Source organism: Streptomyces sp. NPDC007907, from assembly GCF_042959365.1.
Classification (GTDB): domain Bacteria; phylum Actinomycetota; class Actinomycetes; order Streptomycetales; family Streptomycetaceae; genus Streptomyces; species Streptomyces indiaensis.
Genome location: NZ_JBIBKR010000002.1, coordinates 57,370 through 113,377, shown reverse-complemented (window position 1 = coordinate 113,377; position 56,008 = coordinate 57,370). Strand labels below are relative to the sequence as shown.

Below are 56,008 nucleotides of genomic sequence, written 5' to 3'. Positions count from 1 at the left end.
CCTGCTTGACGAGGGTCTTCCCGAAGTCCCACACCAGTCCGCCGTTGTGCGCGTCGTCCATGACGGCCGTGAAGGCGTCGACGAACCGGTCCACCTCGCGCTCACCGATGATCAGCGGTGGGATCAGCTTGATCACCTCCATGTGGTCGCCGGACACCTGGGTGAGGATCCGGTGCCGTTGCAGCAGCGGCACGACGACCATCTGCGCGAAGAGCCCCTTGCGGGCGGCCTGGAGCATGGCCCAGCGGCTGCGCAGCTTCAGCGACCGGGGCCGTCCGAACTCGATGCCGATCATCAGGCCCCGGCCGCGGACCTCCGCGAGCATCTCGTACCGGTCCGTCAGCGCCGCGAGCCGTGACCTGAGCCGCTCCCCGGTGGCCCGGACCTGGGCGACGACCTGTTCGCTCTCCATCACCGACAGCACCGCCAGGCCCGCCGCCATGGCCTGCGCGTTGGACCCGAAGCTCGCCGAGTGGACCAGCACCCGGTCCATCGACGAGTAGACCTTCTTGAAGATCCAGTCCCTGCCGATGGTGGCGCCGACCGGCACATAGCCACCGGAGAGCGCCTTGGCCACGCACACCAGGTCGGGCTCCACTCCGTCCTCGTGCTGGTAGGCGTAGAAGTCGCCGGTCCGGCCGAGACCCGTCTGCACCTCGTCGGCGATGAGCAGCGCCTTGTGCCGGTGCAGCAGCTCCTGGGCGGCCCGAAGCCAGCCGGGTGGCCCCTCCAGCACGCCCTTGCCCTGGATCGGCTCCACGATCAGCGCGGCGACGTCGCCCTTCCTCAGCTCTCGCTCCAGCGCGTCGAGGTCGCCGAGCGGTACGGCCGTGTCGGGCAGCAGCGGGGCGAAGCCGTCGCGGAAGCCGGACTCGCCGTTGACGGACAGGGAGCCGGTGGTCAGCCCGTGGAAGGCGTGCGCGCAGTACAGGACCCTGGGCCTGCCCGTGGCGAACCGGGCGAACTTCAGCGCGCCCTCGACCGCCTCGGTGCCGCTGTTGCCGAAGAACACCCGGTCCAGGTGCGGGCTGTGGGCGAGCAGCTTCTCGGCGAGCAGGCCGGGCAGCGGCTGGCAGTCGAACCGGGTGAGGTCGGCGAGCCCGGCGTCCAGGACGTCGTGCAGGGCCTTGCGGATCACGGGGTGGTGGCGGCCGAGGCCCATCACCCCGAACCCGGCGAGCATGTCCAGGTAGTCGTTGCCGTCCGCGTCGTAGAAGTAGGCGCCCTCGGCGCGCTCGTAGACCTTGTCGAAGCCGATGGTGTGCAGCATGCGCGGGAGCTGGTGGTTGAGGTACCGGGTGTGCAGCTCGTAGCGCTCGGCTCCGCGCTCGGCCAGCAGCTTGCCGAGGTCGAACTCCCCGGCCTGCGACGACTCCGACGCGGATTCGGCGGTGGTCATTCCTGTGGCTCCTTGGACAGCTCATCCTTGACGGCCAGACTCGCGCTGATCCGTCCGGCGACCTCGACGGGTGTCAGGCCGATGTCGGCGAGCACCTCACCGCGCTTGGCGTGCGCGAGGAACTGCTCGGGGATGCCGAACCGCCGCACGGGTACGTCGACCTCGGCGTCGCCCAGGGCGAGCGCCACGGCGGAGCCGACGCCGGCGGCGCGGCTGTTGTCCTCGACGACGGCGACCAGGCGGTGCTCGGCGGCGAGGCCGGGGAGCGCCGGGTCGACGGGCTTGACCCAACGGGGGTCGACAACGGTGCAGCCGATGCCGCGGGCTTCGAGCAGCTCGGCGGCCTGGAGGCAGACCGGCGCCATCACGCCGACGGCCACCAGGAGGACCTGCGGCTCGGGGGAACGGTGCAGCACGTCCAGTCCGCCCACCCGGTCCACCGCCGGGACCGACGGGCCGACGGACTCCTTCGGGAAGCGCACGAGGGTCGGCGCGTCGTCCACGGCGACGGCCTCGCGCAGCTGCGCGCGCAGCTGGTCGGCGTCGCGCGGCGCGGCGATGCGTAGTCCGGGCACGACCTGGAGGACGGACATGTCCCACATGCCGTTGTGGGAGGCCCCGTCGACGCCGGTGACCCCGGCCCGGTCGAGTACGAAGGTCACCCCGCAGCGGTGCAGGGCCACGTCCATCAGCAGCTGGTCGAAGGCGCGGTTGAGGAAGGTGGCGTAGACGGCGACGACGGGGTGCAGGCCGCCCGTCGCCAGGCCCGCGGCGGACACGGCCGCGTGCTGTTCGGCGATGCCGACGTCCCACACCCGGTCCGGGAACCGCTCGGCGAAGGCACCGAGACCGACCGGGTGCAGCATGGCGGCGGTGATCGCCACCACGTCGTCCCGTTCCTCACCGATCCGGACGATCTCCTCGCCGAACACCGAGGTCCAGGAGGGGCCGCCCGACGGGGAGAGCGGTGCGCAGGTCAGCGGGTCCATCACGCCCACGGTGTGGAAGTGGTCCTCCTCGTGGGCGAGGGCGGGCTCGTAGCCGCGGCCCTTCTCCGTGAGGCAGTGGACGAGCACCGGCCCGTGGAAGCGTTTCGCGCGCCGCAGCGCGGACTCCACGGCCCGGGTGTCGTGCCCGTCGATCGGCCCCACGTACTTCAGGCCCAGGTCCTCGAAGAGACCCTGCGGGGCGAAGGCGTCCTTGAAGCCCTTCTTCGCGCCGTGCAGGGCCTCGTAGAGGGTGTTGCCGACCAGGGGCGTGCCCTGGAGGACGTCCTTGCCCCAGGCCAGGACCCGCTCGTAGCCGTCGGTCGTGCGCAGCGTGGCGAGGTGGCTGGCGAGGCCGCCTATGGTGGGGGCGTAGGAGCGTTCGTTGTCGTTGACGACGATGATCAGCGGCCGGTCCTTGGCGGCGGCGATGTTGTTCAGCGCCTCCCAGGCCATGCCGCCGGTGAGGGCCCCGTCGCCGATGACCGCGACGACATGGCCCTTCTCCCCCTGCACCTGGCGGGCCTTGGCCAGTCCGTCGGCCCAGCCGAGCGCGGTGGAGGCGTGACTGTTCTCGATGACGTCGTGCTCGGACTCCTCACGCGAGGGGTAGCCGGACAGGCCGCCCTTGCCGCGCAGCTTGGAGAAGTCCTGACGGCCGGTGAGCAGTTTGTGGACGTAGCTCTGATGGCCGGTGTCCCAGAGGATGCGGTCGGCCGGTGACTCGAAGACCCGGTGCAGGGCGATGGTCAGCTCCACCACGCCCAGGTTGGGTCCCAGGTGCCCGCCGGTCCTGGCGACCGCGTGCACCAGGAACTCCCGGATCTCTTCGGCCAGTTCCCCCAGTTCCGCCTCGGACAGCGCCTTCAGGTCGCGTGGTCCCCGGATGTTCTCCAGTATCGTCACGCTCGGGCCCCCTTCGCATTCCGTGCTGTTCAGCTCACGGTGACGGCCGGCTCCCCCGACCCCACGCCGTCCTGCTCCATCTGCTCGGCGATCTTCATCGCCTCTTCGATCAGCGTCTCGACGATCTTGGATTCCGGGACGGTCTTGATGACCTCGCCCTTGACGAAGATCTGCCCCTTGCCGTTGCCGGAGGCGACCCCCAGATCGGCCTCCCGCGCCTCGCCGGGCCCGTTGACCACACATCCCATGACCGCGACGCGCAGCGGCACCTCCATGCCGTCGAGCCCGGCCGTGACCTCCTCGGCGAGCTGGTAGACGTCGACCTGGGCGCGCCCGCAGGACGGGCACGACACGATCTCCAGCCGGCGCTCCTTGAGCCCGAGGGACTGCAGGATCTGGATGCCGACCTTGACCTCCTCGGCCGGCGGCGCGGACAGCGACACCCGGATGGTGTCGCCGATGCCGCGCGAGAGCAGCGCCCCGAACGCCACCGCCGACTTGATCGTGCCCTGGAACGCCGGTCCGGCCTCCGTCACGCCCAGGTGCAGCGGGTAGTCGCACTGCTCGGCCAGCTGCCGGTACGCCTCGATCATGACGACCGGGTCGTTGTGCTTGACGGAGATCTTGATGTCCCGGAAGCCGTGCTCCTCGAACAGGGACGCCTCCCACAGCGCGCTCTCCACGAGCGCCTCCGGGGTCGCCCTGCCGTACTTCCGGAGCAGGCGCCGGTCCAGCGACCCGGCGTTGACGCCGATCCGGATCGGCGTGCCGTGGTCCTTCGCCGCCTGGGCGATCTCCTTGACCCGGTCGTCGAACTGCTTGATGTTGCCCGGGTTGACGCGGACCGCCGCACAGCCCGCCTCGATGGCCGCGAACACGTACTTCGGCTGGAAGTGGATGTCCGCGATCACCGGGATCTGCGACTTGCGCGCGATGGTCGCCAGGGCGTCCGCGTCGTCCTGCGTGGGGCAGGCGACCCGGACGATCTGGCAGCCGGACGCGGTCAGCTCCGCGATCTGCTGCAGCGTGGCTCCGACGTCCGAGGTGCGGGTCGTCGTCATCGACTGCACCGACACCGGGGCCCCGCCCCCCACCGCCACCGGACCGACCTGGATGCGGCGCGAGACACGCCGCTCGGCGATCGGGCGGGCCGGCACCTCCGGGACGCCCAGCGGGACAGCGGTCATGACATCACTCCCGGTTCCCGGAGACCGTCTCGCGCAGGGCGCGCAGAGACTCCTTCAGCGATCCCATGGTGGCGAGGACGGCGGTGGGCTCGTAGCCGCAGTGCGCCATGCAGTTGGCGCAGCGCGGGTCCTTGCCGCGGCCGTACTTGTCCCAGTCGGTGTCCTCGACCAGCTCCCGGTACGTCGGCACGTACCCGTCGCTCATCAGATAGCAGGGGCGCTGCCAGCCGAAGAGCGAATAGTTCGGGATCGCCCACGCGGTGCACGGGAAGTCGACCTTGCCCTCCAGGAAGTCCAGGAAGAGCGGCGAGTGGTTGAGCCGCCAGCGCCGCCGGTTGCCGCCGGCGAAGGCCTTCTTGAAAAGCTCGCGGGTCTGCTCCACGCCGAGGAAGTGCTCCTGGTCGGGGGCCTTCTCGTAGGCGTAGGCGGGCGAGATCATCATCTCGTCGACCTGGAGGTCGTCGTTGAGGAAGTTCAGCACCTCGATGATCGTCTGAGGGGTGTCGGTGTTGAAGAAGGTCGAGTTGGTGGTGACCCGGAAGCCGCGCCGCTTGGCCTCCTTGATCGCCTCCACGGCCTCGTCGAACACGCCCTCCTTGGCGACCGACTCGTCGTGCCGCTCCCGCAGGCCGTCGATGTGCACCGCGAAGGCGAAGTAGGGCGACGGCGTGAACTTGTCCATCTTCTTGCGCAACAGCATCGCGTTGGTGCAGAGGAAAACGTACTTCCGCTTGGCCACCAGCTGGCGGACGATCTCGTCGATCTGCGGGTGCATCAGCGGCTCGCCGCCGGCGATGGACACCATCGGGGCGCCGGACTCCATGACCGCCCCCACGGCCTGGGCGACCGGCATCCGCTGCTTGAGCACCCCGGCCGGATGCTGGATCTTGCCGCAGCCCTCGCACTTGAGGTTGCAGGCGAACAGCGGCTCCAGCTCGACGATCAGCGGAAACTTGTCCCGTCGGCGGATCTTCTGTTCAGCCAAGTATGTAGCGACCTTGATGGACTGTCGGAGCGGCATGGCCATCTGGCTCACCTCCTGGGGAGCAGCAAGGAACGGTGCCATTCGAAGAAAGCGGGAAGGACGGAGCGAAGAACACGGAAAGCCGATATTCCACCGCGTACCGTGCCGATCCGGACGAGTTCATGTTCAGGAGCGTCCACGACCACCCGGACGGCCGCAACCGGGCGCTCGCCCGCGCGCACGGCGCTCAGGAGCGTGACGGCGGACTCCATGTCGACGGCGATCGCGCCGGTCGCGCGCAGAGCGGACCGTTCGGGGCCGCGTACGACGTGGTCGGAGCCGGTCAGCGGGCCGGTGTGCACGGTTCGCCCGGGCAGCGCGCGGGCCAGCTCCTTCACCAGCAGTTCGGTCCCGACGCAGGGCGTCGTGCCGCGCGGGTCCCGGGTCTCCTCGGCGACGACCAGATCGCCGGGGTGCATGTCCTGTGCGAGCCCCGCGCAGAAGCCGGTGGCCAGGACGGCGGCGTCGCGCAGGGCCGGGTCGGCCAGCACACGGGTGACGGCCCGCTCGGCGGCCGCCGGCCCCATGCCCGTGCGCAGCACCGTGACCGGTCCGCCGGCCCCGCCCCGGCCGCCCGCGCGCAGGGCGAACTGCTCGATGCCGAGCGCGCAGGCGATCAGCAGCGGGACCGGGGCGGTCTGTGCGCTCATCAGCTCCCCTCGGCCTCGGCGAGCGGCTTGCCGGTCCCGCTCCGGCGCAGCTGCCCGGCGAAGGGCTCTCCGTGCAGGTAGCGGCCGAGCGCGGTCAGTGGGAAGACCTGCCGGTAGAGGTGGTAGTTGATCGAGAAGTCCCACGGGAAGCCCGTCCCCGTGAAGTACGGCTCGTCCCAGGAGCCGTCCTCCCGCTGGGTGGCGGCGAGCCACTCGACGCCGCGTGCGACGGCCTTGGAGTCGCGCTCTCCCGCCGCCAGCAGGGCCATCAGCGCCCACGCCGTCTGCGAGGCGGTCGAGGCGCCCTTGCCGCTCCACGCCTCGACGTCCTGGTAGGAGCGCAGGTCCTCGCCCCAGCCGCCGTCGTCGTTCTGGACCGACTCCAGCCAGGCCACGGCCCGCCGGATCGCCGGGTGCGCGGCGGGGAGGCCGGCGGCGGTCAGGGCGGGCACGACGGATCCGGTGCCGTAGATGTAGTTGACGCCCCAGCGCCCGAACCACGAGCCGTCCGGTTCCTGCTCGGCGAGCAGCCACTCGATGCCGCGCCGGGTGCGCGGGTCGTGGGCGAGGCCCTCCACCGCGAGCATCTCGACGACGTGCGCGGTGACGTCGGCGGAGGGCGGGTCGATGACCTCCCCGAAGTCGCAGAACGGCAGCCGGTTGGGGAAGGGGCTGGTGTTGTCGACGTCGAACGCGGCCCAGGCGCCGTTCTTCGACTGCATGCCGAGCGTCCAGCGCAGGCCGCGCACGACGGCCCGGTCCAGCCGCTCCGGATCGTGGTGGGTGATCCGGCGCAGCGCGAGGATCACCTCGGCGGTGTCGTCGATGTCGGGGTAGTTGTCGTTGTGGAACTCGAACGCCCAGCCCCCGGGCGCCAGTCCGGGCCGCTTCACGGACCAGTCACCGGGCCGGACGATCTCCTCGCCCAGCATCCAGTCGGCCGCCTTCACCAACTGCGGGTGGTCGGGCGGCAGTCCGGCGTCGACGAGGGCGATGGCCGCCAGGCAGGTGTCCCACACGGGAGACTGGCAGGCCTCGATCATCCGGGCCCCGTCCTCGCGCCACACGGCGAACCGGTCCAGGGACGCCAGCCCCTCACGCATGACGGGGTGTTCGAGGTCGTAGCCGAGCAGGTGAAGGGCGATGATCGAGTACACGGCCGGGGGCTGGATGCCGCCCCAGCAGCCGTCGTTCTCCTGCCGTTCGATGATCCAGCGGGCGGCGCTGTTCATGGCGGCCCTGCGCAGCCGGCGCGGGGCGAATTTGCGCAGGGCGTGCAGGCCCTTGTCCATCCGCTGGAACGCGCCGTCCCAACTGAACGGCGAGGCAAGGGGCTTGGGCGGGTTGGGCCGGTCCGGGTCGGTGTGCAGCTCGTCGAGCGGGAAGGGCGCGGGGCGTACCGGCCGCTTCGCGGAGACGATCGTCAGCGGGACGATGGTCTGCCGCGCCCAGCAGCCGAAGTCGTAGATGTTGAGCGGCACCCACTTCGGGAAGAAGACAAGCTCCGGCGGGAGTTCGGGCAGGTCCTCCCACTTCCACCAGCCGAACAGGGCCAGCCAGATCCGGGTGAAGACCCGGGCCGCGGCGATGCCGCCCTGCGCGCGGATCCACGCGGAGGCCTTCGCCATGTGCGGGGTGTCGGGGGCGTCACCGGCGAGGCGGAGGGCGACGTACGCCTCGATGGTGGCGGACAGTTCGGGCGGTCCGCCATAGAAGGTGGACCAGGTGCCGTCCTCGCCCTGCTCGCCGCGGATGAAGAGCGCGGCGGCCTGTGTGGTCCTCTCGTCGCGGATGCCTAGGAACTGACGGAGCAGCAGGTCCTCGGCGTCCATCGTGACGTTGGTCTCGAGGTCGCCCTTCCACCAGCCCTCGGCGTCCTGGAGAGAGAGCAGGAAGTCGGTGGCACGCCGGGCGGCGCGTGCGGCGGCTTCCGGTACCCCGGCCGCCCCGGGGGTGTGCGTGTCGGTGTCGCTGGCCGCGGCGGCGCGGGGTGACAGGGCCCCGGTGCTTCCGTCGGTCGTCGCTGTCATGGCTTCCCCTTCGTGCAGTGGTGCAAGGTGTGCATCTGCTGTGGGTCCGCCGTCGGCCGGTGCTGCGTGATGACTCACGGCACCGGCCGGCGACTACGCGAGAGCTATTCGGCCGATAGTGATCATCTCTTCCGTACGACGACGAAGTCCGCGAGGGCCGTGAACTGTTCCCGCACCCGGTCGGGCATGTCGACGGCGTCCAGGGCCTCGATGGCGATGGTGTGCTGACGGCGGGCCTCGTCGGCGGTCCACTCCCGGCCGCCGGCCTGCTCGATGAGGGCGGCGCGGGCCGCGAACTCCTCCTCGGAGAAGTTCTCGAAGTCACTGGCCTTGGCGTCGGCGGCGAGGATCTCGCCGAGCCGCTCCGAGGCGGAGCCGCCCGCCGCGAGCGCCGCCACGACCGGCAAGGACTTCTTGCGCTGGCGCAGGTCGCTCCAGGTCTGCTTGCCGGTGGATACCGGGTCGCCCCAGATGCCGAGCAGGTCGTCGACGGCCTGGAAGGCCAGGCCCAGGTGGTAGCCGTACTTCTCGAGGGTGTCGGCGGTGTGGTCGTCCGCGCCGCCGAGGACCGCGCCGATGGAGCTGGCGCAGGCGAGCAGGGCGCCGGTCTTGTTGCCCTCCATCTCCAGGCACTCCTCGACGCTGACGCGGTCGCGGTGCTCGTAGGAGATGTCCTGGGCCTGACCGTCGATCAGGGCGCGGCTGGCGGTGGTCAGGCGGCGGGTGGCGCGGCCGGCCTCGACGGTGCCGAGTTCCAGGAGCACCTCGTTGGCCAGGGCGAACAGGGCGTCGCCGACCAGGATGGCCTGGGCGGGGCCGTGCACCTTCCACACCGTGTCGCGGTGGCGGCGCTGCTCGTCGCCGTCCATGAGGTCGTCGTGGAGGAGGGAGAAGTTGTGGACGAGTTCCACGGCGACGGCGCCGGGGACTCCGGTCTCGGGGGCGGCCGACATGACCTCGGCGGACAGCACCGCGAGGGCGGGGCGCACGGCCTTGCCGCCGTCCCCCTCCGCGGGCCTGCCCTGGGCGTCGATCCAGCCGAAGTGGTAGGCGGCAACAGTGTCCATGGGAGGTGCCAGGCGGTCGACGGCCGCCCGCAGTACCGGAGTGGCCAGGGTCCGGCCGCGCTCCAGCAGCGCGGTCACGTCCACCGCCTCGGCAGTCCTCGAGGCCGGGGGCACAGTGGGCACAGTCTCTCCTCTTGTTGCGGTACCGGGGGTGCGGGGGCCGCCTGCCGCTCCGGCCTGGGCCGGCATCATGCCGCCTCCTCGAACTCGAAGAGGGCTTGCGGACGGGGCCGGCCCAGGGCGCCCAGCACGGCGTCCGCCGCGCTCACACCACTGCGGACCGCACTCTCCATGGTCGCGGGCCACCCGGTGGCGGTCCACGCTCCGGCCAGACAGAGGCCGGATGCCTTGGTGCGGGCGCCGGGCCTGAGGCTCCCGACGCCGGGGGTGGGAGCGAACGTCGCGGTGCGCTCCCGGGTGATGAAGAAGTCCCGCACGGCGGCGCCGCGGGCGAGGGGCAGCAGCCGCTCCAGCTCGGGCAGGTACCGCTCGCGCAGCACGGCGACGGGCTCGTCGATCTCGTCCTGGGCGGCGGACTGGGACACGGCGAGGTACTGACCCTCGCGCAGCCCGGACGCGTCGGTGCGGTCGAAGACCCACTGGACGGGGCTGCCGAGGGCGGTGAAGAACGGTCGGCCGAGGACCCTGCGGTCGTACACGACATGGACGTTGAGGATCGGAGCGGTGCCGATCTCCAGGAGCCGCTCGGGTGCGTCGAGGGCGCCCGCGGGCAGCAGGTCGTGCGCCTCGCGCTGCGGTACGGCGAGGACCACGGCGTCGGCCTCCAGCGTCTCGCCGGGCACCTGGACGGACCACTGCCCGTCCCCGGTGCGCGAGACGGAGGTGACGCGGGTGCGCAGTTCGGTGCGCACCCCGGCGGAGTCGAGCGCCTTGCGGGCCAGCCGGTCGTGCAGGTCGCCCAGCGGGACGCGCGCCCAGCCGATGTCGGCCGCCCCCGGGTCGGACAGCAGGCCGGTCTTGAAGACCATCGCGGCGAGGGCCAGGGAGGCGTCGGAGGCGACCGCGTTGAGGGTGGCGACCCCGACCAGGTCCCACAGGGCCTCCACGGCACGCGCCGACTGGCCGTGCGCCGCGAGCCAGCTGCCGAAGTCCTGGGTGTCCAGCGCCGGGTCGGTCAGGTCGAGTCCCTTGAGCGCGAGTGCGGCCCGGCCCACCCTGGCGCGCTCGGCGAGCGACAGGTGCGGGTAGGAGGCGAGGCTGCGCCCCAGGTGCAGCGGCACGGGCAGGGCGTCCCTGCGCAGCCGGCCGAGCCGGCGCCCCTCGGGCCGGGCGAGGTCCAGGACGGGGACGTCGAGCCGGTCCTGCAGCGGGGCGAGCGCCGCGCCCTCGATGCGGTCGAGGAACCAGCGGTAGGCGGTGCAGCAGCGCAGGTAGACGTGCTGGCCGTTGTCGACGGTGAGGTCGCCGCGCCGGAAGGAGAAGGCGAGTCCGCCGAGGCGCGGCCTGCCCTCCAGCAGGGTGACGCGCACACCGGCGTCGGCGAGCGCGAGCGCCGTGGTGACACCGGCGAGCCCGCCGCCCACCACGACGGCGTGCCGCGCCGGTGCGGCCGGTCCCGCGGACCGTGTGCCCTGGGTCATCGCGCGCCCTCCCCCGCGGCCCGGTCGTGCTGCTCGAACCGTGCACGACCGGCCGTCTCCGTCAGGGACGCGGCCCCGGGCCGGAGGGTTGCGCGCCGCTTTGCGCCGGTGGCGGCCTCGGTCCGCTTCCCGCAGGTCTCCGTCCGCCTCACGCACGCCGCCGTCTGCCTCACGCACGCCTCCTGACGGTTCGCCGGGTCACGTGCCGGGCGTCCAGGCCGGACAGGCCGCGCACCGCGACGTAGGCCTTCTCGCGGCCGGGCAGCGAGACGCGGCCGCGCAGCACGGCTTCCGGGTCGCGTTCGATGCGGTCGAGCAGGCGGCGGTAGATGCCCGCCATGGCGGCGACGCAGGCGCCGCTGCGCCGGTCGAGCATGGGGAGCAGCCGGTAGCCCTCGGCGAACAAGGCGCGGGCCCGCCGCACTTCGAAGTGCACGAGGCCCGCGAAGTCGGAGCCCTCCGGTGGCCGCGGCCCGCTGAAGCCGGCCGAGCAGCCGAACTTGGCGAGGTCGTCGGCGGGCAGGTAGGTCCGCCCGCCCACGGCGTCCTCGCGGACGTCTCTGAGGATGTTGGTGAGCTGGAGCGCGAGCCCGAGCGTGTCGGCATACTCCGGTGCGCGGTCCACCCCGCGCGCCCCCGGTTCGGTTCCGAAGACGCCGAGCGAGAGCCGCCCGATCGCGCCCGCGACACAGCGGCAGTAGACCTTCAGGTCGTCCCAGGTCTCGTAGGTCTCGCCGCGTACGTCCATGAGGACGCCGTCGATGAGCTCGTCCAGGCCGCCGAGCGGGATCGGGAAGGCCCCGGCGGCGTGCGCGAGGGCGACGGCGACCGGGTCGGTGTCGTCCTCGGCGACCCCGCCCTCGCGGATCCGGGTGAGCAGCGTCCGGGTGTCCTCCAGCCGGCCCACCTTGACGTCGTCGGCGAGTGCGCCGTCGCCGATGTCGTCGACCCGCCGCGAGAACGCGTACAGCGCCGACATCGCACGGCGCTGGGGCGTGGGCAGCAGCCGGATGCCGTAGGCGAAGTTCCGCGCCTGGCGTCCGGTCACGGCCTCGCAGTAGCTGTAGGCGGCGAGTACCGGTGGGGACGCGTGTGGTTGCGACTCCACGGCCCGGATCACCCCTCTCCTCGCAGAGTCACGCCCACCTCACGCAGCAACCGGACCTTGCCGGGCTTGGGCGGGCCGGGAAGCACGTCGTATCCGGCGGCGGCGATCGCGTGGACGGCCGCCCTCCCCCCTGCCACGAACCCTGCGAGCAGCAGCTTCAGCCTGCCGTGGACGCTACCCACCAGGGGGGCGCCTTCATTCAGCAGATCCCGGGCCCTTTGCGCTTCGTACGCGATCAGCGCACGGACCGACGCTCCGGCGGATTCCGCGGCGAGATCCGCTTCACGGACGTGGAAACGCTTCATGTCCGTGGCGGGCAGGTAGACGCGATCGCGGGCGAGGTCCTCGGCGACGTCCTGGAGGTGCTCGACGATCTGGAGGGCCGTGCAGATCTTGTCGGAGCGGCGGATCCGCTCGGGCGTCGAGGTGCCCGTCACCGCGAGGACGAGACGGCCCACGGGGTTGGCGGACAGCTCGCAGTAGGCGAGCAGGTCGTCGTAGGTCTCGTAGCGGCTCACCAGCTGGTCCTGGCGGTTGGCGGCGATCAGGCCGAGGAACGGCCCGGGGTCGAGCGCGCATCGGCGCACGGTCGGCTGGAGGCGGCGCAGCAGGGGGTGGCGCGGGGTCGCGTCGAAGACCCTGCGCAGGTCCGCCTCGAAGGCGTCGAGCAGCACCAGCCGGTCCTCGGCCTCCTGCGGGGAGACGCCGAGCAGCCGGGCGTCGGCGCCGCCGGGGGCGAGGTCGCCGTCGCCGATGTCGTCGACCAGGCGGGCGAAGCCGTAGACGGCCATGAGGTCGGTGCGCCAGGCCCGGGGCAGGAAGAAGGGGGCCACCGGGAAGTTCTCGCCGGCGGCCTTGTCGAGCGTGCCGCGCTCCGGATCGAGGGGGCGCGCCGTGCCGGTTCCCGTCACCGCCGACTGCCCGGGGCGGGGACGGCACGTGCTGCGTGGAGCTGGGGAGTTTCCGTAGCCATCGCCGTCACATCTCCCGTTCTACACTGCCGACCCAATACACACTATTTCGGACACGCCGCCCGGCCGTCCGCACGGTGGTCCGACGGGCGGTGTCGCGCATTATCGCCCTGATTGCCGTGTTTCGGGACCGGTACAGCTTACGTTGTACAACGCGACACGGTTCGTCAGGGTGTCCCGCGCATCACGAGAACACACCGATTGGCCCCAAGATTCCTGAGATGGGCCGGAGTTGACGTTTCCTTTGCAGACGCGGGGCCCCGCCGGGGCAGTTCCGTCGGGGCCCTGTCCGGATACCGGCTACTTGCCCGTGAACTTCTCGTACTCCTTGAGCACCTCGTCCGTGGGGCCGTCCATGCGGAGCTCACCGCGTTCCAGCCACAGGACGCGGTTGCAGGTGTCGCGGATGGACTTGTTGTTGTGACTGACCAGAAACACCGTGCCCGCTTCCTTGCGCAGCTCCCGGATGCGGTCCTCGGAGCGCTTCTGGAACTTGCGGTCGCCGGTCGCCAGGGCCTCGTCGATCATCAGGACGTCGTGGTCCTTGGCCGCCGCGATGGAGAAGCGGAGCCGGGCCGCCATGCCGGAGGAGTAGGTGCGCATGGGCAGCGTGATGAAGTCGCCCTTCTCGTTGATGCCGGAGAAGTCGACGATGTCCTGGTAGCGCTCCTTGATCTCCTCCCGGGACATGCCCATGGCGAGCCCGCCCAATATGACGTTGCGCTCGCCGGTGAGGTCGTTCATCAGGGCCGCGTTGACGCCGAGCAGCGAGGGCTGGCCGTCGGTGTAGACCTTGCCCTGCTCGGCGGGGAGCAGCCCGGCGATGGCCCGCAGCAGGGTCGACTTGCCGGAGCCGTTGGAACCGATGAGGCCGATGGCCTCGCCGCGGTATGCCACGAAGGAGACGCCCCGCACCGCGTGCACCTTGCGCACGCCCCGCTCCTCGCCGCGCTTGAGGATGCGGCTCAGGGCGGCGGTGGCACTGCCCTTGCCGGTCTTGGCGCCGTTGACGCGGTAGACGATGTGCAGGTCGTCCGCGACGACGGTGGGGACGCGTGCGTCCTGCTGCTGCTCAGCCACGGCCGTACCTCTCCTCCGCCTTCCAGAAGTACACGAAGCCGCCCACGGCGAAGAGCACGGCCCAGGCGCCCGCGGCCGCCCAGACGTGGTCGGGCAGGAACTTCGCGCCGTAGTCGTCGATCAGGGCGAAGCGCATCAGGTCCATGTAGATCGCGGCCGGGTTCCACTGCAGGAGGTTCGCGATCCAGGCCGGCTTGTCCGCCAGGAAGATCGGGATGGAGAACATCACTCCCGACGCGTACATCCAGGTCCGCATCACGAACGGCATCAGCTGCGCGAGGTCGGGGGTCTTGGCGCCCGCCCGGGCCATGATCAGCGCGAGGCCGGTGTTGAAGCAGAACTGGAGCACGAGCACCGGCACGATCAGCAGCCAGGACAGGTCCGGGTAGTGGCCGAAGCCGATCGTGACGGCGAACAGCACGATCATCGAGAAGAGCAGCTGCTGGAGCTGCTGGAGCGCGAAGGAGATCGGCAGCGAGGCGCGCGGGAAGTGCAGGGCGCGGACCAGGCCGAGGTTGCCGGAGATCGCGCGCACACCCGCCATGACCGAGCTCTGCGTGAAGGTGAACACGAACACACCCGTGACGAGGAACGGGATGTACACCTCGCGGGGCAGCCCCCGGTCGGCCTCCAGGAGCAGGCCGAAGATGAAGAAGTATACGGCCGCGTTCAGCAGCGGCGTGGCCACCTGCCACAGCTGGCCCAGCTTGGCCTGGCTGTACTGGGCGGTCAGCTTCGCCCGGGAGAAGGCGAGGATGAAGTGCCGCCGGTCCCAGAGCTGACGGACGTACTCGACGAGGGACGGACGGGCGCCGCTCACGGTCAGCCCGTGCTTGGCGGCGAGTTCCCTCGCCGTGAGGCCCTCGTCGGGCGCCGCGGGCGGGGTCACCGCGACCGTGGCGTCGTGCGTTGTCTCACTCACTAGTGGAAACTTTCGTCTTCGAGATGCTCGGCCTGTGCCGGTCCGGCAGGAGCCGGGGCCGGGGTACGGCCCGGGGGTTCCCGGGTGTTCCCGGATACGAGCTTGTCAGATGACGGGGGGCCGGCCCAGCCGGGTCAGCCGCCACACCGTACGCCACTTCATGGGCCTGCGGGGCCCGCACGAGGTGGTCCAGCCCTCGCGGAATCCGCCGAACCAGGCCCGCAGCGCACTGCGGGAAGGACGGCGCACCAGAGTGAGCAGCAGCCACACGCCGAGGTAGACGGGGACGAGCGGCGCGGGGAGGTTGCGGCGGGCCAGCCAGACGCGGTTGCGGGCGACCATGCGGTGGTAGACCGCGTGCCGCGAGGGGGCGGTCGTCGGGTGGTAGAGCACCATGTCGGACCGGTAGTCGATCATCCAGCCCGCGTCGAGGGCCCGCCACGCCAGGTCGGTTTCCTCGTGGGCGTAGAAGAACTCGTCCGGGAGTCCGCCGACGTCGGCGAAGACGCGGGTGCGCACGGCGTTGGCGCCGCCGAGGAAGGTGGTGACCCGCGAGGAGCGCATCGGGTCGGCGGCGCGCAGCCGGGGGACGTGCCGGCGCTGGGTGACGCCGGTCTCCGGGTCGGCTATGCGGAAACTCACGATGCCGAGCTTCGGGTCCGCCTCGAACGCCTTCCGGCACAGCTCGGCGGTGTCGTGGCCCGCGAGCAGGCCGTCGTCGTCGAGGAAGAGCAGGACGTCGACGTCCCGGCCGGAGGGGCCGAAGGCCTCGATGCCGACGTTGCGGCCGCCGGGGATGCCGAGGTTCTCGGGCAGTTCGATGGTGCGGACGCCCTCGGGGACGTCCGGGACGGGCGAGCCGTTGCCGACGACGACCACCTCGACCGGGTCGCCGTCCTGCTTGGCGACGGAGTCGAGCAGGACGCGCAGCTCCTCGGGCCGGTTGCCCATGGTGATGATGACGGCGCCGACCTTCATGCCGCTCACTTCAGCCTGCTGGAGGCGAGGATGGACACGAGGTGCAGCAGGGTCTGCACGAGCGCGATGCCGGCCAGCACCGCCACGCCGAGCCGGGAGAAGAACAGGTCGCCGCGGGCCTGGTCGGCGATCGCCAGGACCAGGATCAGCAGGGACGCCTCGATGCCGAGGATGAGGCGGTGGAACTTCAGGGCGGCAGCGGCCTTGCGGGCCAGTGCCATGCCGGAGGAGCGCATCTCGGCGGCGGTCTCCTGGACCGGCGGCTTTCCGGCCTGGTGCCGGGCGACGCCGACCAGGTCGGTCTCCGCCTTGATCAGGATGGCGCCGAGGGCGGCCAGCGTGCCGAGGAAGGCCCACAGCCAGTCGATGCGGCCGCTGCCCCACAGGTCGGCGGCGCGCAGGCCGAAGCCGGTGAGCACGGCGGCGTCGGTGAGGTAGGCGCCGACCCGGTCCAGGTAGACGCCGTTGAGCGAGTACTGCTTCTTCCAGCGCGCGATCTCGCCGTCGACGCAGTCCAGCAGCAGGTACATCTGGACGCACACCACGCCGAGGACGGCGCCCGGGATCCCCGGCACGAGCAATGCCGGGGCCGCGAGCACACCGAAGACGGTCATCAGGTACGTGAGCTGGTTGGGCGTGACCCTGGTGTTCACCAGGTAGCGGTCGACCCGCAGGGACACCTCACGCATGTAGAGGCGTCCCATCCAGTGCTCACCGCTGCGCCGGTCCTTCACCCCGGCGGGGTGAACGACGGGGCGTAGTTCAGCTACCGATGGCCTTGACATAGTCGGTGTAGGTGTCCTTGATCTGTTCGGGGTTCAGGTCGAGGTGTTCGAGGATGGTGTACCGGCCGGGCCGGGTCTCCGGGGCGAACTCCACGGCCTTGACGAACTCGTCCGTCGTGAAGCCGATCTCGTCCGGGAGCACGGGCAGGCCGTGCCGGCGCAGGACCTCCGCCATGTACGCCGACTCCTCGTGCGCCCCGCGCAGCCACATCGCGAAGGCCGCACCGAGACCGCACTGCTCGCCGTGGGAAGCGGCGCGCTTGGGGAAGAGCAGGTCGAAGGCGTGATTGATCTCGTGGCACGACCCGGAGGCCGGCCGCGAGTCGCCCGAGATCGACATCGCGATGCCGGTGAGGACGAGTGCCTCGGCGAGTACCTGGAGGAAGTCGTTGTCGCCGATCCCGCCCGGGTGCCGGAGCACCGCCTCGCCCGCCTGGCGGGCCATGGCGGCGGCGAGTCCGTCGATCTTCTCGCCCTTGACGCGGTTGGCCAGTTCCCAGTCCGCGACGGCATTGATGTTGGAGATCGCGTCACCGATGCCGGCCCGGACGAACCGGGCCGGGGCGTCACGGATGACGTCCAGGTCGATGACGACGGCGATCGGGTTCGGCACACCGTAGGAGCCGCGGCCCGCGTCGTTGTCGAGGGTGGCGACCGGCGAGCACAGGCCGTCGTGCGCGAGGTTCGTGGGCACGGCGACCAGGGGCAGGCCGACGCGTGCCGCGGCGAACTTCGCACAGTCGATGATCTTGCCGCCGCCGAGGCCGACGACCGCGTCGAAGTGGCCGGCCTTTATGTCGCCGGCCAGCCGGACCGCGTCGTCGAGGGTGCCGCCGCCGACCTCGTACCAGGTGGCGCCGGGCATGCTCGGCGAGATGCGCTCGCGCAGCTTGGCGCCCGAGCCGCCGCTGACGGCGACGGCGAGGCGGCCGGAGTGCGAGATGCGCTCGTCGGCGAGGACGCACGCCAGGTCGTCGAGGGCACCCGGGCGGATGTCCACGACGAGCGGCGAGGGGATGAGACGGGTCAGGACTGGCACGCGATCTCCCGTCCGCGGGCGAGGTCGTCGTGGTTGTCGATCTCCACCCACTTGACGTCGCCGATCGGCGCCACGTCGATGCGGAAGCCGCGGTTGACCAGCTCCTGGTAGCCGTGCTCGTAGAACTGCTGCGGGTCCGTCTCCCAGACGGCCTTGAGGGCGTCGGCCAGCTCGGGGGCGGCGTCGCCCTCGATGAGGGTGACGCCGATGTACTCGCCGGTGGCCTCGGCGGGGTCCATCAGCTTGGTGATCTTCGTCATGCCCTTGGCGGGGTCGACGACGACCTTCATCTCCTCGTCGGCCAGGTCCTTGACCGTGTCCAGGGCGAGGATGATCTTCTTGCCGTCGCCGCGGGCGGCGAGCAGCGTCTTCTCGACGGAGACCGGGTGGACGGTGTCGCCGTTGGCGAGGATCACGCCGTCCTTGAGGGCGTCACGGCCGCACCACAGGGAGTAGGCGTTGTTCCACTCCTCGGCCTTGTCGTTGTCGATGAGGGTGAGCTTGAGGCCGTACTTCTGCTCCAGGGCCTCCTTGCGCGCGTAGACGGCCTCCTTGCGGTAGCCGACGATGATCGCGACCTCGGTGAGACCGATCTCGGCGAAGTTGCCGAGGGTCAGGTCGAGGACCGTGGGTTCGCCGTCTATGCCCGCGGGGCCGACCGGCACCAGTGCCTTGGGGAGGCTGTCGGTGTAGGGGCGCAGACGCCGGCCGGCGCCGGCCGCGAGCACGAGGCCGATCATGCGGTTTCTCCTTCATCGTGTACGGCGGGTGCGCCGCCCTGGTGGGCGGCCACCCAGAAGCGGATGCTCTCGACGAGCACCACCAGGGCCACGGCCACGGCGACAACCGTGAGCGCGACCTTGAACTGAGGGGCGGTGAGCAGCGCGGCGAGGACGGTGACGAGCAGCGTCCGCCCTTCGTGCCCTCCGATGGAGCGCACCAGCCAGGCCGGGGGCGCTCCGGCGTCGCCGCGGATGCGGTAGACGGTGTCGTAGTGATGGTAGGCGACCGCGGCCACCAGCCCGAATGCCGCGGGAAGGGCTCCGCCCACGTCCGCCTTGGCCGCCAGGACCAGGACGGTGCCGTACTCGGCGGCGCGCAGGAACGGCGGGACCAGCCAGTCGAGGGCGCCCTTGAGGGGGCGGGCGACGGCGAGGCCGGAGGTCAGGGCGTAGACGAGGGCCGCGACGAGGGGCCAGGGGCCGCCGAAGTCCGTCAGGGCCGCGGTCAGGACGACGGTGAGACCGCCGAGCAGCGCGACGGCGGGGGCGGCGAAGCCGGGCAGCTTGCGGGCGGGCTTCTTGAGCGCTTCCGCGAAGCCCTGGGCGAGGGGGCCGCTGTCGGCGAGGTCGGCCAGGGCGGCGGCCGCCCGGTCGGTCCGCCGGGCCTTGCGGGTCAGGGAGCGCAGCACGCGCCCGGCCGTGGTGTACGTCGCGGCGAAGGCGCAGCCGACGAGCAGCGCGTAGAAGGTGATGCGGGGCGTCGTGGCCGCCGTCAGGACGGCGATCATCGCCCAGCGTTCGCCGATGGGCAGGACGATCATCCGCCGGACCCAGACCGTCCAGCCGACGCTGTCGAGCTTGTCGGAGAGGGCGGCGGTGGGGCTGGTGTTGGCGGTGGCGTCGTGGTTGGCCTCGTTGAAGGAGAAGTCCACGACGTGCCGGCAGGTCTGCAGGACCATGGCGCCGAGGGCGAGGGCCCAGACGTCGTCTCCGCCGCGGGCCGCTCCCAGCGCGAGGCCGGCGTAGTAGGCGTACTCCTTGGCCCGGTCGAAGGTGGCGTCGAGCCAGGCGCCGAGCGTGGAGTACTGCAGGGAATAGCGGGCGAGCTGGCCGTCGGTGCAGTCCAGCACGAAGGACGCGATCAGCAGGACACCGGCCGCGACGAAGCCGCCGCGGGTGCCGGTGGCCGCGCAGGCCGCCGCTATGAGGGCGGTGATCAGCGAGGCGGTGGTGACCTGGTTCGGAGTCAGGCCGCGGCGGGCGCACCAGCGGGCGATGTAGCGGGAGTAGGGGCTGATGCAGTAGGTGGTGAAGAAGCCGTCGCGGGCCTTCACCGCGGACTTCAGGCGTACGGCCTCGTCGTCGATGTCCGCGACCGCCTGCCGGGCCTCGTTGCGGGCCTGGGGGTCGGCGGGGACGGCAGCGACGAGACTGCCCAGCTCGGGGCGGTGCACCGCGGTGCCGTCGGCGTCCAGGGCGGTGAGGATGCGGTCGGCGAGGCTGTCGACGAGGGTGGTGCCGCCGCCGGCGGAGTTCTCGCGGGCCATCGCCCGGGTCAGCGCCTGGCGCCCGGCGGGCTGGGCGGTGACGGCACCGGGGATCGCGGCGAGCGGGAACCGGGGGTCGGTGAGGCCGAGGCGCAGCGCGTGCACGTGCCCCACGAAGCGGGCGTCGACCAGCGCGACCCGCTCGTCGCCCGGCACCTCGGCGAGGAGGGTCTCGGCCTCGGCGGCGTCGCTCGCGGTCCGGAGGTCGAACCCGAGGGACCGCAGGTCGGCCTCGATCGACGATCCGGGGACCGGCTGGCCGGTGAGGATGGCGGTCGACAACCGAATTCACTCCCTGGGTACCGGTGCGTCCGCGCCGGTGACGTACATGGTGGGGGCGCCTTCTCCGGTGGCTCCCGGGCGGCATGTCGGCAGAGGCTATCGGATGCCGGGAGGGCCACGTTCACCGCCCGTTCGGCGGATGGATCGACGTGGTTCGCACGAGCCCTTGCCGCGATCATCATCATGGATCCGGGGCCCGCCCCACAAACCGCGCGTCCTTAAGCGGACAACGAGGACATTGCGTGGGCGGTGTCCGTGGCCGCATAGGGTGGGCGACCATGACGTGGCTGATCACCGGCGGTGCCGGCTATATCGGAGCACATGTGGCCAAGGCCATGGCCGAGGCCGGGGAGAGCGTCCTCGCCCTGGACGACCTGTCGGCCGGGGTGCCCGCGCGGCTCCCCGCCGAGGTTCCGCTCGTGCGCGGCTCCTCGCTGGACGGGGACCTGCTGCGGCGGGTCCTCGCCGAGCACGGCGTGACGGGGGTGGTGCACCTCGCGGCGCGCAAGCAGGTCGCCGAGTCCGTCGCGCAGCCCACGCGGTACTACCGGGAGAACGTCGGCGGCCTGGCGACCCTGCTGGACGCGGTCGCCGGGGCCGGGATCGAACGCTTCGTGTTCTCCTCGTCGGCCGCCGTGTACGGCGACCCCGGTGTGGACCTCATCACGGAGGACACGCCCTGCGCGCCGGTGAACCCGTACGGCGAGACCAAGCTGGCCGGGGAGTGGCTGGTGCGGGCGGCGGGCCGGGCGCACGGGATCTCCACCGTATGTCTGCGCTATTTCAACGTGGCGGGCGCCGCCGCGCCGGAGCTGGCGGACACGGGCGTCTTCAACATCGTCCCGATGGTCTTCGACCGGCTCACGCGCGATGAGGCGCCGCGGATCTTCGGCGACGACTACCCGACCCCGGACGGCACCTGCGTCCGTGACTACATCCACGTGGCCGACCTGGCCGAGGCCCACCTGGCGGCCGCCCGGCGACTGGCCGGGGGCGGCGGCAAGGGTGATCTGACGGTCAACATCGGCCGCGGCGAGGGCGTCTCGGTCCGTGAACTGGTCACGGTCATCGGCGAGGTCACCGGCGACCGCCGGCCTCCGCTCGTCGAGGAGCGCCGCCCCGGGGACGCGCCCCGGGCGGTGGCCTCCGCCGCCCGGGCGGCCGCCGAGCTCGGCTGGACGGCCCGGCGCGGGGTGCGCGAGATGACCGAGTCGGCTTGGCGGGGCTGGTTGCTGCACCACGGCTCCTGACCCCCGCGATGCCCTGACCTGCACTTCGTTTCCGCAGGTCAGGGCACATGACAACGGTGTTCAGTGCCGCGTTGCAGATACCCCCTCCCCGTAGTTCACTGGGGTGCCCGAGCACGATCGGGCGGACACAGGAGGCTGACTTCTCATGGGGGCTGGGCACGATCACGGGCACGCGCACGGCGCGGCGGCCGGCGGTACGGCGACCTCGGCGTACCGCGGCAGGCTGCGCGTCGCGCTGGCGATCACGCTCGGCATCGTCGTCGTGCAGATCGTCGGCGGCGCCCTCGCCGACTCGCTCGCGCTCGTCGCGGACTCCGCGCACATGGCGACGGACGCGCTGGGCCTGGGCATGGCGCTGCTCGCGATCCACTTCGCGAACCGGCCGCCCAGCGAGCGGGCCACCTTCGGCTACGCCCGGGCCGAGATCCTCGCCGCCCTGGCCAACTGCCTGCTGCTGCTCGGGGCCGGCGGCTACGTCGTGTACGAGTCGGTCCAGCGCTTCATCACGCCGGCGGAGACCGAGGGCCGGCTGGCGCTGCTGTTCGGCGCGATCGGCCTGGTGGCGAACCTGGTGTCGCTGTCGCTGCTGATGCGCGGGCAGAAGGAGAGCCTGAACGTGCGCGGCGCATTCCTGGAGGTGGCGGCCGACGCCCTGGGGTCGGTCACGGTGATCGTCTCCTCCGTGGTGATCATGCTCACGGGCTGGCAGGCCGCCGATCCGATCGCCTCGCTCGTCATCGCGCTGATGATCGCGCCCCGCACCTGGAAGTTGCTGAGCGAGACGCTGTCCGTGCTGCTGGAGGCGGCTCCCAGGGACGTCGACATGGCGGAGGTGCGGTCGCACATCCTCGCCACGGACGGGGTGGAGGACGTCCACGACCTGCACGCCTGGACGATCACTTCCGGGATGCCGGTCCTGTCGGCGCACGTCGTGGTCAGCCCGGAGGCCCTGAACGCGATAGGGCACGAGAAGATGCTGCACGAGCTCCAGAGCTGCCTCGGGGACCATTTCGACGTGGAGCACTGCACCTTCCAGCTGGAGCCGAGCGGGCACGCGGAGCACGAGGCGCGGCTCTGCCACTGACGCGGTGGCCGGGAGGCGCCTGAGGCAGGTGGGGCGCATGCCGCCGCGCGTGCGCCGGGGAGCGCAACCCTCCGCCGCGCGCCCGCGTCCTGAGCCCCACAGACCCGGTGGGGACGATTTTCCGCCTGCCCGGCCGGGCACGATCCTCTACCGGGTCCCCTTCCCGGCGTCCGACCGGCGCCGGCCACGGTCCGCGTCGCCGCGCGGGACATGCGGGCGGGCCGCGAAGTGCCGGGAGTGCCGGATTCGTACGGCAGACTTGGGGCGCGAAGACCGATGTGAAGGATGGGTATGCCGATCACACCTGCCACCGCGACGCACAACCCGTCGAACGGCACCGCAGACGCGATTTTGCTGGAACTGGTCGACGAGGACGGCGTGACGATCGGCACCGCGGAGAAGCTCGCCGCCCACCAGCCGCCCGGACAGCTGCACCGCGCGTTCTCCGTGTTCCTCTTCGACGAGTACGGCCGGCTGCTGCTGCAGCAGCGCGCGCTGGGCAAGTACCACTCCCCCGGTGTGTGGTCCAACACGTGCTGCGGCCACCCCTACCCCGGTGAGGCGCCCTTCGCGGCGGCGGCGCGGCGCACGTTCGAGGAGCTCGGCGCCTCCCCGTCCCTGCTGGCCGAGGCGGGCACGGTCCGCTACAACCACCCGGACCCGGAGTCCGGTCTGGTGGAGCAGGAGTACAACCACCTCTTCGTCGGCATGGTGCAGGCCGTGGTGCGGCCGGACCCGGCGGAGGTGGCGTCGACGGTGTTCGTGACCCCGCCGGAGCTGGCGGAGCGGCACGCCAAGGACACCTTCTCGGCCTGGTTCATGACCGTCCTGGACGCGGCCCGGCCGGCGATCAGGGAGTTGACGGGCCCCTCGGCCGGCTGGTGACCGGGAGCCCGGTGACGGGTCCTACGTGTAGCGCGCGGGTTTGAGCGGCAGGGCGGCCCAGATCACCTTGCCGCCGCTCGCGGTGTGATCGACCTCGCACACCCCGCCCGCCTCGCGGGTGATTTCGCGCACCAGGAGCAGGCCCCGTCCGCCGGTCCGGCCGTGGTCGGTCTCCAGGGCGGTGGGCCGGTAGGGGTGGTTGTCCTCCACGGACACCCGGAGCCAGTCGGCGCCGACGGCCAGTTCGACGGCGACCGTCGGCGACAGCACCGCCGCGTGCTTCACGGCGTTCGTCACCAGCTCCGAGACGATCAGCAGGAGTCCTTGGGCCAGGTCGTCCGAGACCGGCACTCCCTGACGCCGCAGCAGGTCCCGTACGGCGTGCCGTGCCTGCGGGACCGAGGCTTCGACCGCCGGCGCGGTGAACCTCCACACCCCTTCGTACGGCAGCGGGTCCGCGGGCGCCGGACCGAGGGGCGCCGCACCGCCCTCCGGGCGCGGACCGAATCCACGCCCCTGGTCGTCCATAGCCCGGTCGCCACCCTCGCGCTCGATTGTCGCCACACCTCGAGTGTTGGGAACGATGCGCCCCGCACCCCGGGACTGAACACAAGTCAGCAGGTATCGAGCACTTCTGACCGTTGGCGTATGACACGGTCAGTTGTGGGACTGGTCCTGTCCCTGTTGTGCCGTCTCGGCGAACTATTCGGGTTGTACGGGTTTGGCATCCGGATAGCATCCGGCACATGGAGCCGCAGCTGGAGCACCGCGTGACCGGGTCGGTCGCGACGGTCGTCATACGTCATCCCGAGAAGCGCAACGCCATGACGGCCGCCATGTGGCGCTCCCTCCCGCCGTTGCTGGAGGAGCTCGCGGGCGATGCGGCCGTGCGGGCGCTGGTGCTGACCGGCGAGGGCGGGACGTTCTGCGCCGGGGCCGACATCTCGACGCTGCGGGGCTCGCCGGAGGAGGCGCAGGGGCTGGCCGTGCGGGCCGAGGAGGCGCTGGCCGCGTTCCCGAAGCCGACACTGGCCGCCATCCGGGGGCACTGCGTTGGCGGCGGGTCGCAGCTGGCCGCGGCCTGTGATCTGCGGTTCGCCGAGGAGGGCGCGCTGTTCGGTGTGACGCCCGCGAAGCTCGGCATCGTGTACCCGGCGTCCTCGACCCGGCGGCTGGTGTCCCTGGTGGGGCCGGCCGCCGCCAAGTACCTGCTGTTCTCGGGCGAGTTGATCGACGCGCCGCGGGCGCTGCGCACCGGGCTGGTGGACGAGGTGCTGCCCGGGGACGAACTCGGCAAGCGGGTCGAGGAGTTCACCCGGATCCTGGTGTCCCGTTCGCAGCTGACGCAGGCGGCGGCCAAGGAGTTCGCGGACGGGCGCACGGACCGGGACGCGCACTGGGCCGGGCAGGCCCGGGCGAGCGGCGACACCGCGGAGGGTGTCGCCGCGTTCCTGGAGCGCCGGCAGCCGCGGTTCGGCTGGAGCGTGCCTACGTCAGGATGACCCCGGAGTGCTCGCGGAACAGTTCGACGAGGTGTGCGGGGGCCTTCTCGGGTGATCCGGCGTCGTAGGGCGGCTGCGGGTCGTATTCGGTGCCGAGCTGGACGAGCCGCGCGTGGTCGTCGCCCGCGATCCGGCCGAGCAGGGTCAGCCCCATGTCGATGCCGGAGGAGACGCCGGCCGCCGTGACGTACTTGCCGTCGGTGACGACCCGCTCCCCCGTCGGGTCGGCGCCGTGGCGCTTCAGTTCCTCCAGGGCCAGCCAGTGGGACGTCGCGCGGCGGCCCCGGAGCAGTCCGGCCGCGGCGAGCAGCAGGGAGCCGGTGCACACGGACGTCGTCCAGGTGCTGGTGGCGTCGGCGGTGCGCAACCAGGTGAGCAGAGGGCCGTCCGCCGCCAGGGGGAGCGGGCCCGGGCCGCCCGGGACCACGATGATGTCGGGGTGGGGCACCTCGGCCAGGGCCCGGTCGGCGAGGAGCGCGAGGTTCCCCGAGTCGTTGCGCACGGGGCCGGCCTCCTCGGCGACGAAGACGGTCTCGGCGTCCGGGAGCCGGCCGAGGGTCTCGTAGGGGCCGACGGCGTCGAGGGCGGTGAAGCGGTCGTAGAGGACGATGGCGATCTGCATGAGGTCCCTTCAGCAGGCGGAGTTCGAGGGGTCAGGACGTGGTCGCGGGGCGAAGCAGGCGGAGTTCGAGGGGTCAGGACGTGGTCGCGGGGCGGAAGCGGCGGCGGTACTCGGCCGGGGGCGTGCCCAGGGTCCTGACGAAGGCGCGGCGCATGGCCTCGGGCGTGCCGTAGCCGCTGGTGCGGGCGATCTCCTCGATGCCGTCGGCGGTGTCCTCCAGGAGGCGCCGGGCGTGTTCGAGGCGGACGCGGTCCACGTAGCGGCCCGGTGTCATACCGGTCTCGGCGCGGAAGGCGCGGGCGAAGTGGCGGGGTGAGAGGCGGGCGCGGGCGGCCAGGGTCTCGACGCAGAGATCCGCCTCGGGGTGGTCGGTGATCCAGCGCTGGACGTCCCGCAGTGGTTCGCGCTGTGCGGTCTGGGCCGCGAGCTGGGCGCTGAACTGGGCCTGGCTGCCGGGCCTGCGCAGGAACACCACCAGGTGGCGGGCGATGGTGAGAGCGGCGTCCCGTCCCAGGTCCTCCTCGACCAGGGCGAGGGCCAGGTCGATCCCGGCGGTGACACCGGCCGAGGTCGCGATGTGCCCGTCGCGCACGTAGACGGGGTCGGGGTCGATCGTGACGGCCGGGTGCTCGCGGGCGAGCCGGTCGCAGTAGGCCCAGTGGGTCGTGGCGCGACGGCCGTCCAGCAGTCCCGCCCCGGCGAGCACGGCGGCGCCGGTGCACACCGAGACCAGGCGCTCCGCACGCGGCCCGTGTTCGCGCACCCAGTCGACCAGGCGCGGGTCGGGCCGCAGGCTGCCCGTGCCGCCGGGGACCAGGAGGATGTCCGGGGCGGGCGCGGAGGCCAGCGACTCGTCGGGCACGAGGGTCAGTCCGCTGGTGGTCCGCACGGGTGCCCCGTCCAGGGAGGCGGTGCGGATCCGGTACGTGTCCGGGGCGAGCAGTTCCGCGCCCGCGAAGACCTCCACGGGCCCGGTGACGTCGAGACTCTGCAAGCCGTCGAAGAGGACGGCGAGCACCGTGCGGGGGGCCATGCCGACGATTCTTCGCGGGGCGCGAGCATGGCCGCAAGGACGAGTACCCCACCTTTCCTGCCATGCGGCACACGGCTGGGGCAGACCAAGGGGCACACGGCCGGGGCAGGCCATGGCCCGCGGCCGGGGCGGACATACCAAGCGGTTGGTAACCTGCCCGGCATGACGACCACCGCTCTGGAGCCGCGCGCCGGCCGGCGCTGCCACACCGTGCTCAACTCCCTGCACGCGACGCACTACTTCTCCCCCGACCTCGGACGGGAGCTGGGCACCGTCGGGGTCACCGACCCGCGCGCCGTGAACTTCGCCGTACGGGCCGCCGCCTTCGGAGCGGTCGGGGCCGGGGCCGTCACGGCCGCCTTCTACAACTACAAGCACGAGCTCGTCGCCCGGTACGTGCCGAAGGTGTGGGAGACCGCCGCGCCCGCACAGGTCCTGGCGGCACGCCTGCGTGCGGTCGACGCGACCCTCCGGCGCCTGCTCGGCGACGAGGCCCTGGCGTCGGCGGAGATGGCCGAGGCGGCACGGCTCGCCCTGCGCGCCGCCGAGGCCTGCTCGCGCGCGGCCCGGCCGCTGTACTCCGCACACGCCGACCTGCCCGTCCCCGAGGAACCGCACCTCGCCTACTGGCACGCGGCGACCCTGCTGCGCGAGCACCGGGGCGACGGGCATCTGGCCGCCCTGATGTCCGCGGGGCTCGACGGGCTGGAGGCGATGGTGACCCACACGGCGACGGGCAAGGGCATGAGCCCGAGGTGGGTGTGCGCCACCCGTGGCTGGAGCCGGGAGGAGTGGAACGCGGCGAGCGAACGGCTGCGGGAGCGCGGGCTGCTGGACGATTCCGGCGACCTCACCGAGCGGGGCGTCGCCCTGCGCCGGGAGATCGAGGAGGAGACGGACCGCCTGGACCGTGCCCCCTACGCGCACCTGGGCCCGGAAGGAGTGGCCCGGCTGGCCGAGGTGGGCGGGCTGTTCGCGCGGGCGGCGCTCGGGGCGGGAGCCTTCCCGGCTGATCTCATCGGCAAGGGGTGACGCATGGTGACGCGTCTGTGAGGTACCCGCACTCCACCGGCCGCGCGGCCGGCAATGGAGAAAGGGGAATTCCGTGTTCCGTGCCATCGCAGACGTGCTGCGCCAGATCGGCGGCGCCATCGCCACCGTCGTGACGCTTCCCTTCCGGGCCCTGGCCCGGCTGTTCGGCGGAGCCTCGTCCTCCACCCGCAGGGCGTGACCCGGACCGCGACCTGCCGGGTACCGCCCTGATCCCCGGGTGTCGGCGTCACCTGCCACAATTGCCGCGCAACCTCAGTGGAGAAGGCGGTACGGGATCGTGACGACACCCGGGTCCAACGGGTCCATCAGCGCAGTGTCCATCGAAGGCAGGATCGCCGAGGAGCTCGGCGTACGGGAGCGGCAGGTCAGGGCCGCCGTGGAACTGCTCGACGGCGGTTCCACGGTGCCCTTCATCGCCCGCTACCGCAAGGAAGCGACCGAGATGCTCGACGACGCGCAGCTGCGCAGCGTCGAGGAGCGACTGCGCTACCTCCGGGAACTGGAGGAGCGGCGGACGGCGATCCTGGAGTCGGTGCGCGAGCAGGGCAAGCTCACCGACGAGCTGGAGGCGAGCATCCGGGGCGCCGAGACGAAGGCGCGCCTGGAGGACATCTACCTCCCGTACAAGCCCAAGCGGCGCACCAAGGCGCAGATCGCCCGTGAGGCGGGGCTGACGCCGCTGGCGGAGGGGCTGCTCCGCGATCCGTCCGTCGACCCCCTCGCCGCGGCCGCCGCGTTCGTCGACGCCGACAAGGGCGTGGCCGATCCGCAGGCGGCCCTGGACGGCGCCCGGGCCATCCTCACGGAGCGCTTCTCGGAGGACGCCGACCTCATCGGCGAGCTGCGCGAGCGCATGTGGGTGCGCGGGCGGCTGGCCGCCAAGGTGCGGGAGGGCAAGGAGGAGGCGGGGGCGAAGTTCGCCGACTACTTCGACTTCGCCGAGCCGTTCACGGACCTGCCCTCGCACCGGGTCCTCGCGATGCTGCGCGGCGAGAAGGAGGAGGTCCTCGACCTCGTCCTGGAGCCCGAGGAGCCGACCGACGGCCCGTCCTCGTACGAGGGGATCGTCGCCCACCGGTTCGGGATCACCGACCGGGGCCGCCCCGGCGACAAGTGGCTGAAGGACACCGTCCGCTGGGCGTGGCGCACCCGCATCCTCGTCCACCTCGGCATCGACCTGCGGCTGCGGCTGCGCACCGCCGCCGAGGACGAGGCCGTGCGGGTCTTCGCGGCGAACCTGCGCGACCTGCTGCTCGCCGCCCCGGCGGGCACCCGCGCGACGCTCGGCCTCGACCCCGGTTTCCGTACCGGCGTGAAGGTCGCCGTCGTCGACGCGACCGGCAAGGTCGTCGCCACGGACGTCATCCACCCCCACGTCCCGGCCAACCGGTGGGACGAGGCCATCGCCAAGCTGGCCCGGCTCGCGAAGGAGCACGCGGTCGAGCTGGTCGCCATCGGCAACGGCACCGCCTCCCGCGAGACCGACAAGCTCGCGGGCGAACTGATCACCAAGCACCCCGAGCTGAACCTCACGAAGGTGATGGTGTCCGAGGCCGGAGCGTCCGTGTACTCGGCGTCGGCCTTCGCCTCGCAGGAACTGCCCGACATGGACGTGTCGCTGCGCGGCGCCGTGTCGATCGCCCGGCGGCTCCAGGACCCGCTGGCCGAGCTGGTGAAGATCGACCCGAAGTCGATCGGTGTCGGCCAGTACCAGCACGACCTGTCCGAGGTGAAGCTGTCGCGTTCGCTGGACGCGGTGGTGGAGGACTGTGTGAACGGCGTGGGCGTCGACGTCAACACGGCGTCGGCCCCGCTGCTCGCCCGGGTCTCCGGCATCACCTCCGGGCTCGCCGAGAACATCGTGGCGCACCGGGACCAGAACGGACCGTTCAAGGCCCGCGGCGAGCTGAAGAAGGTGGCCCGGCTCGGCCCGAAGGCGTACGAGCAGTGCGCGGGCTTCCTGCGCATCCGCGGCGGTGACGACCCGCTGGACGCGTCGAGCGTGCACCCGGAGGCCTACCCGGTGGTCCGGCGCATGGTGAAGACCGCCGGGCAGGAGGTCGCCGCGCTCATCGGCAACACGGCGGTGCTGCGCTCGCTGAAGCCGCAGGACTTCGTCGACGAGTCGTTCGGTCTGCCGACGGTGACAGACATCCTCAAGGAGCTGGAGAAGCCGGGCCGCGACCCGCGCCCGGCCTTCAAGACGGCCGTCTTCAAGGAGGGCGTGGAGAAGATCTCCGACCTGTCGTCCGGGATGATCCTGGAGGGCGTCGTGACGAACGTCGCCGCGTTCGGGGCGTTCGTCGACGTGGGCGTCCACCAGGACGGCCTGGTGCACGTCTCCGCCATGTCGAAGACGTTCGTGAAGGACCCGCGGGACGTGGTGAAGCCCGGCGACATCGTCAAGGTGAAGGTCCTCGACGTCGACATCCCGCGCAAGCGGATCTCACTGACGCTGCGCCTGGAGGACGAGGCGGCGGCCTCGCAGGGCAAGGGCGGCGGCTCCGGTGAGCGTCGGCAGCGGGGTGGGCGTCCGCCGCAGCAGCGGCAGGGCGGGCGTGTCGGTGGCGGGGGCCGTGGTGGCGGTTCGCGTCAGGCGCCGCCGCCTGCCAACAGCGCGATGGCAGATGCGCTGCGCCGCGCGGGGCTGGCGGACCCCAAGGGCGGCAAGCGCTGACGGCTCCGCCGTGGGGGCCGTGGGGAGCTGCGGGGCCGTTGTGGCTGGTCGCGCAGTTCCCCGCGCCCCTGAAAGGCGGGGCTTCGCCCCCCTTTCATGCCTAGGGTGAAGGTATGTCTGCCATCACCTGGGAAGTGTTCGCCAGCCGGGGGTTCGAGACCGCCTGGCCCGAGCGAGGGGAAGGCGTGTTGCGGGCGCGCGGGCGGGCCGTCGGTATCGAACCCGAGCCGTACTGGGTCACGTACGAACTCGACACCGCCGACGGGTTCGTGACCCGTAGCCTGCGGGTGACGGCCGAGACCGCGGGCGGCCTGCGCACGCTCGACCTGCGGCACGACGGCCACGGCCGGTGGACCGCGAACGGCGAGCCGCTCCCGGACGTCGGCGGGGCCCTCGACTGCGATCTCGGGCTGTGCCCGCTCACCAACACCATGCCGGTGCTGCGGCACCGGCTGCACCGGGAGCCCGGTGAGCGGGAGTTCCTGATGGCGTGGGTGTCGGTGCCGGACCTGGCGGTGCGGCCGTCGCGGCAGACGTACACGCATCTCGGGCCCGGGCGGGTCCGTTTCGCCTCCGGCGACTTCCGCAGCGACCTGGCGTTCGACGAGGAGGGGTACGTCGTGGACTACCCCTCCCTCGCCACCCGCCTGACGACCCTTTAGCGTTCGGTCACCTTGCCGTCCGCCACCTCCAGGCGGCGGTTCACGTGCACCGCGTCCAGCATGCGCCGGTCGTGGGTGACCAGCAGCAGGGTGCCCTCGTAGGCCTCGAGGGCGGACTCCAGCTGCTCGATGGCGGGCAGGTCCAGGTGGTTGGTCGGCTCGTCGAGGACCAGGAGGTTGACGCCCCGGCCCTGGAGCAGTGCCAGCGCGGCCCGGGTGCGCTCGCCCGGGGAGAGGCTCGCCGCGGGGCGCAGGACATGGTCCGTCTTGAGGCCGAACTTGGCCAGGAGGGTGCGGATCTCGACCGGTTCGGTGTCCGGGACGGCCGTGCGGAAGGCGTCGAGCAGCGACTCCTCACCGTGGAACAGCTTGCGGGCCTGGTCGACCTCGCCGAGCAGGACGCCCGAGCCGAGCGCGCCGTGCCCGGCGTCCAGCGGGACGCGGCCGAGCAGGGCGGCGAGCAGCGTGGACTTGCCGGCGCCGTTCGCTCCCGTCACCGCCACCCGGTCCGCCCAGTCGATCTGCAGGGACACCGGGCCGAGGACGAAGCCGCCACGGCGCACCTCGGCGTCGCGGAGGGTCGCGACGACCGCGCCCGAGCGCGGAGCGGACGCGATCTCCATCCGCAGGTCCCACTCCTTGCGGGGCTCCTCCACGACGTCCAGGCGCTCGATCATGCGCTGGGTCTGGCGGGCTTTCGCGGCCTGCTTCTCGCTGGCCTCGCTGCGGAACTTGCGGCCGATCTTGTCATTGTCGTTGCCCGCCTTGCGGCGTGCGTTCTTCACGCCCTTGTCCATCCAGGAGCGCTGCATCTGCGCGCGGTCCTGGAGGGCGGCCCTCTTGTCGGCGTACTCCTCGTACTCGTCGCGGGCGTGGCGGCGGGCTACCTCCCGCTCCTCCAGGTAGGCGTCGTAGCCGCCGCCGAAGAGGTTGATCCGCCGCTGGGCGAGGTCGAGTTCGAGGACCTTGGTGACGGTGCGGGTGAGGAACTCGCGGTCGTGGCTGACGACCACCGTGCCGGCGCGCAGGCCGCTCACGAAGCGTTCCAGGCGCTCCAGGCCGTCCAGGTCGAGGTCGTTGGTCGGCTCGTCCAGGAGGAAGACGTCGTAGCGGGACAGGAGCAGGGAGGCGAGTCCGGCGCGGGCCGCCTGGCCGCCGGACAGGGACGTCATCGGCTGGTCGAGGCCGACCGCCAGACCGAGGCCGTCGGCGACTTCCTCGGCGCGTTCGTCGAGGTCGGCGCCGCCCAGGCCGAGCCAGCGCTCCAGAGCGGTGGCGTAGGCGTCGTCGGCGCCGGGCGCCCCGTCGACCAGGGCCTGGGTGGCCTCGTCCATGGCGCGCTGGGCCTCGGCGACGCCGGTGCGGCGGGCCAGGAACGCCCGCACCGTCTCGCCGGGCCGGCGGTCCGGTTCCTGCGGGAGGTGGCCGACGGTGGCGGCCGGCGGGGACAGGCGCAGTTCGCCCTGCTCGGGCGTGGTGAGTCCGGCGAGCATCCGCAACAGGGTGGACTTGCCCGCTCCGTTGGCGCCGACCAGGCCGATCACATCGCCGGGGGCGACGACCAGGTCGAGCCCGGTGAACAGGGAGCGGTCGCCGTGGCCGGCGGCGAGGTTCTTGGCGACGAGGGTGGCAGTCATCAGGGCGCCGATCCTAACCGTCGGGCCGCTCACTGCCGCACGGCCGCCGCCAGGACGCTCGTGGAGGTGCGCGCGACGACGTACGAGCGGCCCCTGGCCGTCTTCGGGTCGAGGGCGAGGCGGTGGCGGCCGGCTTCGAGGACGCCGTCGAAGACCTCGTGGGTGTGGGTGCGGGAGAGCCGGTCGAGGCGGTACGCGGTCAGGGTGACCCGGCAGGTGGAGGTGACCTCGACGTCGGCGGTGCCCGCGGCCGCGGTGAGGCCGGTGAGGCGGCGCCGGTCGGCCGGGCTGCGGTCCAGGGCGTGTTCGATCTGGGCGACGAGGAGCGGAACGATCGGGGCGAGGCCGTCGACGTGGGCGACCGGGACCCCGGCCCGCTCGAAGGCGCGGCGGACGGCGGCACGTTCCTTTTCCCCGGCCGCGTGACCGAGGACGACGGCGCCGTAGCCGCTCAGTTCGTCGGCGGGTACGCCGTCGGCGTCCTGGGCGATGTCGGCGCCGACGCCGATGGTGCGTAAGGCGGCGGCCAGCTTGGCGAGGACGACGGCACGGGCGCCGATCAGCAGGACACGGCGCCGGGGGTCGGGCGCGGAGCCGTTCAGCAGGGCGCCGAGCGCCGTCCGGTACTCGGGGCCGCGGAAGCGGAACGGGCCGATGCCGTGGTAGCCGTTGAGCTCCAGGTCGGCGTGGTCGTCGGTCTGCCAGGCGAAGTCCTGCCAGATGACGTCCTCGCCGTCGCTGCGGATCACCGCGGTGACGGCGCCGCAGGCCAGGTCCTCGCACTCGGGACAGCCGTAGACGACGTAGCGGCCGTCGGGCAGCGGGGCCGGGCTCTCCAGGAGCAGGCTGCGGACCTGTGCCATGAAGATCGCGGGTGGGACGTCGGAGGCGAGCGGGGAGACCGCGTCGAGGTCGGAGAGCCGGAACAACAGGGGGCGTCCGTCGACGATGAAGTCGACGAAATCCCGGTGGACCCGGTAACCACCGTCGCTGTGGACTCCCCCGGCTCGCATCGCGGGCGCCAGGCCGAAGGTCGCGTACTCGGCACACATACGGTGAGTATCCCCACACTGCGCGTGATGTGAGCACGGCATGACGGATTCCGCTACGGTCCCGGCATGTCGAGTGAGCTGAGTGGCGAGATCGTGGTGGTCGGCGGCGGGGTGATCGGGCTGACGACCGCCCTGGCCCTGGCGGAGCGGGGCCGGCGGGTGCGGGTGTGGACGCGGGACGCCGTCGGGGCGACCACCTCCGCCGTTGCGGGCGCGCTGTGGTGGCCGTACCGGATCGAGCCGCTCGCGACGGCACGGGCGTGGGCGCTGCGGTCGCTGGAGGTGTACGAGGAGCTGGCTGCGGGGACCGAACCGGCCGGCGTACGGATGGTCGAAGGGGTACAGGGCGAGACCCTCCTCGACGAGGCCGACGCGTGGCTGGCGGGCCGGGTGCCGGGGCTGCGGACGGCCACGGCCGACGAGTACCCGGGCACAGGCCTGTGGGCGAGGCTGCCGCTCATCGACATGCCGGTCCATCTGCCGTGGCTGCGGGAGCGGTTCGTCGCGGCGGGCGGCGTGATCGAGACGCGTACGGTGTCCGCCCTCGCGGAGGTGGACGCGCCGGTCGTGGTCAACTGCACGGGTCTCGCCGCGCGGGAGCTCGTGCCGGACCCTTCCGTGCGGCCGGTGCGGGGGCAGTTGGTCGTCGTGGAGAACCCCGGGATCGACACCTGGCTGGTCTCCACCGACGCGGCCGGGGACCATGCGTACCTGTTCCCGCAGCCGGGCGGGCTCGTCCTCGGCGGTACCTCCGAGGAGGACGCGTGGTCGCTGGAGCCCGACCCCGCGACGGCCGAGGCGATCGTCCGCCGCTGTGCGGCCCTGCGGCCGGAGGTCGCCGGGGCCCGGGTGCTGGGGCACCGGGTGGGCCTCAGGCCCACCCGGCCCGCGGTCCGGCTGGAGCGGGACACCCTGCCGGACGGGCGGCTGCTGGTGCACAACTACGGCCACGGCGGCGCGGGCGTCACCGTGGCCTGGGGGTGCGCGCAGGAGGCCGCCCGGCTGGTCTCGGGCTGAGGCGGGCGGCGCCCCGCCAGGGGCACGGAGAACGGCGTGAGCCGCCACATACGGTCCGCATCGCCGCACCATCCTGGCCACCCGGAACCGATGCCCACCACTCCACGCGGGGCGCGTGCCGACGCGAGCCGGCCGGCGAGACGCACGGGCGGCCCGAGTACGTGGAACCCGGGCCGCCCGCTGCCGTGCGGATCAGTGCTTGCCGATCGGGTCTCCCTCGACGTCCGGGCCGCGGCCCGGGCCGACACGGAACTCGAACTCACCGTCGTACTTCTTGTGGCCTTCCATGACGGCCATTTCGACGGCCTCGGAGCCCATCTGCTCGCGCACGATCACCGGGTCCCGGCGCAGGTCGCGCATGAGGGCGACGCACATGAAGATCATCACGACGACGAACGGCGCGGCCGCGAGGATCGTGAGGTTCTGCAGACCGGTCAGCGCATCCCCCTGACCGCTGCCGACCAGCAGCATGATCGCGGCCACCGCACCGGTGACCACGCCCCAGAACACGACCACGAAGCGGCCGGGTTCGAGCGCGCCCTTCTGCGACAGGGTGCCCATGACGATGGAGGCCGCATCGGCGCCCGAGACGAAGAAGATGCCGACGAGGATCATCACGAGCAGGCTCGTGACGGTGGCGATGGGGAACTGCTGGAGCACGTCGAAGAGCTGGCCCTCCGGGGTCGCCTCCTTGCCGAGCTGCCCCTCCTCCTTCATCTTCATCGCCGAGCCGCCGAAGATCGCGAACCAGATCAGGCTGACCGTGCTGGGCACGAGGATGACACCGCCGACGAACTGGCGGATCGTACGGCCGCGGCTGATGCGGGCGATGAACATGCCGACGAACGGCGTCCAGGAGATCCACCACGCCCAGTAGAAGACCGTCCAGCTGCCCAGCCAGTCGGCGACGCCCTCGCCGCCGCTCGCCTCGGTCCGGCCGGCCAGCTGGGGAAGGTCGCCGAGGTAGGCGAAGACCGAGGTGGGCAGCAGGTCCAGGACGATGATGGTCGGGCCCGCCACGAACACGAACAGGGCGAGGATCAGCGCCAGCACCATGTTGGTGTTGGACAGCCACTGGATGCCCTTCTCCACACCGGAGATCGCGGACGCGACGAAGGCCAGGGTCAGCACCGCGATGATCGTGACGAGCAGCCCGGTGCTCACCTTGTCCATCCACTTCAGCTCCTGCACACCGGAGCCGATCTGAAGCGCGCCCAGGCCAAGCGAGGCGGCGGAGCCGAAGACGGTCGCGATGATCGCGAGGACGTCGATGGCCCGGCCGATGCCGCCGTTGGCGTTCTTCCTGCCGATGAGCGGGGTGAACACCGCACTGATGGTCTGCCGGCGGCGCCTGCGGAAGGTGCTGTAGGCGATGGCGAGGCCGACCACCGCATAGATCGCCCACGGATGGAGCGTCCAGTGGAACAGGGTGGTGGCCATGGCCGTCTCCATGCGCTCGCCGGAGTCGGCCGGGTTCGTGCCCGGCGGGGGCGTGCCGTAGTGGGACAGCGGCTCGCTCACGCCGTAGAACATCAGGCCGATGCCCATGCCCGCGCTGAACATCATCGCGACCCACGACACGGTGCGGAACTCGGGCTCCTCGCCCTCCGCTCCGAGGTGGATACGGCCGTAGCGGCTGATCGCGAGCCAGAGGGCGAAGACGACGAAGCCGGAGGCGGCGAGCATGAACGCCCAGCCGCCGTTGTGCATCAGCCCGCCGAGCATGCTGGTGGAGACGTCTTCCAGCGAGTCGGTCGCCGTCGCGCCCCAGATCACGAAGGCGAGCGTGAGGGCCGCCGTGACGCCGAAGACGATGCGGTCGGTCTGCGGCCGGTCCTGCCCGGGCAGACCCGCTTCCGACCCCGGCAGCGTGGCTCCCTCCGGGGAGTCCTTGTCGCTTGGTCGTTCTTGCGTCACAGGCGGCACCTTTCATCGGGACAGCAGGTGAGGACGCGGGTCCTCGTAACGCTGCTACCACGTGTGGCGGAATTTCACCCCTCTCGACAAGCGGTTTCGGATGAACCTCCGGTCAGGTGGTACTCGGCCCGGTCGTCGAGCAGCAGCGGCACGAGTGCCCGCAGGGGCTGGCGCAGCGGGACGAGCACGCCGTCGCGGTCCTTGCGCACCCGCACGCCGTGCAGGGCGAGTTCGTCGCCGACCTCGGCGTACTGGGCGGCCGTGAGCCGGTAGCCACAGGGCGGGTTCGGGATGATTTCTTCTGGTTCGGGTGGATCGTTGTCGGCACCGCCGACGTAGACGGGACCGGTGTCGGCGTAGCCCTCGAGCCGGGCCCGCGCCGTCGTCGCCTCGATGCGCGCCCGGCGCTCATCGGTGTATCCGAACACGACCCGGAGCGCGTCCAGTTGGGAGGTGACCCGGCGCCGGTTGTTGAGTGACTCGTCCGCCTTCTCCGCCTCGGTGAGCGGGTCGACGCGGCTCTCGATGAGCAGCCCGACGGAGTGCTTCACGCCGGACATGTTGCGCAGAATGCGCTCCTGTCCATCTCCGGCGACCTGCTTGACCGGCTCACCGGTCTCGGGGTCGGTCCAGATGCCGTAGGTCCCGGTCGAGTGCCCGGCCCTGCGGGCCGCCGGCCGGACGTACGCCTCCGACAGGGTCCTGGCCTCGTCGTGGACCGCCTTGTTGGTGTTGAGGTTGCGCGGCCACAGGTCGAAGAGGTCCTTGTCGTAGAACCGGGGTGTGGCGCCGTACTCGTGCAGGTCGTAGACGAGGTCGGGGCGCTGGTCGCGGATGACGGCGGCCAGGGCGCGGCCCTCGGCGGTCTTCAGGGCGAGGTGGTCACGGTTGATGTCGACGCCGTCGCTGTTGCCGCGGGTGTTCGCGGCCCGGCCGTCCGGGTTGGCGGTGGGCACGACCAGGACCGTGGTGCGGTCCAGGAAGCGCCGGGTGCGGCTGTCGCGGGCGTACGCGAGGTCGCGGACGGTGGTCAGGCAGGCCTCGCGGCCGGAGGGTTCGTCGCCGTGCTGGCTGCAGACGAGCAGCACCTTGTCGGGGCTCGGGCGGTTGCCGATCCGCACCAGCTGGAGCGGGCGGTCCTGCTTCGTCGTGCCGAACCGGGTCACGGAGACGCGCCTGCTCGACCGGTCGACGGCTCCGAGGAAGTCCTGCTCCTCGCGCTGGGTGGTCCAGCGGGCGCCGTCGGACTGCTCGAAGCCGGTGCGCGGCGGGGAGTCGGAGGACGCCTGGGCCGGGGCGGTGACCAGGCAGGCCGTGAGGGCGGCGGTGGTCAGGAAGAGGGCGCCGGCGCGGGTCACCGGGTTCCCTCCGGGACGCGGTGCGTGGTGCGTGGCTCCCGAACGCCGTCCAGGTACGTGGCGTCGGGGGTGGCGGTCGCGGTGCCCGTGGTGGCGCGCGCGAAGGCCGCGGCCCCGCCGGTGAACGGGACACGCGCCGAGGTGCGGGCGAGGTCGAGCGTGAGCTTCGGCTTGTCGGCGGGAGGGTCGATGAGGCCCTGGTCCGTGCCCCCGACGATCAGGGCGAGGCGGTGGCCCTTCGGGACGACGTGGTCGGTCGCCGCGAGGTCGAGGGTGATCGTGTACCGCTTGCCGGGGGTGAGCGGGGAGCCCCTGTGGTCGGAGGCGTGGTTGCCGAGGTCGGCCCAGCCGCGGCTGACGACCGTGTAGCCGACGTCGGCGGTCTTCGCCTTCGTCTCCTTGAAGCAGGAGCTGTCGCCGGTGGTGCTCGGGCCCCAGCAGGTGCGGTTCGTGAGGGTGGTGATGCCCTCGCCCGCGTCGGTGTAGTCGCGGATGGTGGCGGGGCCGACGTCCACGAGGACGGCGGAGAGGTGAGCCGTCGGGGTGGAGGGCGTGGCGGTGACGGTGACCCGGGAGGAGCCGGCCAGGCGCAGGTCGCGGGTGAGCGGTCCGGCGCTGAAACCGGCCTTCTCGGGTGTCGGCCTGTCGACCTGCGCGGCCCAGTCGGTCTCGCTCAGCTTCGGGTCGTCGGTGAAGGTCTCGGTGCCGTGGCCGGGGTGCAGTCCGAGGGTGCCGACGCCGGCCTGGGAGCCCCGGCCGGGACGCAGAGTGGCGGCCCGGGTGCCGCTCGGCGGCCAGGTCCTGGAGGTCTGCCACCGGTCGGGGGCACGCTCGACGTCGGCCATGGGCTCGCGGTCGATGCCGTTGTCGATACCCATGAGTTCGTGGTCGAACCAGCGGTGCAGCGTATCGACCCATGCGCCGCGCCGGAAGTCGAAGGGGTCGACGTGGCCGGTCTGCGACAGCCAGATCTTGCGCTCGACGCCGTTCTTCGCGAGGGCGTTCCACCACTGGCCGACGTGCTTCATGCGGACGTTGAGGTCCTGCATGCCGTGGACCAGGAAGACGCTGGCCGTGACCTTGCGCGCGGCCTTCACGTAGTCGCGCTCGGTCCACAGCGGGGTCCAGTCGCCGGTGCGCGGGGCGCCGTCGACGAGCTTCTGCTGGACCGCCTGGCACTTGGCGCGGGCGTCGGGGCTGTCGACGTAGTCCGACAGCCACTCGGGGCCGGAGTCGTAGAGGGGCGCGCCCTGCTGGAAGTAGTAGTCGTACCAGGAGGAGATGGCGCTGATCGGGACGATGGTCTTCAGGCCCTTGACGCCGGTGGCGGCGACGCCGTTGGCGATGGTGCCGTCCCAGCTCTTGCCGATCATGCCGGTGCGGCCGTTGGTCCAGCCGGCCTGGGCGCGGGTGGTGCCGGTGCGGCTCGTGTAGGCCTTGGCGCGGCCGTTCAGCCAGTCGACGACGGCCTTCGCGGACTGGATGTCGGAACGGCCGCCGACGTCGACGCAGCCGTCGGAGCGATTGGTTCCGGCCAGGTCCACGCCGACGAAGGCGTAGCCGCGCGGCACGAAGTAGTTGTCGTAGTACAGCGGCATCTGTGCGACACGGCCCTGCGCGTCGTACGTCTTCTTCTGGCTCTCGTTGCCGCGCCCGCAGCAGGAGTAGTACGGGCTGGCGTCCATGATGACGGGGACCTTGCGGCCCTGCCGGGCGGGTTCGCGGGGGCGGACGATGTCGACGGCGACCCGGTCGGTCCTTCCGTCGCGGTCGCCGTCGAGCCCGGTGTCCACCCAGACGGCCTCGCGGATGGCGTTCTCGTAGGAGTGGACGGGTTCGCTCCCGCGCGGGGCGGCCGGTGCGGCCTGTGCGGCCGCGGGGGTGACAAGCGTGGCCAAGAGGGCGGCCGTGGCCGCCGTCGCGAGCGGTCTCCAGGTCGTGAAGCGCGTGCGTTTCGGCATGCGCCGGACGCTACATCGGTGAACTCCTGTGCAGAAGAGGGCAGCTGACGGACCGGCGTGTCCCGATCGAACGGTCGGGGCGGGTGCTTCATGTCGGCCGAATGGCGATCGTGTGACAGCGGGGGCCATGGACATGATCAGGGGCACAGGGAGTCAATAGGCTCCGGACAGACCCCGGAAGACCTCGGGACCCTACGACTTGGAGCCTTGCGTGCACCGCAGAATCATCGCGCCGGGAGCCCTGGCGGCGGCCGTTCTCCTGCTGGCGACCCCGGCATCGGCCGCGCCCCTCTCCCCCGGTGCGCCGGGTATCGGCGACCCCTACTACCCGGCCTACGGCAACGGCGGATACGACGTCTCGCACTACGACCTCCGGCTGAAGTACCAGCCGGCCACGGACGAACTGGAGGGCACGGCGACGCTCGTGGCCCGCGCCACGCAGGACCTGACGAGCTTCAACCTGGACTTTTTGCTGGACGTCGGCGAGGTGCGCGTCAACGGGGCGAAGGCCTCGTTCAGGACCTCGGGCGAGCAGGAGCTGGAGATCACGCCGAAGACGCCGCTGGCCAAGGGCGCGCCCGTCACGGTCGTGGTGCGCTACCGCGGGGTGCCGTCGTCGAAGCGGGCCTTCGGCTTCACCAGCTGGCACCGCACCCCGGACGGGGGTGTCGCGGCGAACGAGCCGGAGGCGGCCGCGTGGTGGTTCCCCGCCAACGACCATCCGCTGGACAAGGCGACCTACGACGTCTCCGTGCTGGTCCCGGACGGCACCCAGGCCATCTCCAACGGCACGCTCCAGTCGACGAGTTCGAAGCTCGGCTGGACCCGCTGGAACTGGCGGTCCGACAAGCCGCAGGCCACGTACCTCGCCACGCTCGCGGTCGGGAAGTTCGACATCACGACCGGCACGACCGAGGGCGGCATCCCGGTCCTCAACGCCTACAGCAAGGACCTCGGCGCGAACGCCGGGGCGGCGCGGGCGAGCATCGAACGGACCGGGGAGATCGCGGACTGGCTGGCCGGGTACTTCGGGCCGTATCCGTACAGCGCGCTCGGCGGGTACGTGCCGAACACGAACACCGGGTACGCGCTGGAGACCCAGACCAGGCCGTTCTACAGCCCGCGGCAGTTCGCGAACGGGTCGAACGTGTCGGTCGTCGTCCATGAGCTGGCCCACCAGTGGTACGGCGACGAGGTGTCGCTCAAGGGCTGGAAGGACATCTGGATCAACGAGGGGTTCGCGCGGTACGCGCAGTGGCTGTGGTCCGAGCACGAGGGCGAGGGCACGGCGCAGGAACTCGCCGACTACGTGTACGCCTCGCACCCCGCCGACGACCCGTTCTGGACGGTGAAGCCCGGGGATCCCGGGCCGGAGAACCAGTTCGACATCGCGGTCTACGACCGTGGCGCACTGGCCGTCCAGGCGCTGCGCAACAAGGTCGGCGACGAGGCCTTCTTCGCGATCCTCAAGGGCTGGCCGTCGACGTACGCCCACGGCAACGCCTCGGTGGCGGATTTCCGGCGGTACGCGGAGGAGGTCTCGGGCAAGCCGCTGGCCGCGCTCTTCGACACCTGGCTGTACCAGCCGTCGAAGCCGGGGGTGCCGGCGGCTCGCGCCGCCGCGGTGGCCAAGACGGCGAAGGGCGTCACCCAGCCCAAGTCGTGGAAGCGGATCGCCGCGACGAACGGGGCACACGGCCACTGACCCGCTCCTGACGCGCGGGGCGCGGCCATACCCGCGGGCGCGGGCTGACACGCGGGTGCTGGCTGACGCGCGGGGCACGGGCTGACACGCGGGTGCTGGCTGACGCGCGGGGCACGGGCTGACACGCGGGTGCGGGCTGACGCGCGGGCGCGGGCTGACACGCGGGGCACGGGCTGACGCGCGGGGCGGGCTGACGTGTTGGGCTCGGCTTTCGCTCTACCGTGGGCCCATGCGCGCCGGTCGTCTGGGGCCGGCGGCTGAACAGGGCGGCTGACCGAGGAGCCGGGCGTGCGGGACGTGGTGATCGTCGAGGCCCCTTCCGTGCTCGGGCTGCGCCCCACCGGCGTGGAGGAGTTGCCGGAGGCGCTGCTCGGGGCGGGGCTGGCCGAGGGGCTCGGAGCCGTGCGCGCGGGCCGGGTCGAGCCGCCTCCGTACGCCCCGGAGCGGGACCCGGTCACGGGGGTTCTGAACGGGGACGGCATCGCGGCGTACTCCGTCGCGCTGGCCGATGCCGTGGGTGAGGTCCTCGACGCCGGCGGGTTCCCCGTCGTGCTCGGCGGCGACTGCAGCGTGCTGCTCGGCACCCTGCTCGCGCTGCGTCGCCGCGACCGGCACGGTCTGCTCTTCCTGGACGGCCACAGCGACTTCTACCAGCCCTCGGCCGAGCCGGCCGGCGAGGTGGCCTCCATGGAACTCGCGCTGGTCACCGGGCGCGGCCCGCGGGTGCTGGCCGATCTGGAGGGCCGGGGCCCGCTCGTGCGGGACGAGGACGTCGTCGCCCTGGGATTCCGGGACGCGGAGGAGTCCGCGGCATACGGGATGCAGCCGCTGCCGCCCGCGCTGCACGCGCTGGAGCTGCACACCGTGCGCGCCCTGGGGGCAGCCGAGGCGGCCCGGCGCGCCGTGCGACTGCTGACCGGCAACGGCACGGGCGCCGGGTACTGGATCCATCTCGACGTCGACGTCCTGGACGACGCGGTCATGCCCGCCGTCGACTACCGGCAGCCCGACGGGCTGACCTGGCAGGACCTGGAGACCGTGCTGCGCACGGCCCTGTTCGCGGGCGGCGCCGCCGGCCTGACCGTCACGATCTTCAACCCCCGCCTGGACCCCGACGGCACCCTCGCCCACCGCCTCGCCGCGTGCCTGACAGCGGCCTTCGACAGCCAGGGCTGAGCCGCCCCGTCCGAGGGTCGTACACGGTCACGCCTGTCCCCGGCCGCACCGGCCGCTCCTGGATCAGGCGGGGCCACTGACAGTGGCCCCGGCCGCTACTTCGTCAGCTGGGACAGTTCCTGGTCCGCCGTCCGGGAGACCCTGCGGCGGACGCCGAACCAGCCGGCGACCAGCATGGCTGCGATCAGAGGGATGAGCAGGAGGGTCCTGCGGCCGACCTCGGGGTCGTTCCACATCATGCCGAGGCAGGCCAGCAGGAAGACGATCGTGGCGATCTCCGTGACCGGGGTGCCCGGGAGCCGGAAGGAGGGGCGGCTGATCAGGCCCGCCTTCGCGCGCCGGACGAAGACCAGGTGGCACACCATGATGATCACCCAGGTGCTGATGATGCCCAGGGAGGCCACGTTCAGCACGATCTCGAAGGCCTGGGCCGGCACCAGGAAGTTCAGGCCGACGCCGAGCACGCACACCCCGCAGGTCAGCAGGATGCCGCCGTAGGGAACCTGGCTGCGGTTCATACGTGCGGTGAACTTGGGGGCGGAGCCCGCCATCGCCATGGAGCGCAGGATCCGGCCCGTGGAGTAGAGGCCCGAGTTGAGGGAGGACATGGCGGCGGTCAGGACCACCAGGTTCATCACGTCACCCGCGGCCGGGACGCCGATCTTCGACAGCACCGTGACGAAGGGGCTCTGGTCGGCCGAGTAGACCGAACCGGGCAGCAGCAGGGCCAGCAGGACGACCGAGCCGACGTAGAACAGACCCACGCGCCACATGATCGAGTTCACCGCGCGCGGGACGACCTTCTCCGGCTCCGCGGTCTCGCCCGCGGCGACACCGACCAGCTCCAGCGCCGCGTACGCGAAGATCACACCCTGCATGACCAGGACGACCGGCATCATGCCGTGCGGGAAGACGCCGCCGTTGTCGGTGATGACGCTCAGGCCCGGGGTCTGGCCGCCCACCTCGTGCTGCGTGGCGAGCAGGAAGATGCCGATCAGCATGAAGCCGACGAGGGTGGCGACCTTGATGATCGCGAACCAGAACTCCATCTCGCCGAAGATCTTCACCGAGATCAGGTTCACCGCCAGGACCACCGCGAGGGCGACCAGCGCGAGCACCCACTGCGGGATGTCGGTGAACAGGCTCCAGTAGTGCGTGTAGAGCGCGATCGCGGTGATGTCGGCGATACCGGTCGTCGACCAGTTCAGGAAGTACATCCAGCCTGCGACGTACGCGCCCTTCTCACCGAGGAACTCACGCGCGTACGACACGAAGGAGCCCGAGGAGGGGCGGTAGAGCACGAGCTCACCGAGGGCCTTGACCACGAAGAAGGCGAAGACGCCGCACACCAGGTAGGCGATCGCGAGGGCCGGGCCCGCGTTGTGAAGGCGGCCGCCCGCGCCCAGGAACAGTCCGGTGCCGATCGCGCCTCCGATGGCGATCATGTTGACGTGGCGGGCCTTGAGGTCCTTGCTGTACCCGGCGTCGCCCGCGTCCGCGGGCACTGCGGCCGCATCGGTACGCGGCGTGGCCGCAGCCGTGTTCACGGCGTCCTTGCTCACGGTGGATCCACTCTCTGGTGTGCCCGAGCGGGTCGCGCTCGGCTTCCGGACGTACATAAGGTCCGTGCCCTCGGTAAAGGCACAGACCAAGGGGCCACCTTCCCCCACGCTCTGCGGCTCACGCGGTGGCGTACGTCACAGAGCGCGACTTCTCACACTGCCGTCCCCGGGATCCGGGTGGTTTCACAGCAGTGGTGAGACAGCGATACTGCTTCACATGACGACCGACACCGAGGAGCCGACCCTCACGATCGACGAGCTGGCGGCCCGGGCCGGTGTCACCGTGCGCACGGTCCGCTTCTACGGCACCAAGGGGCTGCTGCCCCCGCCGGTGCTCGGTCCGCGGCGGGTGGGGCACTACGGGCGTGAGCACCTGGCCCGGCTGGCGCTCATCGAGGAACTGCAGCAGCAGGGCATGACACTGGCGGGCATCGAGCGCTACCTGCGGCAGCTGCCGTCGGACCTGAGCGCGCGCGACCTCGCCATCCACCGGGCCGTGGTGGCCTCCTGGGCGCCGGAGACCGTCGAGACCGTCACCCGGGCGGAACTGGAGCGGCGGGCCGGACGGCCACTGGCCGGCGAGGACGTCGAACGGCTCGCGGCCATGGGCGTGGTCCGGCCCGCGGACGGCGGCTACGAGGCCGACCTCGGTCTGCTCCGGCTGGGCGCCGGACTGCTGGACGTGCCGCTCTCGCAGGAGGCGATCTCCGCGGCGCGCACCCTGCTCGTCGAGCATGCGCACGCCGCGGCCCGGGAGCTGTCCCGGCTCTTCCGCGGTGAGGTGGCGGAGCGGGACGCGCAGGACGTGCGGTCCCTGTCCGCGCACATGCACCCGCTGGTGGTGCAGGCGCTGCTCACCGCCTTTCAGCGGTCGCTGAAGGAAGAGCTGGGCGAGTGGCTCACCGGGCCTTCGGACTCCGGCGGGTCAGACGCGGTCTGAGTCGCTGAACCGCTCCCCCTTGTCCGCCTTCTCCACCAGCAGCGCGGGCGGGGCGAAGCGCTCGCCGTACCGCTCGGCGAGTTCCCCCGCGCGGGCCACGAAGCCGGGCAGGCCGCCCTCGTAGCCGTTGATGTACTGGAGCACGCCGCCGGTCCAGCCGGGGAAGCCGATGCCGAAGACGGAGCCGATGTTGGCGTCGGCGACCGAGGTCAGCACGCCCTCCTCCAGCAGCCGGACGGTGTCCAGCGCCTCGGAGAACAGCATCCGCTCCTGCATGTCCCGGAACGGAATCCGGTACCCCGGCTTGGTGTAGTGCTCGCGCAGCCCGGGCCACAGGCCGGTGCGCTTGCCGTCGTCGCCGTAGTCGTAGAAGCCGGCGCCGCCGCTGCGGCCGGTGCGGCCGAACTCGTCGACCATGCGGTCGATGACGGCCTCGGCCGGGTGGGCCGTCCAGGTGCCGCCCGCCTCCTCGACCGCCCGCTTCGACTCGGCCCGGATCTTGCGGGGCAGGGTCAGGGTCAATTCGTCCATGAGGGACAGCACCTTGGCCGGGTAACCGGCCTGCGCGGCGGCCTGTTCGACGGAGGCGGGCTCGATGCCCTCGCCGACCATGGCGACGCCCTCGTTGATGAAGTGGCCGATGACGCGGGAGGTGAAGAAGCCGCGCGAGTCGTTGACGACGATCGGCGTCTTGTTGATCTGCCGGACCAGGTCGAAGGCCCGGGCGAGGGCCTCATCTCCGGTGCGCTCGCCCTTGATGATCTCGACGAGCGGCATCTTGTCGACGGGCGAGAAGAAGTGCAGGCCGATGAAGTCGCCCTGGCGCTCGACGCCTTCGGCGAGGGCGGTGATGGGCAGGGTGGAGGTGTTGGAGCACAGCAGCGCGTCGGGGGCGACGACGTTCTGGATCTCCTGGAACACCTTGTGCTTGAGGGAGGTGTCCTCGAAGACCGCCTCGATCACGGCGTCACAGCCGGCCAGGTCCTGGACCTCGGCGGTCGGGGTGATGCGCGCGAGCAGCGCGTCGGCCTTCTCCTGGGTCATACGGCCCTTGGAGACGGCCTTGGCGCACAGCTTCTCGGAGTAGGCCTTGCCCTTGAGGGCCGCCTCCAGGGAGACGTCCTTCAGGACGACGTCGATGCCGGCGCGGGCGCAGGAGTAGGCGATGCCGGCGCCCATCATCCCGGCGCCGAGGACGGCGGCCTTGCGGACCCTGCGGGGCTCGACGCCCTTGGGGCGGTTCGCGCCGGAGTTGACGGCCTGGAGGTCGAAGAAGAACGCCTGGATCATGTTCTTCGAGGTCTGTCCGGCCGCGAGGTCCACGAAGTAGCGGGCCTCGATGACCTGCGCGGTCTCGAAGTCGACCTGGGAGCCCTCGACGGCGGCGGCCAGGATGTTGCGCGGGGCCGGGTAGGGGGCGCCGCCCGTCTGCTTGCGCAGGGTGGCGGGGAAGGCGGGCAGGTTCGCGGCGAACTTGGGGTTGGCCGGCGTGCCGCCCGGGATGCGGTAGCCCGGCTTGTCCCAGGGCTGCTGGGCCTCGGGGTTGGCGTCGATGAAGGCCCGGGCCTTGGCGAGCATGTCCTCGTGGCTGTCGGCCACCTCGTCGACGAGGCCGTTGTCCAGGGCGCGGCGCGGGGTGTACTGGGTGCCCTGGAGGAGAACCTTCAGCAGGGCGTCGGCGATACCGAGCAGACGGACGGTGCGGACGACGCCGCCGCCTCCGGGGAGCAGGCCGAGGGTGACCTCGGGGCAGCCGATCTTGGAGCCGGGTGCGTCGAGGGCGACGCGGTGGTGGCAGGCCAGGGCGATCTCGTAACCGCCGCCGAGGGCCGCGCCGTTGAGGGCGGCGACGACGGGCTTGCCGAGGGTCTCGATGCGGCGCAGGTTCCGCTTGATGGCCATGCCGCCGTCGAACAGCTCCTGGGCGGTCTCGGGTGTGACGCGGATGAGGTCGCGCAGGTCGCCGCCGGCGAAGAAGGTCTTCTTGGCGGAGGTGATGATGACGCCCCGGATGGAGTCCTTCTCGGCCTCCAGGCGGTCGGTGACGGCGGCGAGGGAGTCGCGGAACGCCTGGTTCATGGTGTTCGCGGACTGGTTCGGGTCGTCGATGACCAGGGTGACGAGGCCGGTGCGGTCCTGTTCCCAGCGGATGGTGGTGGACTCAGTGCTCATGTGGAGGTGCTCCGTGTGATCCGTCGGGAGGGGGTCAGATGCGCTCGACGACCGTGGCGACGCCCATGCCGCCGCCGACGCACAGCGTGGCGAGGCCGTAGCGCTTGTCCTGGCGCTCGAGTTCGTCGACGAGGGTGCCGAGGATCATCGCGCCGGTCGCGCCGAGGGGGTGGCCGAGCGCGATCGCGCCGCCGTTGACGTTGACCTTGTCCAGGGACAGGCCCATGTCCCTCACGAAGCGCAGCACGACCGCCGCGAACGCTTCGTTGATCTCGACGAGGTCGATGTCGTCGATGGTCAGGCCTGCCTTGGCGAGGGCCTTGCGGGTGGCCGGGGCGGGGCCGGTGAGCATGATGGTCGGCTCGGAGCCGGAGACGGCGGCGGAGACGATCCGCGCGCGGGGGGTGAGGCCGTAGCGCTCGCCGACCTCCTTGGAGCCGATCGCGACGAGCGAGGCGCCGTCGACGATGCCGGAGGAGTTGCCCGCGTGGTGGACGTGGTCGATCTTCTCCACCCAGTGGTACTGCTGGAGCGCGACGGCGTCGAAACCGCCGAGTTCGCCGATGTCGGCGAAGGACGGCTTGAGCCCCGCGAGGGAGTCGGCGGTGGTGCCGGGGCGCGGGAACTCGTCGCGGTCGAGGACGACGAGCCCGTTGCGGTCCTTAACGGGGACGACGGACCGCTCGAAGCGACCGTCCTTCATGGCGGTGGCGGCCCGCTCCTGGGAGAGCGCGGCGTACTCGTCGACGTCCCGGCGGGAGAAGCCCTCGATGGTGGCGATGAGGTCGGCGCCGATGCCCTGCGGCACGAAGTTGACCTGGAGGTTGGTCATCGGGTCGTTGAACCAGGCACCTCCGTCGGAGGCCATCGGCACGCGGGACATCGACTCGACACCACCGGCCAGGACGAGGTCCTCCCAGCCGGAACGGACCTTCGCGGCGGCCAGGTTGACGGCCTCCAGGCCCGAGGCGCAAAAGCGGTTCTCCTGGACGCCCGCGACGGTGTCGGGCAGCCCGGCGGCGATGGCCGCGATGCGCGCGATGTCGGAGCCCTGGTCGCCGACCGGGCCGACGACGCCGAGGACGATGTCGTCGACGGCGGCCGGGTCGAGGTCCGGGAAGCGGGCGCGGATCTCGTGGATGAGTCCGACGACCAGGTCGATGGGCTTGGTGCCGTGCAGGGCGCCGTTGGCCTTGCCGCGGCCGCGCGGGGTGCGGATCGCGTCGTACACGTACGCTTCGGTGCTCACGAGGGGGCCTTTCACTGAGGGTTTCGGGACGCGGGGAGCAGCCCGGGGACGTCCCACTCCCGGGCGATGTCCGCCGTGTCGGCGCCGGGCCGGGCCGGGCCGGTGCGGACGGAGGTCGGGGTCGCGGAGAAGCGGGGGGCCGGGGCGGGCTGGGTGATGCCGGCGTGGTCGGTGAAGGTGCCGCGGGCGGCAAGGTGCGGGTGGTGCGGGGCCTCGCGCAGGGACAGCACGGGCGCCACGCAGGCGTCGGAGCCGTCGAAGACGGCCGTCCACTCGTCCCGCGTCCGGGTCTTGAAGCGGGCGGCGATCTCTTCGCGCAGTTCGTCCCAACGGGTGACGTCCTTGCGGGCGTCGGCCCGGTCGCCGACGCCGAGGAGGCTGAGGAACTCGGCGTAGAACTGCGGTTCCAGGGCGCCGACGGCCATGTACCGGCCGTCGGCCGTCTCGTAGGTCCCGTAGTAGGGGCAGCCGCCGTCCAGGAGGTTGGCGCCGCGCCGGTCCTGCCAGCCGCCGGCGGCGAGCATGCCGTGGATCATCGTGGCGAGGTGGGCGGTGCCGTCGACGATGGCGGCGTCGACGACCTGGCCGGTGCCGCTCACCCGCGCGTGGTGCAGGGCGGCGAGGACACCGACGACGAGGTACAGGGAGCCGCCCGCGTAGTCGCCGAGCAGGTTGGCCGGGGCCGGCGGCGCCTGGCCCGGCCGGCCGATCATGCCGAGGGCGCCGGTGGGGGCGATGTACGCGATGTCGTGCCCGGCGCTCCGGGCGAGCGGGCCGTCCTGGCCCCAGCCGGTCATCCGGCCGTACACCAGGCGCGGGTTGCGGGCGTGGCACGGCTCGGGGCCGACGCCGAGGCGCTCGGCGACGTCGGGGCGGTAGCCCTCGACCAGGACGTCGGCGCGGGCCACGAGGTCGAGCACCCGCTCCGGGCCGTCGGCGGACTTCAGGTCGACGACCACCGAGCGCTTGTTGCGGTTGGTGACGTCGTACGCCGGGTCGATCGCGAGCCCGGGGCCGCCCGGCCGGTCCACGCGCACGACGTCGGCGCCGAGGTCGGCCAGGAGCATGGCGGCGAACGGGCCGGGCCCGATACCGGCCAGCTCGACCACGCGCACGCCGGTGAGCGGGCCGTGTCCTGGCGTCCTTGCCGTGGTCATCCAGCCCCCAGTGCTGTGACACATCTGATGTAACACCAGCGATGCTAAGAACGTGTTCCACTCGGCACAAGACCTGACCGAGCAAGCGCTTAGCAATCTGCCGGACGGGTCAGCTTCCGTCCAGCTCCACTATCAGCCGCTTCGGGGCGATCACCCGGTAGCTCTCCTCCACCCAGTCGAAGAGCACCTCCGCGGACGGGGCGCCCTGCCGCTCCAGGGGGATGCTCACCCAGCCCGCCTTGCCCAGGCCGTACCCGGCGGGCTCGGCGCCCGGGCAGGCCAGCGCGTGGGCGTGCGCCGTCTCGTCCTTGAGCTTCACCGTCACCCCCAGGGGATAACTGCCGTCCTGCACCCCGAGGAAGACGAAGACCTTGCTGTTGACCTTGGCGACGGACTCGCCCCAGGGGAACTCCTCGACGGCGTCCGGCAGCCCCAGTGCGAACGCGCGCACTTTCTCCCACTTCTTCAGGGCATTCCTGGGCACGGCCATCGTCGTCCTCCGGGATCGTCGTCGGGCTCCGCACTCCTCACGCTAGCCTCGGCCACCGACAGCGGCACGGGCTGCACGACCGAGGGGTGTCATGAGCAGGCAAAGCAGGACGGACCGTCCGTACGACATCGTGCTCTTCGGAGCGACCAGTTTCGCCGGGGCGCTCACCGCGGAGTACCTGGCCGCCCACGCGCCCGAGAAGCTGCGCTGGGCGATCGCGGGCCGCAACGCGGAGAAACTCGAGCGGCTGCGCGAACGGCTGCCCGCCGACGCCGGGGTGGGGGTGGTGCGGGCGGACGTCTCCGACCCCGCCTCGCTGCGCGACCTCGCCGGGCAGGCGCGCGTGGTGGCCACGACCGTCGGCCCGTACGTGACGTACGGGGAGGAACTCGTCGCCGCCTGCGCGGACGCCGGGACCGACTACCTGGACCTGTGCGGTGAGCCCGAGTTCGTCGACCTGATGTACGTCCGGCACGACGCACGGGCGCGGGAGACCGGGGCGCGGCTGGTGCACGCCGCCGGTTTCGACTCGATCCCGCACGACCTGGGCGTGTACTTCACCGTGCAGCAGCTGCCCGAGGACGTGCCCCTGACCGTGGAGGGCTTCGTCACCGCGGACGCGGCGTTCTCCGGCGGCACCTTCGCCTCCGCGCTGGGCCAGTTCGCACGGCAGCGGGAGATGGCGGCGGCCGCGCGCGACCGGCGGCGGCACGAGCCGCGGCTGGTGGGCCGGCGGGCGTCGGCGCCGTTGGGCGGGCCGCGGTTCGCCAAGGAGGTCGGCGCGTGGGCGCTGCCGATGCCGACCATCGACCCGCAGATCGTGCGGCGCTCGGCGTCGGCCCTCGACCGGTACGGGCCCGACTTCCGCTACCGGCAGTACGCGGCCGTCAGGCATCTGCCCGTCGCGGTCGGCGGGGTCGCGGCGGTCGGCGCGCTGGTCGCGGCGGCTCAGGTGGCGCCCGCGCGACGCTGGCTGTCGGACCGTCTGAAGCCAGGGGACGGGCCGAGCCCGGAGAAGCGGGCGAAGAGCTGGTTCTCGGTGCGCTTCGTGGGCGAGGGCGGCGGCTCGCGGGTGTACACGGAGGTCTCGGGCGGCGATCCCGGCTACGACGAGACGGCGAAGATGTTCGCCGAGTCGGCGCTGTGCCTGGCCTTCGACGACCTTCCGGAGACGGCGGGTCAGGTCACCACGGCGGTGGCGATGGGCAAAGCGCTGATCGACCGGCTGCGCGCGGCGGGCATCCGCTTCCGCGTCGCGGCGGCCCGCTGAGTCCCGCCGGGACCTACAGCGGCCACTCGGCGACGGTGTAGATCATCCCGGCGATCCAGCCGAGCCCGGCCAGGACGGCGAGGATCAGCCCTATGGTGACGGCCCGCTCGACGGTCTGGGTCGGGCCGGCAACTGGCTTGGGGGCGCGGTGCGTTGTCATGCGCCCCAGCCTGCCGACGGCGCCGGCCCCGGGCATCCGTACGGGTACTCAGGGCCGGTACTCAGATCGCCCGGTCGCCGTCCGGCCGGTCAGGCCGGGTGCGTCTCCCGCAGCGCCTTGCGGCACAGCGCATCGGCCCTGCGGGTGGTCTCCGGAATGCGGTAGGCGGGGGTCAGCGCGAGGGTGTGCGCGCAGGCGTTGTCCAGGGTCACCCGGTGGCCGACGGAGACGAAGACCGGCTTGACGGCGTCCCGGGTGCGCAGGGCCCGGCCGACCTCCTCCGAACCGGCGAGCAGGGCTGCGGCGCTGCCGCGCGGGGTGTCCGGGTCGTCGTAGGAGAAGGTGAACGGGTTCTTCGCCACGCCGATCGTGGGCAGGCCGGTCAGGACGCCGAGGTGGCTGGCGAGGCCGAAGCGGCGGGGGTGCGCGAGGCCGTAGCCGTCGCAGACGACCAGGCCGGGCGGGCAGGGCAGGGCGTCGAGGGCGGCGAGGACCGTCGGGATCTCGCGGAAGGCGAGCAGCCCGGGCACGTAGGGGAAGGAGACCCGGCCCACGGCGGTGGCCTCGGCGACGACGTCGAGCGTCGACGCGTCCAGCACGACCGCCGCCGCCGCGACGACGTCCCGTTCGTCGTCGTACGCGACGTCGACCCCGGTCACACGGCCCGTTCCGGGCGGCGGTCCCGGGTCGCCGAGGATCACGCGGGTGCGCAGAGCGTCCTGCACGGCACGGGCCTGTTCCTCGGTGGCGGGCCAGTCCTGGGGAATGCGTACGGTCGTCATGGTGGGCCCGAGCCTACGGGCTGCCCGGCGGCCGGACGGGTGCCCGGGGGTAGGCTCCCGGTCATGTTCGTGCTGGAACTGACGTACACCGCCCCGCTGGACGCCGTCGACGCCGTGCTGGAGGAGCATGTGGTCTGGCTCGACGAGCAGTACCGGCAGGGGGTCTTCCTCGCGTCCGGGCGCAAGAACCCCCGCGACGGCGGGGTGATCATCGCCGTCGCGGGGGACCGCGCGCGCATCGAGGAGATCACCGCGCAGGATCCGTTCGTCGTCGCGGGCGTGTGCGCCTACCGCGTCACCGAGTTCACGGCCACGAAGACGGCACCCGCTCTCGAGTCCTACCGCGAGACCCTCTGAGGCGTCCGCCTCACTTGCCCAGGGCGCGCTGAAGCTGACTCTTGTTCATGCTGGAACGGCCCTCTACGCCCTTGCGCTTGGCCTCCTGGTACAGCTGGTCATAGGTGGGCCCCTGGGAGCCCTGCCCCGAGCGCTGGCCGCCCCGCTTGCCCGAGGACATGTCCTTGGTGGAGGTGCGGCTGGCCGTCTTGGACTCGCCGGCGCGGGCGCGCTCCTTGTTCACCGTGCGCGCGGCGATCTCCTTGGCGCGGCCGGTGCTCTCGCCCCGGTCCTTCGCACTTTCCTTGATGTGCTCGTACTGGCGCTCCCGCTTGGAGCTCGAACCGCGTGGCATCTGCGCTCACTTCCTTTCCCGATCAGTGAACGGGTACCCACACTGCCAACGATCAGGGCACCCCGCATGCTCACTGCTCCAGGCGGGCAACCCGGCCCTTCTCACCTGCGGCCCAGCACCCGTGGTCCGGCGTGCAGTCGACGGTGTCGTAGGAGCCCGTGTCCACGGCCCGCCAGGTCCGGCCGGCGTCGGTGGTGAGGTCGGTGCCGGTGGGACCGACGGCGAGGGCGGCGGCCCGGCTGTGCGGGAGCCAGGCGACGCCGGAGCGGTAGGCGGACACGGGCGTGACCGCCGGACGCCAGGTGCGGCCGCCGTCGGCGGTGCGGGCGGCGGCGCGCGGCGAGGGCTGGTCGGGGCGGTAGTCGCCGCCGACGGCGAGGCCCCGGGAGCGGTCGCGGAACGCCAGCGCGAACACGCCCCGGGCGGGATCTCCCGCGGGGAGGGGCGCGTCGGTGGCCCGCCAGGTGAGGCCCCGGTCCGTGGAGTGCAGGACCCGCGCGCGGGCCGCCCCGCCGGTGGCGAGCCAGACGTCCTTCGGCCCGGACGTCACCAGGCACTGGCCGCTCGCCGCGAACCCGGCCTCGCCCTCCTGCGCGGCCGGCATCCCCCGGTCGGGCAGCACCGTCCAGGAGCGGCCGCCGTCGCCGGTCGACAGGATGCGGAACCGGCCGTCCACCGGGTCGCTCATCGCGAGTCCGTGGCGGTGGTCGAAGAAGGCGAGGCAGTCGTAGAACGCCTTGGGGTCGGGGTTGCGGAAGGACTCCGTCCACGTCGCTCCGCCATCGTCGGTGCGGTAGATCCGGGACGCCTCCCCCTCGCCGATCGCCAGCACCACGGCCCGGCGCGCGTCGAACGCCTCCACGTCCCGGAACTGCAACTCCCCCGCGCCCGGCGGCGACACGTTCCGCCAGCTCGCGCCGCCGTCGGTGGTGCGCAGGACGGTGCCGCCGGTGCCGGCGACCCAAGCGGCGTTCCGGCTGACGGCGGCGAGGCCCCGGAAGCGTGCCTCCGGGGCGCCGGTGTCCTTGAGTTCCCAGTGCGGCGCCCCGCGCTCCGGCTCGTGTCCTTGCGCGGGTACGGCGGTCAGGGCCGCCAGTGCCGCCGCGCAGGCCGCCATCGCGATCGCCCTGCGCCGTGTCCGTCCCGCCCGTCGCGTGCTCCCCGTACGCCTCATGGCGGGCGAAGCTAGCCCACGTCCCGGGTGCCGTCCAGACGGCCTCACCGCTCGTGCGCCCTGCACCAGACATGCCCTCGGGGCACACGAGGAGAGTCACGTCACTCCGGTGCATGAACGCGGTGACAGAGGTCACTCGCCATTCGTGTGCACGGATTGGCTGATTCCGTCGTCTCTTCCAGTGCCCGGCCTCATCCGCCCGGAAGTGTCCGTCCAGCCGTCACAAGGGAGCAAAGGCGTTGTCCATCGTCATCGAGCAGCCCGTGGAGGCCCGCCTCGTCGCCGCCGCGCCGCGTATGCCGAGCATTCCCGCGACGCTGCACTACGACCGGCGTGATCCGTTCGCGGTCCGCATGACCTTCCCCGCCCCGGCCACGCTGGAGGGCGTCGACGTCTGCTGGACCTTCTCCCGCGAGCTGCTCGCCGCGGGCCAGAAGAGCGCCGAGGGGCACGGCGACGTGCGGGTGCGACCCTACGGCTACGACCGCACGGTGCTGGAGTTCCACGCGCCCGAGGGCACCGCCGTGGTCCACGTCCGCTCGAGCGAGATCCGCCGGTTCCTCGAGGCCACGAGCGAACTCGTGCCCGTAGGCCTGGAGCACCTCCAGCTCGATCTGGACCACGGCCTCGCCGAGCTGATGCGCGACGCGTGCTGAACTGACGGACCGGCTACGCCAGGGCGTCGGCCTCGCACTCGGCCGCGGGGGGTTCAGTGCGAGGCGGTCACCGCGCTCCTCGCCCTCCGCTCGGTCAGGGTCGTGCTCACCTCGCGGACGATGCGGGCCAGCCCGGGCCTCGCCTCTCCGGCCCGTTCGGACAGCTCCCGGGTGCGCTGTTCGAAGGGGCCTTCACCGAAGAGGTGCGCGGCGGCGGCGAGCACGGCCACCGCCGCGTCGCGGTCGCAGATCCCGGCGGCCGGCAGCGGCCCCCGAAGAGCCTGACCGGTCTCCTCCCGCAGCGCCTCCACGACGACCACCCGTGCCAGCGCGTACTCCACGGACGGAAAGACGCCGAGCACGCGTCTCTTCTCCGCCCGGACGTACCCCTGCGCCACCAGTTGCTCCCGCACGGCGTCGGAGGTCACCCGCGCCCGCAGCGTCACCCAGGTGCGCCAGGAGTGGGGGCAGGACTCGCGGACGAGGTCCAGCAGCCCGTCGAGGACCGGGTCACCCGCGCTCGCGTCCAGGTCCACCGGCGTGGCGATGCCGTCCACGTCGGTCAGCAGCCCGCGCCGGGCCAATTCGACGAGGGCGCCGGCCCGCACCAGCTCGGTGCGCGGGGCGGTGCCGGCGGCCGGTCGCCCGATGTCCCAGGCCAGCAGACAGAGCCGGGCCGGCAGTGAGAGCGGTGCGTTGGGCACGGGAGCCTCCTTCGAGCAGGAAGACCGGGTTCCCCGTAAAGGCGTTGACATCGCTCACAGCGCCTTCGTACGGTGTACAACGTCCTGTTGCCGCCGATTGGAGAAGGACGTTGCTCGTCTGAGGTC

51 protein-coding genes (1 of these 51 cut by a window edge) are annotated in these 56,008 nt (G+C 72.0%); 15 read left to right on the top strand and 36 right to left on the bottom strand.

From position 1 onward, the window contains the following. From ACFZDI_RS06515 to ACFZDI_RS06430, 18 genes are all read right to left on the bottom strand, one after another. A protein-coding gene (locus ACFZDI_RS06515; protein WP_391248196.1) for an aminotransferase class III-fold pyridoxal phosphate-dependent enzyme crosses the window boundary here: on the bottom strand, positions 1-1,399 show its 5' portion. It extends 17 nt beyond the left edge of the window; the window shows 1,399 of its 1,416 coding nt (coding positions 1-1,399); its start codon is at positions 1,397-1,399; its stop codon lies off the left edge, out of view. Then, on the bottom strand, positions 1,396-3,291 hold the full coding sequence (gene dxs / locus ACFZDI_RS06510; RefSeq protein WP_234846814.1) for a 1-deoxy-D-xylulose-5-phosphate synthase: 1,896 nt from the start codon (positions 3,289-3,291) through the stop codon (positions 1,396-1,398). The genes ACFZDI_RS06515 and dxs overlap by 4 nt, the downstream gene beginning before the upstream one ends. A gap of 29 nt (positions 3,292-3,320) precedes the next feature. Then, entirely contained in the window at positions 3,321-4,478 is a 1,158-nt protein-coding gene (gene ispG, locus ACFZDI_RS06505; RefSeq protein ID WP_391248194.1) for a flavodoxin-dependent (E)-4-hydroxy-3-methylbut-2-enyl-diphosphate synthase, read from the bottom strand. A gap of 4 nt (positions 4,479-4,482) precedes the next feature. Beyond that, positions 4,483-5,505: an adenosyl-hopene transferase HpnH gene (hpnH, locus tag ACFZDI_RS06500; RefSeq protein WP_234846812.1), complete on the bottom strand. Its 1,023-nt coding sequence runs from the start codon at positions 5,503-5,505 to the stop codon at positions 4,483-4,485. A gap of 5 nt (positions 5,506-5,510) precedes the next feature. Continuing rightward, on the bottom strand, positions 5,511-6,152 hold the full coding sequence (locus tag ACFZDI_RS06495) for a 1-hydroxy-2-methyl-2-butenyl 4-diphosphate reductase (RefSeq protein ID WP_361121451.1): 642 nt from the start codon (positions 6,150-6,152) through the stop codon (positions 5,511-5,513). After that, complete coding sequence (gene shc / locus ACFZDI_RS06490; protein WP_391248191.1) at positions 6,152-8,182, bottom strand: squalene--hopene cyclase; 2,031 nt, start codon at positions 8,180-8,182, stop codon at positions 6,152-6,154. The genes ACFZDI_RS06495 and shc overlap by 1 nt, the downstream gene beginning before the upstream one ends. A 122-nt stretch (positions 8,183-8,304) precedes the next feature. Next, on the bottom strand, positions 8,305-9,372 hold the full coding sequence (locus tag ACFZDI_RS06485; RefSeq protein WP_372486600.1) for a polyprenyl synthetase family protein: 1,068 nt from the start codon (positions 9,370-9,372) through the stop codon (positions 8,305-8,307). A gap of 65 nt (positions 9,373-9,437) precedes the next feature. After that, entirely contained in the window at positions 9,438-10,850 is a 1,413-nt protein-coding gene (hpnE, locus tag ACFZDI_RS06480; protein WP_391248188.1) for a hydroxysqualene dehydroxylase HpnE, read from the bottom strand. Continuing rightward, the gene (locus ACFZDI_RS06475; RefSeq protein ID WP_372486602.1) at positions 10,847-11,002 is read right to left on the bottom strand and encodes a DUF6380 family protein; all 156 of its coding nucleotides are present in this window, start codon (positions 11,000-11,002) and stop codon (positions 10,847-10,849) included. The genes hpnE and ACFZDI_RS06475 overlap by 4 nt, the downstream gene beginning before the upstream one ends. Before the next feature lie 17 nt (positions 11,003-11,019). Beyond that, complete coding sequence (gene hpnD, locus ACFZDI_RS06470) at positions 11,020-11,970, bottom strand: presqualene diphosphate synthase HpnD (RefSeq protein ID WP_234846808.1); 951 nt, start codon at positions 11,968-11,970, stop codon at positions 11,020-11,022. Further along, entirely contained in the window at positions 11,967-12,869 is a 903-nt protein-coding gene (gene hpnC, locus ACFZDI_RS06465; protein WP_391248186.1) for a squalene synthase HpnC, read from the bottom strand. Before hpnC ends, hpnD begins: the two co-directional genes overlap by 4 nt. Before the next feature lie 360 nt (positions 12,870-13,229). After that, positions 13,230-14,009, bottom strand: a complete 780-nt coding sequence (locus ACFZDI_RS06460; protein ID WP_234846806.1) for an ABC transporter ATP-binding protein — start codon at positions 14,007-14,009, stop codon at positions 13,230-13,232. Next, on the bottom strand, positions 14,002-14,931 hold the full coding sequence (locus tag ACFZDI_RS06455; protein ID WP_234846805.1) for an ABC transporter permease: 930 nt from the start codon (positions 14,929-14,931) through the stop codon (positions 14,002-14,004). Before ACFZDI_RS06455 ends, ACFZDI_RS06460 begins: the two co-directional genes overlap by 8 nt. A 105-nt stretch (positions 14,932-15,036) precedes the next feature. Beyond that, a complete protein-coding gene (locus tag ACFZDI_RS06450) occupies positions 15,037-15,909 on the bottom strand; it encodes a glycosyltransferase (protein WP_391249466.1) in 873 nt (290 codons plus the stop codon). A 5-nt stretch (positions 15,910-15,914) separates the two neighbouring features. After that, positions 15,915-16,694, bottom strand: a complete 780-nt coding sequence (locus ACFZDI_RS06445; RefSeq protein ID WP_234846803.1) for a CDP-alcohol phosphatidyltransferase family protein — start codon at positions 16,692-16,694, stop codon at positions 15,915-15,917. Further along, entirely contained in the window at positions 16,672-17,733 is a 1,062-nt protein-coding gene (locus ACFZDI_RS06440) for an iron-containing alcohol dehydrogenase family protein (protein WP_234846802.1), read from the bottom strand. Before ACFZDI_RS06440 ends, ACFZDI_RS06445 begins: the two co-directional genes overlap by 23 nt. Continuing rightward, the gene (locus tag ACFZDI_RS06435) at positions 17,721-18,473 is read right to left on the bottom strand and encodes a sugar phosphate nucleotidyltransferase (protein ID WP_234846801.1); all 753 of its coding nucleotides are present in this window, start codon (positions 18,471-18,473) and stop codon (positions 17,721-17,723) included. Before ACFZDI_RS06435 ends, ACFZDI_RS06440 begins: the two co-directional genes overlap by 13 nt. Next, complete coding sequence (locus ACFZDI_RS06430; protein WP_391248183.1) at positions 18,470-20,284, bottom strand: DUF5941 domain-containing protein; 1,815 nt, start codon at positions 20,282-20,284, stop codon at positions 18,470-18,472. Before ACFZDI_RS06430 ends, ACFZDI_RS06435 begins: the two co-directional genes overlap by 4 nt. A gap of 278 nt (positions 20,285-20,562) precedes the next feature. On the opposite strand from ACFZDI_RS06430, the gene galE reads away from it, so the two are divergent. The 3 genes from galE to idi all read left to right on the top strand — a co-directional run bounded on the left by galE (position 20,563) and on the right by idi (position 23,503). Then, positions 20,563-21,534 (top strand): UDP-glucose 4-epimerase GalE, encoded by a 972-nt coding sequence (galE, locus tag ACFZDI_RS06425; RefSeq protein WP_391248181.1) that lies wholly within the window; start codon positions 20,563-20,565, stop codon positions 21,532-21,534. Between the two features lie 145 nt (positions 21,535-21,679). After that, a complete protein-coding gene (locus ACFZDI_RS06420) occupies positions 21,680-22,618 on the top strand; it encodes a cation diffusion facilitator family transporter (protein ID WP_391248179.1) in 939 nt (312 codons plus the stop codon). A 291-nt stretch (positions 22,619-22,909) separates the two neighbouring features. Then, on the top strand, positions 22,910-23,503 hold the full coding sequence (gene idi, locus ACFZDI_RS06415; protein WP_234846797.1) for an isopentenyl-diphosphate Delta-isomerase: 594 nt from the start codon (positions 22,910-22,912) through the stop codon (positions 23,501-23,503). A gap of 21 nt (positions 23,504-23,524) precedes the next feature. On the opposite strand, the gene ACFZDI_RS06410 is transcribed toward idi, so the two are convergent. Further along, the gene (locus tag ACFZDI_RS06410; protein WP_234846825.1) at positions 23,525-24,031 is read right to left on the bottom strand and encodes an ATP-binding protein; all 507 of its coding nucleotides are present in this window, start codon (positions 24,029-24,031) and stop codon (positions 23,525-23,527) included. A 218-nt stretch (positions 24,032-24,249) separates the two neighbouring features. Between ACFZDI_RS06410 and ACFZDI_RS06405 the strand changes: the two genes are divergently transcribed. After that, complete coding sequence (locus ACFZDI_RS06405) at positions 24,250-25,005, top strand: enoyl-CoA hydratase/isomerase family protein (RefSeq protein WP_234846796.1); 756 nt, start codon at positions 24,250-24,252, stop codon at positions 25,003-25,005. Here ACFZDI_RS06405 and ACFZDI_RS06400 read toward each other — a convergent pair. Together ACFZDI_RS06400 and ACFZDI_RS06395 are read right to left on the bottom strand one after the other, a co-directional pair. Continuing rightward, the gene (locus tag ACFZDI_RS06400; RefSeq protein ID WP_361121414.1) at positions 24,992-25,627 is read right to left on the bottom strand and encodes a DJ-1/PfpI family protein; all 636 of its coding nucleotides are present in this window, start codon (positions 25,625-25,627) and stop codon (positions 24,992-24,994) included. The genes ACFZDI_RS06405 and ACFZDI_RS06400 overlap by 14 nt on opposite strands. A gap of 73 nt (positions 25,628-25,700) precedes the next feature. Then, entirely contained in the window at positions 25,701-26,660 is a 960-nt protein-coding gene (locus ACFZDI_RS06395) for a DJ-1/PfpI family protein (RefSeq protein ID WP_391248176.1), read from the bottom strand. Positions 26,661-26,822: 162 nt separating this feature from the next. On the opposite strand from ACFZDI_RS06395, the gene ACFZDI_RS06390 reads away from it, so the two are divergent. The 4 genes from ACFZDI_RS06390 to ACFZDI_RS06375 all read left to right on the top strand — a co-directional run bounded on the left by ACFZDI_RS06390 (position 26,823) and on the right by ACFZDI_RS06375 (position 31,052). Further along, the gene (locus ACFZDI_RS06390) at positions 26,823-27,692 is read left to right on the top strand and encodes a hypothetical protein (protein WP_391248174.1); all 870 of its coding nucleotides are present in this window, start codon (positions 26,823-26,825) and stop codon (positions 27,690-27,692) included. Between the two features lie 73 nt (positions 27,693-27,765). Beyond that, positions 27,766-27,891 carry an LPFR motif small protein gene (locus ACFZDI_RS06385; protein WP_267889763.1) on the top strand — a complete coding sequence of 42 codons (126 nt, stop codon included), beginning with the start codon at positions 27,766-27,768 and terminating at the stop codon, positions 27,889-27,891. Between the two features lie 99 nt (positions 27,892-27,990). Beyond that, positions 27,991-30,390 (top strand): helix-hairpin-helix domain-containing protein, encoded by a 2,400-nt coding sequence (locus tag ACFZDI_RS06380; protein ID WP_391248172.1) that lies wholly within the window; start codon positions 27,991-27,993, stop codon positions 30,388-30,390. 113 nt (positions 30,391-30,503) lie between these two features. Then, entirely contained in the window at positions 30,504-31,052 is a 549-nt protein-coding gene (locus ACFZDI_RS06375; RefSeq protein ID WP_391248170.1) for a putative glycolipid-binding domain-containing protein, read from the top strand. On the opposite strand, the gene ACFZDI_RS06370 is transcribed toward ACFZDI_RS06375, so the two are convergent. Further along, a complete protein-coding gene (locus ACFZDI_RS06370) occupies positions 31,049-32,689 on the bottom strand; it encodes an ATP-binding cassette domain-containing protein (protein ID WP_391248168.1) in 1,641 nt (546 codons plus the stop codon). The genes ACFZDI_RS06375 and ACFZDI_RS06370 overlap by 4 nt on opposite strands. A 29-nt stretch (positions 32,690-32,718) precedes the next feature. Next, on the bottom strand, positions 32,719-33,741 hold the full coding sequence (locus tag ACFZDI_RS06365) for an oxidoreductase (protein WP_391248166.1): 1,023 nt from the start codon (positions 33,739-33,741) through the stop codon (positions 32,719-32,721). A 66-nt stretch (positions 33,742-33,807) separates the two neighbouring features. On the opposite strand from ACFZDI_RS06365, the gene ACFZDI_RS06360 reads away from it, so the two are divergent. After that, the gene (locus ACFZDI_RS06360) at positions 33,808-34,758 is read left to right on the top strand and encodes an FAD-dependent oxidoreductase (RefSeq protein ID WP_391248164.1); all 951 of its coding nucleotides are present in this window, start codon (positions 33,808-33,810) and stop codon (positions 34,756-34,758) included. Positions 34,759-34,950: 192 nt separating this feature from the next. Here the strand turns inward: ACFZDI_RS06360 and ACFZDI_RS06355 are convergent, their stop codons facing one another. From ACFZDI_RS06355 to ACFZDI_RS06345, 3 genes are all read right to left on the bottom strand, one after another. Continuing rightward, a complete protein-coding gene (locus ACFZDI_RS06355; RefSeq protein ID WP_234846787.1) occupies positions 34,951-36,675 on the bottom strand; it encodes a BCCT family transporter in 1,725 nt (574 codons plus the stop codon). 74 nt (positions 36,676-36,749) lie between these two features. Beyond that, on the bottom strand, positions 36,750-38,033 hold the full coding sequence (locus tag ACFZDI_RS06350) for a M14 family zinc carboxypeptidase (protein WP_391248162.1): 1,284 nt from the start codon (positions 38,031-38,033) through the stop codon (positions 36,750-36,752). Then, positions 38,030-39,994: a Xaa-Pro dipeptidyl-peptidase gene (locus ACFZDI_RS06345; protein ID WP_391248160.1), complete on the bottom strand. Its 1,965-nt coding sequence runs from the start codon at positions 39,992-39,994 to the stop codon at positions 38,030-38,032. Before ACFZDI_RS06345 ends, ACFZDI_RS06350 begins: the two co-directional genes overlap by 4 nt. Positions 39,995-40,205: 211 nt before the next feature. Here ACFZDI_RS06345 and ACFZDI_RS06340 point away from each other — a divergent pair, with 211 nt between their 5' ends. Beyond that, entirely contained in the window at positions 40,206-41,699 is a 1,494-nt protein-coding gene (locus ACFZDI_RS06340) for a M1 family aminopeptidase (protein WP_391248158.1), read from the top strand. 288 nt (positions 41,700-41,987) lie between these two features. Further along, positions 41,988-42,875 carry an arginase family protein gene (locus tag ACFZDI_RS06335; RefSeq protein WP_391248156.1) on the top strand — a complete coding sequence of 296 codons (888 nt, stop codon included), beginning with the start codon at positions 41,988-41,990 and terminating at the stop codon, positions 42,873-42,875. 95 nt (positions 42,876-42,970) lie between these two features. Here ACFZDI_RS06335 and ACFZDI_RS06330 read toward each other — a convergent pair whose 3' ends face one another. Then, a complete protein-coding gene (locus ACFZDI_RS06330; protein ID WP_391248154.1) occupies positions 42,971-44,437 on the bottom strand; it encodes an amino acid permease in 1,467 nt (488 codons plus the stop codon). A gap of 217 nt (positions 44,438-44,654) precedes the next feature. Here ACFZDI_RS06330 and ACFZDI_RS06325 point away from each other — a divergent pair, with 217 nt between their 5' ends. Further along, positions 44,655-45,377, top strand: coding sequence for a MerR family transcriptional regulator (locus ACFZDI_RS06325; RefSeq protein WP_391248152.1), 723 nt, complete (start codon positions 44,655-44,657; stop codon positions 45,375-45,377). On the opposite strand, the gene ACFZDI_RS06320 is transcribed toward ACFZDI_RS06325, so the two are convergent. The 4 genes from ACFZDI_RS06320 to ACFZDI_RS06305 all read right to left on the bottom strand — a co-directional run bounded on the left by ACFZDI_RS06320 (position 45,363) and on the right by ACFZDI_RS06305 (position 50,445). Then, positions 45,363-47,549 (bottom strand): 3-hydroxyacyl-CoA dehydrogenase NAD-binding domain-containing protein, encoded by a 2,187-nt coding sequence (locus tag ACFZDI_RS06320; RefSeq protein ID WP_391248150.1) that lies wholly within the window; start codon positions 47,547-47,549, stop codon positions 45,363-45,365. The two genes, ACFZDI_RS06325 and ACFZDI_RS06320, sit on opposite strands and share 15 nt — an antisense overlap. 34 nt (positions 47,550-47,583) lie before the next feature. Next, positions 47,584-48,798 carry an acetyl-CoA C-acetyltransferase gene (locus tag ACFZDI_RS06315; protein ID WP_391248148.1) on the bottom strand — a complete coding sequence of 405 codons (1,215 nt, stop codon included), beginning with the start codon at positions 48,796-48,798 and terminating at the stop codon, positions 47,584-47,586. 11 nt (positions 48,799-48,809) lie between these two features. Continuing rightward, positions 48,810-49,955: a CoA transferase gene (locus ACFZDI_RS06310; RefSeq protein WP_391248146.1), complete on the bottom strand. Its 1,146-nt coding sequence runs from the start codon at positions 49,953-49,955 to the stop codon at positions 48,810-48,812. 109 nt (positions 49,956-50,064) lie between these two features. Continuing rightward, positions 50,065-50,445 (bottom strand): MmcQ/YjbR family DNA-binding protein, encoded by a 381-nt coding sequence (locus tag ACFZDI_RS06305; protein ID WP_361121360.1) that lies wholly within the window; start codon positions 50,443-50,445, stop codon positions 50,065-50,067. Positions 50,446-50,536: 91 nt separating this feature from the next. Here ACFZDI_RS06305 and ACFZDI_RS06300 point away from each other — a divergent pair, with 91 nt between their 5' ends. Then, positions 50,537-51,715, top strand: coding sequence for a saccharopine dehydrogenase NADP-binding domain-containing protein (locus ACFZDI_RS06300; RefSeq protein ID WP_391248144.1), 1,179 nt, complete (start codon positions 50,537-50,539; stop codon positions 51,713-51,715). A gap of 13 nt (positions 51,716-51,728) precedes the next feature. Here the strand turns inward: ACFZDI_RS06300 and mmpA are convergent, their stop codons facing one another. Then, positions 51,729-51,875, bottom strand: a complete 147-nt coding sequence (gene mmpA / locus ACFZDI_RS06295; RefSeq protein WP_221755081.1) for a morphogenic membrane protein MmpA — start codon at positions 51,873-51,875, stop codon at positions 51,729-51,731. An 89-nt stretch (positions 51,876-51,964) separates the two neighbouring features. Continuing rightward, positions 51,965-52,657 (bottom strand): endonuclease V, encoded by a 693-nt coding sequence (locus tag ACFZDI_RS06290; RefSeq protein WP_391248141.1) that lies wholly within the window; start codon positions 52,655-52,657, stop codon positions 51,965-51,967. 63 nt (positions 52,658-52,720) lie between these two features. Between ACFZDI_RS06290 and ACFZDI_RS06285 the strand changes: the two genes are divergently transcribed. Next, on the top strand, positions 52,721-53,014 hold the full coding sequence (locus tag ACFZDI_RS06285; RefSeq protein ID WP_234850587.1) for a YciI family protein: 294 nt from the start codon (positions 52,721-52,723) through the stop codon (positions 53,012-53,014). Between the two features lie 10 nt (positions 53,015-53,024). Here ACFZDI_RS06285 and ACFZDI_RS06280 read toward each other — a convergent pair whose 3' ends face one another. Both ACFZDI_RS06280 and ACFZDI_RS06275 read right to left on the bottom strand, forming a co-directional pair. Further along, positions 53,025-53,348 (bottom strand): plasmid stabilization protein, encoded by a 324-nt coding sequence (locus ACFZDI_RS06280; protein WP_184852223.1) that lies wholly within the window; start codon positions 53,346-53,348, stop codon positions 53,025-53,027. A 70-nt stretch (positions 53,349-53,418) separates the two neighbouring features. Beyond that, a complete protein-coding gene (locus tag ACFZDI_RS06275) occupies positions 53,419-54,522 on the bottom strand; it encodes a WD40/YVTN/BNR-like repeat-containing protein (RefSeq protein WP_372486700.1) in 1,104 nt (367 codons plus the stop codon). A gap of 239 nt (positions 54,523-54,761) precedes the next feature. Between ACFZDI_RS06275 and ACFZDI_RS06270 the strand changes: the two genes are divergently transcribed. Next, on the top strand, positions 54,762-55,178 hold the full coding sequence (locus tag ACFZDI_RS06270) for an SsgA family sporulation/cell division regulator (protein WP_234850588.1): 417 nt from the start codon (positions 54,762-54,764) through the stop codon (positions 55,176-55,178). A gap of 53 nt (positions 55,179-55,231) precedes the next feature. Here ACFZDI_RS06270 and ACFZDI_RS06265 read toward each other — a convergent pair whose 3' ends face one another. Continuing rightward, positions 55,232-55,882 carry a GPP34 family phosphoprotein gene (locus tag ACFZDI_RS06265; RefSeq protein ID WP_391248138.1) on the bottom strand — a complete coding sequence of 217 codons (651 nt, stop codon included), beginning with the start codon at positions 55,880-55,882 and terminating at the stop codon, positions 55,232-55,234. Between the last annotated feature and the right edge of the window lie 126 nt (positions 55,883-56,008).

Coding starts and splice junctions, on each gene's coding strand:
- ispG (WP_391248194.1), bottom strand. CDS start 4,478: ATGACCGCTGTCCCGCTGGGCGTCCCGGAGGTGCCGGCCCGCCCGATC.
- hpnH (WP_234846812.1), bottom strand. CDS start 5,505: ATGGCCATGCCGCTCCGACAGTCCATCAAGGTCGCTACATACTTGGCT.
- ACFZDI_RS06495 (WP_361121451.1), bottom strand. CDS start 6,152: ATGAGCGCACAGACCGCCCCGGTCCCGCTGCTGATCGCCTGCGCGCTC.
- shc (WP_391248191.1), bottom strand. CDS start 8,182: ATGACAGCGACGACCGACGGAAGCACCGGGGCCCTGTCACCCCGCGCC.
- hpnE (WP_391248188.1), bottom strand. CDS start 10,850: ATGACCCAGGGCACACGGTCCGCGGGACCGGCCGCACCGGCGCGGCAC.
- ACFZDI_RS06450 (WP_391249466.1), bottom strand. CDS start 15,909: ATGAAGGTCGGCGCCGTCATCATCACCATGGGCAACCGGCCCGAGGAG.
- ACFZDI_RS06445 (WP_234846803.1), bottom strand. CDS start 16,694: ATGTCAAGGCCATCGGTAGCTGAACTACGCCCCGTCGTTCACCCCGCC.
- ACFZDI_RS06435 (WP_234846801.1), bottom strand. CDS start 18,473: ATGATCGGCCTCGTGCTCGCGGCCGGCGCCGGCCGGCGTCTGCGCCCC.
- galE (WP_391248181.1), top strand. CDS start 20,563: ATGACGTGGCTGATCACCGGCGGTGCCGGCTATATCGGAGCACATGTG.
- ACFZDI_RS06420 (WP_391248179.1), top strand. CDS start 21,680: ATGGGGGCTGGGCACGATCACGGGCACGCGCACGGCGCGGCGGCCGGC.
- idi (WP_234846797.1), top strand. CDS start 22,910: ATGCCGATCACACCTGCCACCGCGACGCACAACCCGTCGAACGGCACC.
- ACFZDI_RS06410 (WP_234846825.1), bottom strand. CDS start 24,031: ATGGACGACCAGGGGCGTGGATTCGGTCCGCGCCCGGAGGGCGGTGCG.
- ACFZDI_RS06405 (WP_234846796.1), top strand. CDS start 24,250: ATGGAGCCGCAGCTGGAGCACCGCGTGACCGGGTCGGTCGCGACGGTC.
- ACFZDI_RS06400 (WP_361121414.1), bottom strand. CDS start 25,627: ATGCAGATCGCCATCGTCCTCTACGACCGCTTCACCGCCCTCGACGCC.
- ACFZDI_RS06395 (WP_391248176.1), bottom strand. CDS start 26,660: ATGGCCCCCCGCACGGTGCTCGCCGTCCTCTTCGACGGCTTGCAGAGT.
- ACFZDI_RS06390 (WP_391248174.1), top strand. CDS start 26,823: ATGACGACCACCGCTCTGGAGCCGCGCGCCGGCCGGCGCTGCCACACC.
- ACFZDI_RS06375 (WP_391248170.1), top strand. CDS start 30,504: ATGTCTGCCATCACCTGGGAAGTGTTCGCCAGCCGGGGGTTCGAGACC.
- ACFZDI_RS06370 (WP_391248168.1), bottom strand. CDS start 32,689: ATGACTGCCACCCTCGTCGCCAAGAACCTCGCCGCCGGCCACGGCGAC.
- ACFZDI_RS06365 (WP_391248166.1), bottom strand. CDS start 33,741: ATGTGTGCCGAGTACGCGACCTTCGGCCTGGCGCCCGCGATGCGAGCC.
- ACFZDI_RS06360 (WP_391248164.1), top strand. CDS start 33,808: ATGTCGAGTGAGCTGAGTGGCGAGATCGTGGTGGTCGGCGGCGGGGTG.
- ACFZDI_RS06345 (WP_391248160.1), bottom strand. CDS start 39,994: ATGCCGAAACGCACGCGCTTCACGACCTGGAGACCGCTCGCGACGGCG.
- ACFZDI_RS06325 (WP_391248152.1), top strand. CDS start 44,655: ATGACGACCGACACCGAGGAGCCGACCCTCACGATCGACGAGCTGGCG.
- ACFZDI_RS06320 (WP_391248150.1), bottom strand. CDS start 47,549: ATGAGCACTGAGTCCACCACCATCCGCTGGGAACAGGACCGCACCGGC.
- ACFZDI_RS06310 (WP_391248146.1), bottom strand. CDS start 49,955: ATGACCACGGCAAGGACGCCAGGACACGGCCCGCTCACCGGCGTGCGC.
- ACFZDI_RS06305 (WP_361121360.1), bottom strand. CDS start 50,445: ATGGCCGTGCCCAGGAATGCCCTGAAGAAGTGGGAGAAAGTGCGCGCG.
- ACFZDI_RS06300 (WP_391248144.1), top strand. CDS start 50,537: ATGAGCAGGCAAAGCAGGACGGACCGTCCGTACGACATCGTGCTCTTC.
- mmpA (WP_221755081.1), bottom strand. CDS start 51,875: ATGACAACGCACCGCGCCCCCAAGCCAGTTGCCGGCCCGACCCAGACC.
- ACFZDI_RS06290 (WP_391248141.1), bottom strand. CDS start 52,657: ATGACGACCGTACGCATTCCCCAGGACTGGCCCGCCACCGAGGAACAG.
- ACFZDI_RS06285 (WP_234850587.1), top strand. CDS start 52,721: ATGTTCGTGCTGGAACTGACGTACACCGCCCCGCTGGACGCCGTCGAC.
- ACFZDI_RS06280 (WP_184852223.1), bottom strand. CDS start 53,348: ATGCCACGCGGTTCGAGCTCCAAGCGGGAGCGCCAGTACGAGCACATC.
- ACFZDI_RS06275 (WP_372486700.1), bottom strand. CDS start 54,522: ATGAGGCGTACGGGGAGCACGCGACGGGCGGGACGGACACGGCGCAGG.